The organism is Streptomyces endophytica, assembly GCF_026153355.1.
Lineage (GTDB): Bacteria > Actinomycetota > Actinomycetes > Streptomycetales > Streptomycetaceae > Streptomyces > Streptomyces endophytica.
This window is the reverse complement of sequence record NZ_CP110636.1, coordinates 1,554,460-1,610,789: the sequence shown is the minus strand read 5'-3', so window position 1 is coordinate 1,610,789 and position 56,330 is coordinate 1,554,460. Positions and strand designations below refer to the sequence as shown.

49 protein-coding genes and 14 pseudogenes (2 of these 63 only partly in view) are annotated in these 56,330 nt (G+C 70.4%); 38 read left to right on the top strand and 25 right to left on the bottom strand.

The window, feature by feature from the left end:
* On the top strand, positions 1-230 hold the final stretch of the coding sequence (locus OJ254_RS07330) for an arylamine N-acetyltransferase family protein (protein ID WP_423835855.1). Its footprint begins 451 nt before the window's first position; only the last 230 of its 681 coding nucleotides appear in the window; its start codon lies off the left edge, out of view; its stop codon occupies positions 228-230.
* The gene (locus OJ254_RS07320) at positions 194-382 is read left to right on the top strand and encodes a hypothetical protein (protein ID WP_423835854.1); all 189 of its coding nucleotides are present in this window, start codon (positions 194-196) and stop codon (positions 380-382) included. Before OJ254_RS07330 ends, OJ254_RS07320 begins: the two co-directional genes overlap by 37 nt.
* 103 nt (positions 383-485) lie before the next feature.
* On the opposite strand, the pseudogene OJ254_RS07315 reads toward OJ254_RS07320, so the two are convergent.
* Positions 486-895 (bottom strand): annotated as a pseudogene (locus OJ254_RS07315) (RidA family protein).
* Positions 896-2,159: 1,264 nt separating this feature from the next.
* Here OJ254_RS07315 and OJ254_RS07310 point away from each other — a divergent pair.
* The gene (locus tag OJ254_RS07310) at positions 2,160-2,774 is read left to right on the top strand and encodes a TetR/AcrR family transcriptional regulator (RefSeq protein WP_265361705.1); all 615 of its coding nucleotides are present in this window, start codon (positions 2,160-2,162) and stop codon (positions 2,772-2,774) included.
* Between the two features lie 53 nt (positions 2,775-2,827).
* Here the strand turns inward: OJ254_RS07310 and OJ254_RS07305 are convergent, their stop codons facing one another.
* The 6 genes and pseudogenes from OJ254_RS07305 to OJ254_RS07285 form a co-directional block, all read right to left on the bottom strand.
* Positions 2,828-3,055, bottom strand: a complete 228-nt coding sequence (locus tag OJ254_RS07305) for an alpha/beta hydrolase fold domain-containing protein (RefSeq protein WP_265361704.1) — start codon at positions 3,053-3,055, stop codon at positions 2,828-2,830.
* Positions 3,056-3,133: 78 nt separating this feature from the next.
* On the bottom strand, positions 3,134-3,283 hold the full coding sequence (locus OJ254_RS07300; RefSeq protein ID WP_265361703.1) for a hypothetical protein: 150 nt from the start codon (positions 3,281-3,283) through the stop codon (positions 3,134-3,136).
* Positions 3,284-3,371: 88 nt separating this feature from the next.
* A pseudogene (locus tag OJ254_RS31490) lies at positions 3,372-3,497 on the bottom strand (hypothetical protein); the annotation flags it as partial.
* 618 nt (positions 3,498-4,115) lie between these two features.
* A pseudogene (locus tag OJ254_RS07295) lies at positions 4,116-5,772 on the bottom strand (bifunctional 3'-5' exonuclease/DNA polymerase); the annotation flags it as partial.
* Positions 5,773-5,883: 111 nt separating this feature from the next.
* Positions 5,884-6,057 (bottom strand): hypothetical protein, encoded by a 174-nt coding sequence (locus OJ254_RS07290; RefSeq protein WP_265361702.1) that lies wholly within the window; start codon positions 6,055-6,057, stop codon positions 5,884-5,886.
* 54 nt (positions 6,058-6,111) lie between these two features.
* Positions 6,112-6,735 carry a DNA glycosylase AlkZ-like family protein gene (locus tag OJ254_RS07285; RefSeq protein WP_265361701.1) on the bottom strand — a complete coding sequence of 208 codons (624 nt, stop codon included), beginning with the start codon at positions 6,733-6,735 and terminating at the stop codon, positions 6,112-6,114.
* Positions 6,736-7,282: 547 nt separating this feature from the next.
* On the opposite strand from OJ254_RS07285, the pseudogene OJ254_RS07280 reads away from it, so the two are divergent.
* The 8 genes and pseudogenes from OJ254_RS07280 to OJ254_RS07240 all read left to right on the top strand — a co-directional run bounded on the left by OJ254_RS07280 (position 7,283) and on the right by OJ254_RS07240 (position 13,003).
* Positions 7,283-7,575 (top strand): annotated as a pseudogene (locus tag OJ254_RS07280) (chaplin).
* A 208-nt stretch (positions 7,576-7,783) separates the two neighbouring features.
* Positions 7,784-8,190, top strand: a pseudogene (locus OJ254_RS07275) (rodlin).
* A 360-nt stretch (positions 8,191-8,550) separates the two neighbouring features.
* On the top strand, positions 8,551-8,787 hold the full coding sequence (locus OJ254_RS07270; protein ID WP_279351991.1) for a chaplin: 237 nt from the start codon (positions 8,551-8,553) through the stop codon (positions 8,785-8,787).
* A 367-nt stretch (positions 8,788-9,154) separates the two neighbouring features.
* Positions 9,155-9,355, top strand: a complete 201-nt coding sequence (locus tag OJ254_RS07265) for a hypothetical protein (protein WP_265361700.1) — start codon at positions 9,155-9,157, stop codon at positions 9,353-9,355.
* A 313-nt stretch (positions 9,356-9,668) separates the two neighbouring features.
* Positions 9,669-10,072, top strand: a pseudogene (locus OJ254_RS07260) (rodlin).
* Between the two features lie 509 nt (positions 10,073-10,581).
* A pseudogene (locus OJ254_RS07255) lies at positions 10,582-10,983 on the top strand (rodlin).
* 136 nt (positions 10,984-11,119) lie between these two features.
* Positions 11,120-12,229, top strand: coding sequence for a chaplin (locus OJ254_RS31485; protein ID WP_423835853.1), 1,110 nt, complete (start codon positions 11,120-11,122; stop codon positions 12,227-12,229).
* Positions 12,159-13,003, top strand: a pseudogene (locus tag OJ254_RS07240) (nitrilase-related carbon-nitrogen hydrolase). The gene OJ254_RS31485 and the pseudogene OJ254_RS07240 overlap by 71 nt, the downstream one beginning before the upstream one ends.
* Before the next feature lie 24 nt (positions 13,004-13,027).
* Here OJ254_RS07240 and tatA read toward each other — a convergent pair.
* Positions 13,028-13,237, bottom strand: a complete 210-nt coding sequence (gene tatA, locus OJ254_RS07235) for a Sec-independent protein translocase subunit TatA (protein WP_265361698.1) — start codon at positions 13,235-13,237, stop codon at positions 13,028-13,030.
* 387 nt (positions 13,238-13,624) lie between these two features.
* Between tatA and rpmG the strand changes: the two genes are divergently transcribed.
* The 5 genes from rpmG to OJ254_RS07210 all read left to right on the top strand — a co-directional run bounded on the left by rpmG (position 13,625) and on the right by OJ254_RS07210 (position 15,946).
* Positions 13,625-13,789 (top strand): 50S ribosomal protein L33, encoded by a 165-nt coding sequence (gene rpmG, locus OJ254_RS07230; RefSeq protein ID WP_265361697.1) that lies wholly within the window; start codon positions 13,625-13,627, stop codon positions 13,787-13,789.
* Between the two features lie 5 nt (positions 13,790-13,794).
* A complete protein-coding gene (locus OJ254_RS07225; protein WP_265361696.1) occupies positions 13,795-14,046 on the top strand; it encodes a type B 50S ribosomal protein L31 in 252 nt (83 codons plus the stop codon).
* A complete protein-coding gene (locus OJ254_RS07220; protein WP_265361695.1) occupies positions 14,046-15,194 on the top strand; it encodes a CobW family GTP-binding protein in 1,149 nt (382 codons plus the stop codon). Before OJ254_RS07225 ends, OJ254_RS07220 begins: the two co-directional genes overlap by 1 nt.
* A gap of 112 nt (positions 15,195-15,306) precedes the next feature.
* Positions 15,307-15,681 (top strand): hypothetical protein, encoded by a 375-nt coding sequence (locus tag OJ254_RS07215; protein ID WP_265361694.1) that lies wholly within the window; start codon positions 15,307-15,309, stop codon positions 15,679-15,681.
* Positions 15,682-15,706: 25 nt separating this feature from the next.
* Positions 15,707-15,946 (top strand): DUF397 domain-containing protein, encoded by a 240-nt coding sequence (locus tag OJ254_RS07210; protein ID WP_265361693.1) that lies wholly within the window; start codon positions 15,707-15,709, stop codon positions 15,944-15,946.
* A 189-nt stretch (positions 15,947-16,135) separates the two neighbouring features.
* Here OJ254_RS07210 and OJ254_RS07205 read toward each other — a convergent pair.
* Positions 16,136-16,629 (bottom strand): annotated as a pseudogene (locus OJ254_RS07205) (ATP-binding protein).
* Between the two features lie 313 nt (positions 16,630-16,942).
* Between OJ254_RS07205 and OJ254_RS07200 the strand changes: the two are divergent.
* The 3 genes and pseudogenes from OJ254_RS07200 to OJ254_RS07190 all read left to right on the top strand — a co-directional run bounded on the left by OJ254_RS07200 (position 16,943) and on the right by OJ254_RS07190 (position 20,637).
* Positions 16,943-17,807, top strand: a pseudogene (locus tag OJ254_RS07200) (helix-turn-helix domain-containing protein).
* Positions 17,808-17,911: 104 nt separating this feature from the next.
* A pseudogene (locus tag OJ254_RS07195) lies at positions 17,912-19,368 on the top strand (aldehyde dehydrogenase family protein).
* Between the two features lie 627 nt (positions 19,369-19,995).
* A complete protein-coding gene (locus tag OJ254_RS07190) occupies positions 19,996-20,637 on the top strand; it encodes a PadR family transcriptional regulator (protein ID WP_265361692.1) in 642 nt (213 codons plus the stop codon).
* 219 nt (positions 20,638-20,856) lie between these two features.
* Here OJ254_RS07190 and gad read toward each other — a convergent pair whose 3' ends face one another.
* The 4 genes from gad to OJ254_RS07170 all read right to left on the bottom strand — a co-directional run bounded on the left by gad (position 20,857) and on the right by OJ254_RS07170 (position 24,120).
* Positions 20,857-22,272, bottom strand: coding sequence for a glutamate decarboxylase (gad, locus tag OJ254_RS07185; RefSeq protein ID WP_265361691.1), 1,416 nt, complete (start codon positions 22,270-22,272; stop codon positions 20,857-20,859).
* 16 nt (positions 22,273-22,288) lie between these two features.
* On the bottom strand, positions 22,289-22,918 hold the full coding sequence (wrbA, locus tag OJ254_RS07180) for an NAD(P)H:quinone oxidoreductase (protein ID WP_265361689.1): 630 nt from the start codon (positions 22,916-22,918) through the stop codon (positions 22,289-22,291).
* Positions 22,919-22,991: 73 nt separating this feature from the next.
* Positions 22,992-23,288 (bottom strand): DUF397 domain-containing protein, encoded by a 297-nt coding sequence (locus OJ254_RS07175; RefSeq protein WP_265361688.1) that lies wholly within the window; start codon positions 23,286-23,288, stop codon positions 22,992-22,994.
* Positions 23,266-24,120: a helix-turn-helix domain-containing protein gene (locus OJ254_RS07170; RefSeq protein ID WP_265361687.1), complete on the bottom strand. Its 855-nt coding sequence runs from the start codon at positions 24,118-24,120 to the stop codon at positions 23,266-23,268. The genes OJ254_RS07175 and OJ254_RS07170 overlap by 23 nt, the downstream gene beginning before the upstream one ends.
* 117 nt (positions 24,121-24,237) lie before the next feature.
* Between OJ254_RS07170 and OJ254_RS07165 the strand changes: the two genes are divergently transcribed.
* Positions 24,238-24,453 carry a hypothetical protein gene (locus OJ254_RS07165; protein WP_265361686.1) on the top strand — a complete coding sequence of 72 codons (216 nt, stop codon included), beginning with the start codon at positions 24,238-24,240 and terminating at the stop codon, positions 24,451-24,453.
* 18 nt (positions 24,454-24,471) lie between these two features.
* Here OJ254_RS07165 and leuE read toward each other — a convergent pair whose 3' ends face one another.
* Positions 24,472-25,182, bottom strand: coding sequence for a leucine efflux protein LeuE (gene leuE, locus OJ254_RS07160; protein WP_265361685.1), 711 nt, complete (start codon positions 25,180-25,182; stop codon positions 24,472-24,474).
* A 114-nt stretch (positions 25,183-25,296) separates the two neighbouring features.
* Here leuE and OJ254_RS07155 point away from each other — a divergent pair, with 114 nt between their 5' ends.
* Complete coding sequence (locus OJ254_RS07155; RefSeq protein WP_265361684.1) at positions 25,297-26,055, top strand: MerR family transcriptional regulator; 759 nt, start codon at positions 25,297-25,299, stop codon at positions 26,053-26,055.
* Positions 26,056-26,143: 88 nt separating this feature from the next.
* Here OJ254_RS07155 and OJ254_RS07150 read toward each other — a convergent pair whose 3' ends face one another.
* Positions 26,144-26,512: a YbjQ family protein gene (locus tag OJ254_RS07150; protein WP_261956408.1), complete on the bottom strand. Its 369-nt coding sequence runs from the start codon at positions 26,510-26,512 to the stop codon at positions 26,144-26,146.
* 237 nt (positions 26,513-26,749) lie between these two features.
* Between OJ254_RS07150 and OJ254_RS07145 the strand changes: the two genes are divergently transcribed.
* Together OJ254_RS07145 and OJ254_RS07140 are read left to right on the top strand one after the other, a co-directional pair.
* Positions 26,750-27,460 (top strand): DedA family protein, encoded by a 711-nt coding sequence (locus OJ254_RS07145; protein ID WP_265361683.1) that lies wholly within the window; start codon positions 26,750-26,752, stop codon positions 27,458-27,460.
* Positions 27,461-27,817: 357 nt separating this feature from the next.
* A complete protein-coding gene (locus OJ254_RS07140) occupies positions 27,818-29,596 on the top strand; it encodes a threonine/serine exporter family protein (protein WP_265361682.1) in 1,779 nt (592 codons plus the stop codon).
* Positions 29,597-29,660: 64 nt separating this feature from the next.
* Here the strand turns inward: OJ254_RS07140 and OJ254_RS07135 are convergent, their stop codons facing one another.
* The 9 genes from OJ254_RS07135 to OJ254_RS07095 form a co-directional block, all read right to left on the bottom strand.
* Positions 29,661-30,539 (bottom strand): hypothetical protein, encoded by an 879-nt coding sequence (locus tag OJ254_RS07135; protein WP_265361681.1) that lies wholly within the window; start codon positions 30,537-30,539, stop codon positions 29,661-29,663.
* A gap of 144 nt (positions 30,540-30,683) precedes the next feature.
* Positions 30,684-30,872, bottom strand: coding sequence for a linaridin family RiPP (locus tag OJ254_RS07130; RefSeq protein WP_265361680.1), 189 nt, complete (start codon positions 30,870-30,872; stop codon positions 30,684-30,686).
* 138 nt (positions 30,873-31,010) lie between these two features.
* Positions 31,011-31,613 carry a hypothetical protein gene (locus OJ254_RS07125; RefSeq protein ID WP_265361679.1) on the bottom strand — a complete coding sequence of 201 codons (603 nt, stop codon included), beginning with the start codon at positions 31,611-31,613 and terminating at the stop codon, positions 31,011-31,013.
* Entirely contained in the window at positions 31,610-32,626 is a 1,017-nt protein-coding gene (locus OJ254_RS07120) for an alpha/beta fold hydrolase (protein ID WP_265361678.1), read from the bottom strand. The genes OJ254_RS07125 and OJ254_RS07120 overlap by 4 nt, the downstream gene beginning before the upstream one ends.
* A 73-nt stretch (positions 32,627-32,699) precedes the next feature.
* Complete coding sequence (locus OJ254_RS07115) at positions 32,700-33,047, bottom strand: helix-turn-helix domain-containing protein (protein WP_261956401.1); 348 nt, start codon at positions 33,045-33,047, stop codon at positions 32,700-32,702.
* A 40-nt stretch (positions 33,048-33,087) separates the two neighbouring features.
* Positions 33,088-33,876 (bottom strand): class I SAM-dependent methyltransferase, encoded by a 789-nt coding sequence (locus OJ254_RS07110; protein WP_341483575.1) that lies wholly within the window; start codon positions 33,874-33,876, stop codon positions 33,088-33,090.
* Between the two features lie 282 nt (positions 33,877-34,158).
* Entirely contained in the window at positions 34,159-35,643 is a 1,485-nt protein-coding gene (locus OJ254_RS07105) for a phytoene desaturase family protein (RefSeq protein ID WP_265361677.1), read from the bottom strand.
* Positions 35,640-37,583, bottom strand: a complete 1,944-nt coding sequence (locus OJ254_RS07100; protein WP_265361676.1) for an ABC transporter ATP-binding protein — start codon at positions 37,581-37,583, stop codon at positions 35,640-35,642. The genes OJ254_RS07105 and OJ254_RS07100 overlap by 4 nt, the downstream gene beginning before the upstream one ends.
* Before the next feature lie 416 nt (positions 37,584-37,999).
* Positions 38,000-38,491, bottom strand: coding sequence for an inorganic diphosphatase (locus tag OJ254_RS07095; protein WP_030414975.1), 492 nt, complete (start codon positions 38,489-38,491; stop codon positions 38,000-38,002).
* 86 nt (positions 38,492-38,577) lie between these two features.
* On the opposite strand from OJ254_RS07095, the gene dacB reads away from it, so the two are divergent.
* From dacB to folE, 6 genes and pseudogenes are all read left to right on the top strand, one after another.
* Complete coding sequence (dacB, locus tag OJ254_RS07090; RefSeq protein WP_265361675.1) at positions 38,578-40,167, top strand: D-alanyl-D-alanine carboxypeptidase/D-alanyl-D-alanine endopeptidase; 1,590 nt, start codon at positions 38,578-38,580, stop codon at positions 40,165-40,167.
* A 593-nt stretch (positions 40,168-40,760) separates the two neighbouring features.
* Entirely contained in the window at positions 40,761-41,906 is a 1,146-nt protein-coding gene (locus OJ254_RS07085) for a zinc-dependent metalloprotease (protein WP_265361674.1), read from the top strand.
* A 192-nt stretch (positions 41,907-42,098) separates the two neighbouring features.
* Positions 42,099-43,104 (top strand): annotated as a pseudogene (gene tilS, locus OJ254_RS07080) (tRNA lysidine(34) synthetase TilS).
* 86 nt (positions 43,105-43,190) lie between these two features.
* A pseudogene (hpt, locus tag OJ254_RS07075) lies at positions 43,191-43,729 on the top strand (hypoxanthine phosphoribosyltransferase).
* Between the two features lie 281 nt (positions 43,730-44,010).
* Positions 44,011-46,023 (top strand): ATP-dependent zinc metalloprotease FtsH, encoded by a 2,013-nt coding sequence (gene ftsH / locus OJ254_RS07070; RefSeq protein WP_265361673.1) that lies wholly within the window; start codon positions 44,011-44,013, stop codon positions 46,021-46,023.
* Between the two features lie 117 nt (positions 46,024-46,140).
* Entirely contained in the window at positions 46,141-46,746 is a 606-nt protein-coding gene (folE, locus tag OJ254_RS07065) for a GTP cyclohydrolase I FolE (RefSeq protein WP_030414981.1), read from the top strand.
* A 79-nt stretch (positions 46,747-46,825) separates the two neighbouring features.
* On the opposite strand, the gene OJ254_RS07060 is transcribed toward folE, so the two are convergent.
* Positions 46,826-47,941, bottom strand: a complete 1,116-nt coding sequence (locus tag OJ254_RS07060; protein ID WP_265361672.1) for an alpha/beta hydrolase — start codon at positions 47,939-47,941, stop codon at positions 46,826-46,828.
* Between the two features lie 141 nt (positions 47,942-48,082).
* Between OJ254_RS07060 and OJ254_RS07055 the strand changes: the two genes are divergently transcribed.
* From OJ254_RS07055 to OJ254_RS07015, 9 genes and pseudogenes are all read left to right on the top strand, one after another.
* The gene (locus OJ254_RS07055) at positions 48,083-49,924 is read left to right on the top strand and encodes a phosphatidylglycerol lysyltransferase domain-containing protein (RefSeq protein ID WP_265361671.1); all 1,842 of its coding nucleotides are present in this window, start codon (positions 48,083-48,085) and stop codon (positions 49,922-49,924) included.
* Between the two features lie 123 nt (positions 49,925-50,047).
* Positions 50,048-50,994, top strand: a pseudogene (gene folP, locus OJ254_RS07050) (dihydropteroate synthase).
* Between the two features lie 5 nt (positions 50,995-50,999).
* Positions 51,000-51,470, top strand: a complete 471-nt coding sequence (locus OJ254_RS07045) for a nuclear transport factor 2 family protein (RefSeq protein ID WP_265365080.1) — start codon at positions 51,000-51,002, stop codon at positions 51,468-51,470.
* 412 nt (positions 51,471-51,882) lie between these two features.
* Positions 51,883-52,257 (top strand): dihydroneopterin aldolase, encoded by a 375-nt coding sequence (gene folB / locus OJ254_RS07040; protein WP_030414985.1) that lies wholly within the window; start codon positions 51,883-51,885, stop codon positions 52,255-52,257.
* Entirely contained in the window at positions 52,241-52,837 is a 597-nt protein-coding gene (folK, locus tag OJ254_RS07035; protein ID WP_261956391.1) for a 2-amino-4-hydroxy-6-hydroxymethyldihydropteridine diphosphokinase, read from the top strand. The genes folB and folK overlap by 17 nt, the downstream gene beginning before the upstream one ends.
* A 129-nt stretch (positions 52,838-52,966) precedes the next feature.
* Positions 52,967-53,452, top strand: coding sequence for a DUF3180 domain-containing protein (locus OJ254_RS07030; protein WP_261956390.1), 486 nt, complete (start codon positions 52,967-52,969; stop codon positions 53,450-53,452).
* A gap of 298 nt (positions 53,453-53,750) precedes the next feature.
* On the top strand, positions 53,751-54,503 hold the full coding sequence (locus OJ254_RS07025) for an ABC transporter permease (protein WP_265361670.1): 753 nt from the start codon (positions 53,751-53,753) through the stop codon (positions 54,501-54,503).
* Positions 54,461-55,222 carry an ABC transporter permease gene (locus tag OJ254_RS07020; protein WP_423835852.1) on the top strand — a complete coding sequence of 254 codons (762 nt, stop codon included), beginning with the start codon at positions 54,461-54,463 and terminating at the stop codon, positions 55,220-55,222. The genes OJ254_RS07025 and OJ254_RS07020 overlap by 43 nt, the downstream gene beginning before the upstream one ends.
* A gap of 241 nt (positions 55,223-55,463) precedes the next feature.
* On the top strand, positions 55,464-56,330 hold the 5' portion of the coding sequence (locus tag OJ254_RS07015; RefSeq protein ID WP_265365078.1) for an ABC transporter substrate-binding protein. It continues 69 nt past the right edge of the window; 867 of the gene's 936 nt are visible here — the first part of the coding sequence; it begins with the start codon at positions 55,464-55,466; the stop codon falls past the right edge of the window.

Genomic DNA, 56,330 nt, shown 5'->3' with positions numbered 1-56,330 from the left:
GCCTGGTCCACGAGAAGGAAACGAGAGAAAGAGGCCGACCTCGAGGCCGGGGCATGGGTGCTCCGAACCCGCCACGTGACGACTGGTTCGAGCTCTACGCCTTCGGGACCGAACGCCGCTTCCCCGTCGACTACGCGGTCTTCAACCACTACATCTCCACCCACCCCCGCTCGCCCTTCACCGCCAGATGGTGGTGCAGCGCCCGAGCCGCGAACTGCGCAGGACGCTGATCGGCCGGGAGTACGCCGTGACCCGCCCGGACGGCACCCGCGAAGCGCACGAGGTGAGCCCCCAGGAACTCCCGGACCTCCTGGCCACCGCATTCGGCATCACCTTGTCGGCAGCGGACGCGCGTGCCCTGGTGGCGTTCCACGAACGCTAAGCGAGACGCCAGATGCGAGGCGCCGGACTGGCAGCCCAGGCCGCCCGACCGTTCGTCTCCTCCCAGCTACCACTACCCAAACTACCGGCCATCGGTGGTCAGCTTACCGCACCACGGCGATCCCCTCGATCTCCACCAGGGCCGCCTCGTCCCAGAGCCGGGTCGCGCCGATCACGGCCATCGCCGGGTAGTCACTGCCGACCAGCCGCTTCCACACCCGGCCGATCTCGCGAGCGTGCCGGCGCGGTAGTCCTCGATATCGACGGCGAAGACGGTGAGTTTGGCGAGGTCCGACGGCGCCGCCCCGGAGGCTGCCGCGACGTCCAGGAGGTTCGTCAGGGCGCGCTCGAACTGCTCGACGATCCCGCTCCCCACGATCCGGCCCGAACCGTCCAGGGCGGTCTGACCGGCCAGGAAGACCAGCGTTCCCGGTGCGGCCCGGACGGCGTGACTGAACCCGGTGGGCGGCGCAAGGTGCGGCGGATTGATCCGCTCCAACTCCCCGTCGGACACGGCCTTCCGCTCACCACCCACCGAGTCCGCGCAACGGACGGGCCCACCGCGTCCCCGGCACCGCTCGCCGCCTGCTCTGACGCACCACTCATCTCAGCCTCCGCACTCATCCCCACGAACTCCCTTCCACCGCCAACTCGTATCGCACCCGAATCCGCACCCGCACCCGCACCGCACCTGTACCACACCCACACCCACACTCATCTCAACCCACGCTCATCCCCACGCTCACACCCGCTCTCCAGGGATGGAAGCCCGTCGGGTGGGTCACCAACACACCTTGCCCCGAGCCGCGGCCGTCAGCACGTGCTTGATCAGTGCGCTTCCCTGTGGCCGTGGCAGCAGCAGTGGCCGTTGCCGTTGTCGTACCAGCAGTCGCCAGCGGCCCCCTATGCCGTCCAAAGCGCCTCGGGCGGCATAGGGGAGGCAGCGTATGAATCCGGCCTCGTGGTGGAACGGGGCTCTCTGATGCGCCTGGATCGCTGCCTTGTGATCGGGCTGGGCGTTGCCGTACGCGTAGCGGCGCATCGCGTCCACGCTCTGCCACAGGGAGAACGTGCTGACGAAGCGCGGCGGTCTGGCCAGGGCGAGGGACGCGAGCAGCGCGGGATCGGCGGCCGCTCGCCCGGCGGCCCGGAGTTGGCGCGGAGGAACGGCAGGGCGCGACGAAGGCGGAGCTGCCCGAGGGTGAGGACGGCCACCGGGCCGTCGGCCGGGCCGGCCGACGCGCCGACTTCCTGCTCGCCGCCGTACCCCTGGTCGTCATCCGCCGCGGTGCCGGGTGCGACCTCCACCGGCATTGCGCTCCACGATCCGGACATCCGGATGGGCCGTAGTCGTACGTGCCAGCCGTCCGCCAGCCGTTCCGCCAGCGAGTGCTTTTCGAGGAAGCCGTCGAGTGCGGCGTCGCCTTCCCAGGAAGCGAGCAGTGCGACCCGGCCGGGGCGCAGCTTGGGTGGGCCGCCGCGATGACCCCGGTCAGTGTGGTCTCGGCGGAGCGCAGCCCGGGAACGGCGCCCGGATGCAGACGCGTGCGGAGGAGGGTGGGCACGGCGCGCGCTCCCACGTCGGCGACATGCAGGGAAATGATCACAGCGACCCCCGTATCCGGGCGCCTCACGGTGAGCCGACCCGTAAGTTACTCATGCGTATACCAAGTGGTACACGACCTAGTATCCTTCATCACAGCGATGATTGCGAGAGGAATCGAGCAGTCGGAATCGGCCAAACGTGAGGGACGGATATGAGGGGTGGCGAGGGGCGTATGAGGGAGATCGACCGGGGGCGTGCGGCGCGCGCCGAGGCCAGGACGCGTATCGAGGACACCGCCGCCCGGCTGTTCGCCGAGCGCGGCTACGCAGGCACGACCATCGGGGAGATCGCCACCGAGGCCGGCCTGAGCAAGCCCATGCTCTACCGCCACTTCGACTCCAAGCAGGAACTGCACCTGGCCCTGCTGGAGCGGCACCGCGATGAGCTGGCGGCCGCCCCGGTCCAGCAACTCCTGCACGGCGAGGGGGATCTGGACACGCGCATGAGGGCGATGTACGACGCCTGGTTCGGATATGTGCAGAGCCATCCGTACACCTGGCGGATGATGTTCCGCGACACCACCGGGGACGCGGAGGTGCAGGACTTCCACCGTGAACTGCAGCGCAGGCAGCGCGAGACGGACATGGCGCTGCTCCGCGAGTTCGCCCCCGGTCTGCCCGAGGGCGAACTCGAGCCGCTGGCCGAGGCGATCCGCAGTTCGCTCTACGGACTCGCCCTGTGGTGGCTGGACCGGCCCGACCAGCCACGGGAACTCCTGGTGTCGGCGATGACCCGGATCACCCGTGGCCTGATGTCAACCGCGTCAACAGTGTCAACCGTCGAGTAGCCGGGGGAGAGGCAGCTCACCGCGCCCGGATCGGCGCAGTGGCCGCAGCGCACTCAGGCTTCCGCCCCCGCCCCTTCCGCCGGCTCCGGATAGAGCGCCGACCGCACCTGATCCCTCCAGTGCCCCTTCGTCTCCCTCGCGAGGCGGGTGTCCGGAGCGTGCAGTTCGAAGCCGTGCCAGGCGCCGGGGACGTTGCGGACGGTCACCGGCACGCCCGCGTCCATCAGACGCCGGGCGTACGCCAGACCGGTGTCCCGCAGCGGATCGAGATCACAGACCATGACGTACGCGCCGGCCGCAGGCCGGAGAGGTCGGTGGCGCGAGCCGGCGAGGCGTAGGCGTCCGGCACCGTCGTCCCCTCAGAGAAGGTAGTGCTGCCAGGCCAGGCGCACCGTCCGCAGGCTGTTCAGCCAGGGTTCGGCGGGGCGTCGATCCCGGAAGCCGGCTTCCGCGTCCTCCCTGACGTCCGGGATCGGCTGCTCGGCGGCGCGGTCGTCCACGTCCGGCACGCAGAGCGACTGATGGACCAGCGCCGGGCCGCCGCGGGTCGCGCGCCATCAAGGCGACGGCCGCGCTCAGCCCGCCACCCGCCGAATTGCCGGTGACGGCGATCCGGTCCGCGTCGATCCCCAATTCGCCCGCCTGCTTGGCCGTCCACTCCAGGGCGAGATAGCTCCTCCACGCCGGCCGGGTAGCGGTGCTCCGGAGCGAGCGGTATTCCACGGTGACGACAATGGCGGCAGTTCACGGCAGAGCGCGATCGCCGAGCGGTCCTGACCGGGCAGCGAGCGGCCGGTGGCGTATCCGCCCCACCGTGGAAGTGCAACACAGCGGGCAACGGGTCTTCCCTCGCCGGTCCCGCCGGTCCGCCGGTTCCGCCGGACCCGCCGGTCCTGCTGGCCCCGCCGGTCCTGCTAGTCCCACTGGTCCCGCCGGACCCGCCGGACCTTCGCGCCCCCGGCGCTCCCCGCGCGCTCCGGCCGATAGACCTCGACCGTGAGGGCGCTCCCGTCCGGCCGCGCGATGTTCGTACCGCTTGCTTGCTCACCCCGGTCCGATCGGCCGGCGCAGCGCCAGCAGCCCGAGGAACCTCTCGCGGGTGCCTCGATGTCCTCGTACGGATCCGAGAACTGCCTCAACTGACCCAGACAGGGGACGAGTTCGGGATGCACGGCACGACGGGCGGGACGATCACAGGGAGTCTCTTCTCAGCCATATGCGTTGTCCTATCAGCGTTGAGGTGCGGAGGGGGCACCTGGCAAAACCCGGGCGCGCAACAGCGGAGACCGCGAGCAGGAGAGACCCCCACCGCACGAGGAGGAGCCCGCACCTCACTTCGCGTTCGGCGTAGCACTCCACCACCGCCGTCGGTGAAGGCGAAACGGACGGGCGTCTCGCCGAAGGCGGTCCGGCCCGCCGTCGCGGCCCATGCCGTGATGGCCTCGGACACCTCGCCGCCTCCTCCGCGGGCAGTGCACGATCATCTCGTCGTGCTGGAAGAACACCAGCTCGGCACGGAGACCACCCGCCCACAGCGTCCGGCGCAACGCGGCCAGCAGCAGCAACGCCCAGTCGGCGGCGCTGCCCGCACAACGAAGAAGTACGGGTGAACCGGCCCCGGGCACGGGCGGCCGCCGAGCTGGCGCCGACGCTGTGGACGGCTCCTCCTCCTGGGGCAGACCGCCTCGTCGGGCGGCGCCATGGAGGCGGGCGGGCAGGTGCGGCCCAGCCATGTGCGCACCAGGCGCCCCTCCTCGCCCGCGCGCGCCGCGTCGTCCACATACGCCACGGCCGCCGGATAGCGGCGGCGCAGATCGGCCATGTGCTTGAGGGCGTCGCCCGACGTCTGGCCGTAAATCGCCCCCAGCAGACCGAGCTTGGCCCGGTCCCGGTCGCCGCCCGAACGCGCGGGCGGCCAGGTCCGCGTAGAGATCCTCGCCGCTGCCGGCCACCTCCATCAGCCCCCGGTCGCGGGAACGGCGGCCAGCACCCGCGGCTCCATCTGGGCCGCGTCGGCGACCACCAGGCGCCACCCCGGATCGGCGCGCACCGCCCGGCGGATCACCTTCGGGATCTGCAGGGCGCCCCCGCCGTTGGTCGTCCAGCGGCCGGAAACCGTGCCTCCGGGCAGGTACTCGGGACGGAACCGGCCGTCGTGCACCCACTGCTGCAGCCATGCCCACCCATGGGCGTGTGCAGACGGTAGAGCTTCTTGTACTCCAGCAGCGGCGCCACCCGGGATGATCGACCTGCTGCAGCTCCCACTTACGGTGGAGGTCAGCGAAATCCCGGCCCGGCCGAACGCCTTGATGATGTCGTTCGGCAGGTCGGGACGCACCCGCGCCCCCGGCCGAACGCCCGGACACCTCGTCCGCCAGCTCCGCCATCCGCCGTGGCTCCAGCCCCCCGGAAAACGCTCGCCCAGCAGCTCGTCGAGCAGCGCACGATGCACGTCCGCGCGCCACGGCACCCCCGTACGCCCCATCTCCGCGGCCACCAGCATGCCCGCGGACTCGGCAGCGAGCAGCAGCCGCATCCGCTCCGGATGCTCGGCCCGTGCCGTACGCGCCACCTGCGCGGCATAGACCTCCGTCAGCGCCGACAACTCGTCCGTACCGGGCGCAACGGCACCGGACCCGGCTCGAAAGGGACGGCTGGGTCTCCGCCGTACGCGCGGCGCGTCCGGCGGTACCGGCAGGGAGCGCAGCCGCGCCCAGGCCGCGGCCAGCGACCGCGGCTGCCCCGACTGGCCCTCCTCATGACCGATCAGCAGCGCCTCCGCCGCCTCCACGTCATAGCACCGCTCGACGCGCACCCCGGCAGCCAGCAGCCGCCGGTAGATCTCCGCGGTGGACCGCCACACCCACCGCTCGACCTCCGGCCGCGACCGCACGGCCTCGGCGAGCGACGGCTCGCTCACCACCGGCCCCGCCGCCCGGCCGTCCGGAGTGAGCGGGCAGAGACGAGCACCCCGTCGCCCGTCTCCACCACCGCCCATCTCATGTCCTGAGTCTTGCACCAGGGTCTGACAATCGCCCTGACCTGCACGTTCGCCACACGGCAGCGGTGCAAACCGCCCCCGGCAGCCACGAGCACGGTCGCGGCGCGCCTACCCCACCCGCACCACCAGCCGCCGTTCGCGGCCCGTACAACGGGCCAGATGGGCGGCCTCCGCCTCCAGCCCCGCGGCCGGTACCGCACCGTGCTCCGCGAACAACGTCACGTCCACCGTCTCCTCGGTGAACTCCCATACGCCCGCCACGCGGCCCTCGTGCACCACCACGGGCGAGATCCAGCCCCCGCTGCGGCTGACCGCGGGTGCGCCGCGCGGCGGCGATCAGCCGCGTATCGCCCGTCCCGGGCCCGAGGACGTACTGATCGAAACCCGCCAGCAGCCGCACCTCCTGCGACGGCTTGATACGCGCCAGCTCCGCCACGTCCGCACTCCGCACATACGTCGTACCCCCACCCCCGCCCCCGTCCGCGCCGCCGCCCTCGGCTCGATCTCGACCGGTGTCAGCCGGTCACCGAGCGACGCGAACCACCCTCGGAGCACGGCCTTACGGGTCGCGCCGCGCAGCAGCCAGGCGTCGAACGTGGCCGGTGTGGCCGGACCGTGGGCCGCCAGGTACGCCGAGATCACCGCCGGCGCGGCCTCGTCCGGGTCCGGCACCCCTCCCCACCCGGGCACCCAGGAGCTCGGCGCGGTGAACGTGACGTTCTGTCCCTGTGGTGGGCCCTGGATCAACCGGCCCGTCCAGGCAAGCGGTTTGAGGACGGTGCCCCAGCCGGACGCCAGCTGCTCGCCCAGTCCTCCGAGGCCCGGCCGGGCCAGCACCGCGTCGATCAACTCCTGCCGGGTCAGCACCTGCCCGTCGAGGATCTCGTCGACGGCCTCGCCCAGGGCCGCCATCTGCCGCGGATCCACCCCGAACGCCCGCTGCCAGGAAGGCTTTCCCACGTACGCGCCGCCCCCAGCAGCGCCAGATACGCCGCCGCCCCGTCGGCCGGCAGCAGATGCAGCGTGCCCCGCATCGCCCACGTCCTGACCAGGAAACGGGCCGCGAGCGCCTCCTGGACGACGCCACGGCGGGCTCTTTCTGCCGTATCGCCAGGGCGAGTTCGGCCGCGGAGGCGACCTGCGCCTGCACACCGGCCAGTTGCCCGACGAGCTGCTCCACCGGGGCGTCCGTCCGCGCGTCAGACTCTGCTGCCGCAGCCGCCACGCCAGCACCTGCGCATGTGTCACCTTCATCACGCCATTGGACCCGACGCCACTGACAATCGGCTTTGAGCAGGAGGGGGTTGGCGGTTGGCGATAGTTTCGCAGCCGCGATACGCGCTCGACGATGACGAGGAGATACCGGGCAGGGCGAGTTGCCCAACGCAGCGGTCGCCAGTTGCGCGAGACATCCCTTTCACCCGTTTGAGCCGCTACTTTTGCCCCAGTTGGTGAGTTGAACTGCTTGTCGCTCTAAGGGGCGCCGCAGGTAATTGAATGCAGCTCAATGAAGAGGTTCACCGTGAAGTTTGTCCCGAAGGCCGTCGTCCTGTCCGCAGCCGCGGGTATCGCTGTGGTGGGGGCGGCCGGTATGGCCAGTGCCACCGGCGGTGCCTCCGCCGCGGGTGCGCCGTGAACTCCCCCGGTGTCATCTCCGGTAATGCCATCCAGATTCCGATCGATATCCCGATCAACGTATGCGGTAACACTGTCAACATCATCGGACTGCTCAACCCGGCATTCGGCAAAACTGCCTCAACCGCTGAGCGCTGTACAGAGGTTGAGAACCAGGGCCGCTGACGCGGGTGGCCCGCCACGAGGCCGGTACGCATTCCCGTACCGGCCTTCGTGCCACCCATCCCGCATCCGCGGCTGAAAGGCCGCCCGGATGCAGTGATATGTGTCTATCGTTCCGCGGCATTCGGGTGAATCGGCGAAACCGCACCCACAGAAGCGAGTTGACCAGGACGCTCCGGATACGGGCACTCCGCTTCGAGAAGGGTAAATCGTGATCAAGAAGGTCCTGGCCACGACGGCTGTAGCCGCGTCCGTCGTCGGCATCTCGGCGACGGTCGCACCCCAGGCGATGGCGATCGGCAACCACCACGGCACGTCGACGGTGAATGGCAACGGAGCCAAGACCGCGTTCGGCAACTCCACGACCCACGGCAGCATGAGCCCGCAGCTGGAGCTCGTGCAGGGCTCGCTGAACGAGATCTGCCTCGGTCTGGGCAAGGTGGACGCACAGATCCTCGGGGTGTGGCGCCGATCGCGCTGCAGGACATCAACGTGCTGTCCAACCCGCAGAACCAGCAGTGCACCCAGAACTCGACGCAGGCCAAGGGCGACGAGCCGTTGTCGCACATCCTCAGCGACATCCCGATCCTGTCCGGGAACGGCGTCGGCAACCACTGAGCAGGTCATCGGCTGCAGGCCTCGGGCCGCCGGCTCTCATTTCAGAGCGGTCCGGGCCTGTGGCACTCGGTACGGGCCGCAGGGACGGAATTTCTCGATCCCCTTCGGTAGGAATTCGTATCCGGCGGGTGCCTCCTCCGTTCGAACTCCGGTGTTTTTTCCGCGTCGTATGCGTGGCGGCAATCTCCCGAAACGGTCTTGCACCCTTCGGGCGATTCCTCCGAAAACCTCCGGGCAAGAGTTTCGTCCACGAGGAGAAATCGTTACCAATATCGGCGGCGGCGTTACGGGCGAGCAGATCAGCGCCCGTGCGACACGAGGGTCGTGTTCGCTACGGACCCGCTGCAGGAAGGGCTGAAAGTGAAGTACGCAAAGGTCGCAGCAGTCACTGCCGGCACGCTCATGGCAGTGGGCACGGCTGCGCCGGCGTTCGCCGACGCGGCGTTGCCGCGGGCGGCACCAAGGAACTCCCCCGGTGTCATCTCGGGCAACGCCATCCAGGTTCCGATCCACATTCCGATCAACCTGTGCGGCAACACCATCAATATCGTCGCACTGCTGAACCCGGCGTTCGGCAACACCTGCCTGAACCACTGACTCGAAGGTTTTCGAGCGATGTTCATGTGAACCGACCCCGGTGCGCGGCCCTGCGCATCGGGGTCGGTCGGCATTCTCTCGGCCCTGCCGGACGGATGCCCGCGCCACGCCTTTCGGGTGGCGTTACCGGGAAGCCGGAACTTCAGAGTTTCTCCGGGCGGCAGCACTCGTTAGTGAAGTGGAAAGCGGTGAACGGAGCAGCGAAGTGAATGCTCACGCGGCGTCGGCGCCGCGGGCCCGTCAAACACCGCCGGAGAAGGGACAGTTGAAAGTGAAGTACGCAAAGTCTGCGGCGGTTGTGGCCGGTTCCGTCATGGCGCTCGGTGTTGTCGCGCCCGCTTTCGCCGCTCAGCCCGGAGCCCCGCGGATGAGCCTCAACGGCGGGCTGACGGACGCGGTGAACTCACTGCACAGCAAGTTGGACGGACACCAGCTCGCGCCGGTGGCGAAGAAGGTCAAGAGCGCGGGGGAAAAGGTCAAGTCCGCCAATGCGAACCAGCTGATCCGTGGGGTCACCGGGGCGGCCAAGAGCATTCCGATGCTCGGCGGTCTGCCGCTGAAGTCGTAACCGGGGCGCACGGCGTCAGCCCCCGACTGCTGATCGCCGAACCCCGCGGACCCGCGACGGGGAATCGGCGCGGGTCCCCGTAATCGAGGGGGATATTGGCGAGTCGGAGAACTTTGCTGTCCGGCTCTGTGCGCCGCGTACGAGAACGCGCGAAAAGCCGTCGCCATCGCCCGGGCTATTTTCCGCCGTGAATCCGATCGGCGAGTCGGATCAGGGTGCCAGCTCATTTGAGTGAATGAGCACAACCAACCTCGCCCTTGTGAGTTGGTCAGACTGCCCGGCCCAAGGGCATCCCGAAACACGAAGGATCAAGATGATCAAGAAGGCTCTGGCGACCGCAGCCGCAGCCGCGTCGATTGTCGGCGTTGCCACCGCTGTCGCACCCGCCGCAATGGCGATCGGTAACCAGCACGGAACGTCCACCGTCAACGTAACGCGCCCAGCAGTACTACGAAATTCGACCACGTACGGCTACATGAGTCCGCAGATCGGTTTGATCCAGGGCTCGCTGAACAAGCCCTGCATCGCTGTCGGTAAGGTGCCTGCCCAGCTCCTGGCCGGGCGGCTCCGATCGCTGTTACAGGACATCAATGTCCTGTCGTCGCCGCAAACCAGCAGTGCACCGAAAACTCCACCCAGGCCAAGGGTGACGAGGCGCTGTCGCACATTCTGGACAACATCCCGATCCTGTCGGGCAACGGCGCCGGCAACCACTGACCGGTTGAGTAATGCCCGGGCCGCCCGGCTCTCCTTCTTTCGGCGGCCCGGTTTTTGCTGACCGCCCCAGGGCCGGGGAATTGTTATTCGCTCGTGACTGAAAATCGGCGCAACCCGGTTCGTTAGGAAGGGTTGTGGAGGGAAGCATGCCAATGCCCTTGCGAAAATTGATGGGGTTGCCAGGGCATTGGCATGCCGGCCGGAATCAAGAACAGGGCCCGGGCAGCCGTTCGGCGCGGCGAGGGCCCTGTGTCGTGAAATCTCCCTGACGCTGGCGAAGCGGCCGGTGCAGAGGCCGGTGAGGTCGTCGCTGAAGGCCTGGTAAGAGCAGGCCGGCGAAATTCTGGGCGGATTTATCGCATTGTCTTTGCGGGAAGTGTGTGAGTGGCCTCTTTTTCGGAGGTCCGCGCCAGCTATTCGGGTGACGCTGCGCAACTCGCGGCTGCGTGGCGGGTTGTTCAAATAGGGCTCCCGTGCCGGGAGTTCTGTCTCCTGAAGGGTTTGCGTGAATGAAGAAGATCATTGCCGGTGCGGCCGTAGCGGCGTCGCTGGTCGGTATCTCCGCTGCGGCCGCTCCGCAGGCCATGGCGATCGGTGACCAAAAGGGCACCAGGACGGTCAACGGAACGGAGCCAAGACCGCGTTCGGCAACGCCGCCACGCACGGGAAGCTGAGCACCCAGCTCGGGCTGGTCCAGGGCTCGCTGAAACAAGCCGTGCCTGGCTCTGGCAAGCTGGACGTCCAGGCTTCCTCGGTGCGTTGCCGATCGCGGCGCAGGACATCAACGTGCTGTCCAACCCGCAGAACCAGCAGTGCACCGACAACTCGGCGCAGGTCAAGGCGACGAGACGCTGTCGCACATCATCGACGACATCCCGATCCTCTCGGGCAACGGTGTCGCCAACCACTGAGTCGGCCGACGGCTTCGGCCGTTGCACCGCTTGTGTCTCCGGGCGGCCGGCGCCGCGTACGCGCTGCCGGCCGCCCGGCCGTATTCGCACCACGGGGGAGCGGCCGCGGGCCCGTCCGCAACGACTGCAGACGAGGATGAGAGATGCGACAGAGCCTGAGGACCTGCGTGCTCATGGCCCGCGGCGTCGCGTGCTCGGCGCGGCGGCGCGGGACGGCGTGCGCGGACGCCGGCGCCGGGGGAGGCGCCTCGGACTCTCCGGGGTGCTGTCCGGTAACAGCGTCCAGGTGAGCGTGGACGCCCCGGTCAACGCGTGCGGCAACTCGGTCGACGGGCGGCGCGCTCAACCCCGCCCTGGGCAATTCCTGCGGGCGGTGTGGCTCCCGCGCGGCCGTACCGCCGCCTCCGGTGGCGCAGCGGCCGCCCATGTCTCCGGGGAAGGCGGCGGAGCCGGTGCGGCGCCCGGAGAAGGCACCGCGCGCGGCATGCGCCCCCGCGCCGGAGAAGCTGGTGCCGAGCAGGCGCGCCCGGCCGGCCACCAGCCGGCGCACGCGCCCGCGCACGAGGCCGTGCACCGGCCCGCACCGAGGCCCGTACCGGATCAGCGGATGGGTGCGGTGGCCCGGGCCGGGCGTCCGCGGGCTCGGCGCTGCTGGCGTCCACGGGGACCGGCGAGCTCGGGGCGCGCCGGTGCGGCGGGGGGCTGCTGCTGGGCGGGTGCTGCTGCTGCGCAGGGCCCGTACGCGACGCCGGTGAGCGGCGCGGACGACGCCGATCACCGGGTGGGGAGGAAGCGCGCGGTGGCGCGGGGTGATTCCGGGGCGCCGGGGCGTAGCGGCCGGCCGAGCGGGTCCGGCGGGCCGCTCGGCCTGGGCCGCCCGGTCGAGCCGGCCGTCGGCATCACCGGACGGTCGACCGCGGGCCGTCGCATCGCTTCCGGCGGCGGGGCTGCGGCTGGAAGCCGGCCTTCCGGTGGTACGACGGATCGTGCGGATCAACGCGTGAGCGCACGCTCCGGTACGGGAAGGATCGTTCTTTCGCTCATTGGTGGGACCTGCCTCGCAGGGCGTTTGAAGTGCGTGGAAGTGGGAGTTCCGCGGGGTGGGTGCCGGGCGGTTCGGCCTCTGGCAAAATGGCGAAAAAGCCGCAAATGTGATGAGTCGGTGAGGTGGGGACATGCTCATTGCGCTGGCGCAGACCGACTGCGTGCTGGGCGAGGTGGCGGACAATCTCAAGACCGCTCATGAGCAGATCGAGCAGGCCGCGACCCAGGCGCCGATCTCGTCGTCTTCCCCGAACTGAGCCTGCACGGCTACCACTTGGGCGCGCTCAAGCGCGACGAGTCCCTCCAGGCCAGCGATCCGCGACTGCTGGAGCTGAGCACCCTGGGCCCCGACGTCCTCGTCGGCTTCCACGAGCAGACCAGCCTGCGCGCGTACAACACCGCCGCCCACTACGCGTCCGGCGCGCTGCTGCACGCCCACCGCAAGCTCTATCTGCCCAATTACCTCGCCTGGGAGGAGCGCAAGCACGTCAGCCCCGGGCAGTCGCTGCGCGCCTACGAGCTGAAGCGGTCCCGGAGCGGCGGCCGGGGCGCGACGCTGGTGTGCAACGACGCGTGGCAGCCGGTGCTGCCGTGGCTGGCGGTGCAGGACGGGGCGGAGGTGTTGTTCGTGCCGACCAACAGCGCGGCGAGCCTGGACCCGGAGGCGATGGACACCGGCCTGTACTGGGACACCCTGGTGTCCTATACGGCGAAGATGCTGCAGTGCTGGGTGGTCTTCGTCAACCGGGTCGGCAATGAGCACGGTGCGACGTTCTGGGGCGGTTCGCGGGTGGTGGACCCGCGTGGTGCGGTGGTGGCGCAGGCTCCGAAGTGGGAGCCGGCGCTGGTCACCGTCGAGATCGACCTCGCCGAGGCGCGCCGCCAGCGCCGGGCGGTGCCGCTGGTCGCCGAGGCCCGGCTGGGTCTGATCGACCGCGAGGTGCGGCGGCTGATCGACGAGGGCGGCGACCACTGACCGGGGCCGGGCGGCCGGCCGGGGTCAGTGGCTGGCGGCGGACTCCGTACGGGGTTCCGTGCGGGGCGCCTCGGCGGCCCGGTCGTCCTTGAGGGCCTTGGCCTCGGACTTCAGGATCCGCATCGAGCGGCCCAGGCCGCGTGCCATGTCGGGCAGCTTCTTCGAGCCGAAGAGCAGCACCAGGACCGCGATGATCAGGAACAGGTGCCAGGGCTCGAAGGCGTTGCGGAGCATGGGCGCACTCGCTTCCGTCGGGGGCCGCCGGGGGTGGCGGGCGTTCTGTCCAGTATTACCCGGCCGCGCCGGGCGGTGCGGTCCGGGGGGCGCGGCCGGCGTCGGACGGCTGAGCGGGCACCGGCCGGCGGACCGGGAGCGGGGGGCGGCGCGCTCCTCCGCCGGTGTGCGGCAACTGCGGATGACGGCCTGGAGGACGGCCCGGCGGGCCGCGTAACAGGCGACGGCCGCCCGGCGCCGCGCCTTCCCCGTGATCCTGCCCTGCTGGGGCGTCGAAGGCGTTGAACGCGTTGAACGTGTCGTAGGGGGCATCGAAACCACTCCTTCCGGTAGAGGCCCAGGTCAGAGCCTATTGAAAATGGAAACCATTTCCGTATACTAGCCGGCATGGCCCGCAACGAACTACGCCCGGTCGTCAAGCTCCGGTCCACCGCAAGCACCGGATACACCTACGTCACCCGCAAGAACCGCCGTAACGACCCCGACCGCCTGGAACTGCGCAAGTACGACCCGGTGGCCGGCCGGCACGTCACCTTCCGAGAGGAGCGCTGAGCCCCATGCAGCACGGAATCCACCCCGCCTACGGGCCGGTCGTCTTCCGCGACCGGGCCGCAGGCCACGCCTTCCTCACCCGGTCCACCGCCACCAGCGACAAGACCGTCGAGTGGGAGGACGGCCGCACCTACCCCGTCATCGACGTCGAGATCTCCTCGGTGAGCCACCCCTTCTACACGGGCACCGCCCGGGTGCTGGACACCGCCGGCCGCGTCGAGCGGTTCGAGCGGCGTTACGGCAAGCGGGCCCGCTGATGGACCGGCTGAAGGTCGTGCTGGTGGGCGGACTGCACGCGGACGCCCGGCGGGCCACCGTCGAGCGGCTGCTGCACTCCGTCCCCGGCAGCGTCGCCCTCCACCACGACCTCGCCCCGGCCGCCGACGGCACCGTCCGCCGCACGGTCCGCGACGCCGGCGGCACCCTCACCGCCGGCGAGGCACCGCTCGTCAACGACTGCGCCTGCTGCGCCCTGCGCGAGGACCTGGTGCCCGAACTGGAACGACTGGCCGCCGGCCGCACCTGCCGGCTGGCGGTCGTCGAACTGTGGGACTCCGTCGAACCCAAGGCGATGGCCGAGGTCATCACCACCTGCGGCAGCGAGAACCTCGCCCTGACGCAGGTGATCACGGCCGTCGACCCCGCACTGCTGCTGCCCTACCTCGGCTGCGGCGACGACCTCGCCGAGGCCGGCCTGGCCGCCGCGGCCTCCGACCGGCGCACGGTCGCCGACACCTGGGCCCGGCAGCTGGAATACGCACCCGTACTGGCGCTCGCCACGGGCGACGAACCGGCCGACGCCGCCGACCTGGCGCTGCTCGCCCAGCTGCACCCCACCGCGCACCAGGTGCCCGTGGAATCCGCGCAGTTGGCGGCCGCCGCCACCGCCGGATTCGATGTCGAGGCGGCCGCCGCCCGCCAGCATCCGGCCTGCGCGCTGCTGCCCCAGGAGGCCGACGCGGACGGCGTCAGCACCCTCGTATGGCGACACACCCGGCCCTTCCACCCCGAGCGGCTCTACACCGCGCTGGAGGGCCTGACCTGTGCGGCCGCGCGCAGCCGGGGCCGCTTCTGGCTGGCCGACCGGCCCGACACCCTGCTCTCCTGGGACGCCGCCGGCGGAGCGCTCTGCGTCGAGAACGCCGGGCCCTGGCTGGCCGCGCTGCCGGACGCCGCCTGGGAGATGGTGCCGCCGATGCGCCGCGCGGCCGCCGCACTGGACTGGCACCCCGAGCACGGGGACCGCGCCCAGCACCTGGTCTTCACCTCGCCGGGACTCGACCGCGAGGGGCTCACCTCCCTCCTGGACTCCTGCCTGCTCACCGACGCCGAGTACGCCGGCGGCCCGCCGGCCTGGAAGAGCCTGCCGGCCGCGTTCGACGAGCTTCTCGATCCGGTTTCGTAGCGTTTCTGGCTCTTTCGGCAGGTCGCCGCACTTCGCCCTCCCGGCCCTCCTTTATGCGTCGGCGGAGGTCTGGCGGACGCTGACCGGGTCCGGGTTGATCTCCCAGTGGCTGATGACCGGCGATTTTCGGCTGGCCGTAGGGCACCGCTACGAGACGCGCGGACTGCCGCGGCCGACCGCCCACTTCTCCGGCACGGTCGTCGCCGAGGTGGTCGCCCAGCTGGTCGCCGAGCTGGTCGCCTTCGAGCCGTGGGCCCTGGAACCCGAGGGGCGTGGCACACGTCTCTTCCTCGTCCATGAGGGCTTCGGCCGGACGGCCCGTACCAGGTACCGGTGCACCGCATCATGGGCGGCGGCCGGAGAGCGATCGTGGGGGAGGGCTTGGGCAGGTGCTCGACGAGCTGTGACGGGAGCGGCACCGGCTGTCGTGCACGTGCATCTGCGCATGCATCCGCATGTGAACGCAGCTATGATCCCGGGCAGTTGACACCATTTCTCACCGGGAGAGCCCTGTGCCCCACGCATACAACGGCATGGCCGCAACGGATCTCCATGACGTGACCTGGCAGAAGAGCCGGCACAGCAACTCCCAGGGCTCCTGTGTGGAGTTCGCCAAACTGCCCGGCGGTGAGATCGCGGTCCGCAACTCCCGCTTCCCGGACGGTCCGGCGCTCGTCTACACCCCGGCCGAGGTGCGGGCCATGCTGCTCGGTGTCAAGGACGGGGAGTTCGACCACCTCGTACCGGACTGAGCGGCCGCGCGACCGAGCGGCTACGGGGCGGGGCGGCGCCACGCTTCGTCGCCACGTGCGGACGCCTCGTCGGCACGTGCGGACACCTCGTCGCCTCGTGCGGACGCGCCGTCGGCACATGCATATGCAAGGAGCGCCTGCCGGCATGGCGGGCGCTCCTCTTGTGCGACGGGTGGCGGGCACGGCCGGCTACGGCAGCCGGAACTGCGCCCACACGATCTTGCCGTGGGTGACGCCGGAGAGCGGGTGCCAGCCCCAGCTGTCGCTGAACGAGTCGACCAGATAGAGCCCCCGCCCCGATTCCGACGCCGAGTCCGCCGCGGAATCCGCCTCACCGGCCACCGGGGAGTCGTCACTGGGGTCCCGCACCGCACAGATCAGCCGCTGCGACCAGCGCATCAGATGCAGCCGCGCGGGCGGCGGGGCGTCGGCGTGCTCGGGGCGGCGAGGACCGCATGTCTCAGGGCGTTGGTGACGAGTTCGGACACCACCAGCGCGACCGAGTCGAAGAGCTCGTCCAGTTCCCAGCCCTGGAGCGTGTCACGGGTGAAATTCCGTGCGGAGCGCACCGATTCGTACCGCGGGGGGAGCGTGCACGACGCGGATCCGGAGACGGCCAGCGGGTCGACGGGAGGAAAGCCCTGCCATAACGGCTCGAGCATGGTCAAAACCTTGGTCCCCATGCGAGGCACTCCTGGCGTTCGCGGACGTCATGATCCTGGCCGGTTCAGCCGGATCTGGCGGATCTTTCACGAGCGTGCATGCGTGCGCCGCCTATGGTTCCCAATGTGCGAGACAGATGCAAGGGCAGATGCACGTGCACGCGCCTCGATTGCGGCAAACCAGCCCGGTTTGACGGCAATTATCGCCACCGGTTCTTGTGGAGGGCTTGCGAGAGCGGCTCATATCAGTAACCGGATGAGCACTCAACGAAGCCTGAACGTGGCAGACTGCGGCCCACCATTGGACGGGGTGGGTCACAGGAGGGTCAGAGAGGTGTCCGCAAGTGAGTCGAGCGGGTCGGTGGTGCGGCGGATCCTGCTCGGGTCGCAGCTTCGCCGACTGCGTGAATCCCGTGGGATAACCCGTGAGGCGGCCGGCTACTCGATCCGTGCATCCGAATCCAAGATCAGCCGAATGGAGTTGGGCCGGGTCAGCTTCAAGGCACGCGACGTCGAGGACCTGCTCGTGCTGTACGGAGTCAGCGATCCGCAGGAGCGCGAGGCGCTGCTCTCCCTCGCACGCGAGGCCAACGTCGCGGGCTGGTGGCACAGTTACACCGATGTGCTACCCAGCTGGTTCCAGACGTATGTCGGTCTGGAAGGAGCCACGTCGCTCATCCGGGTCTACGAAGTCCAGTTCGTGCACGGGCTGTTGCAGACCGAGAGCTACGCGCAGGCCGTCATCCGACGCGGCATGCCGGACGCCGCGCCCGCCGACATAGAGCGCCGGGTCGCGCTGCGCATGGAACGCCAGAAGCTGCTCGTCGCCGAGCGGCCCGCGCAATTCCACTGCGTGCTCGACGAGGCCGCGCTGCGCCGCCCGTACGGCGAACGCGAGGTGATGCGCGAGCAGTTGCGGCATCTGATCGACGTATCCGAGCGTCCCAATGTGCGCCTCCAGGTCATGCCATTCAGCCTGGGCGGGCACGCGGGGGAATTCGGCGCCTTCACCATGCTCGGATTCCAGGAATCGGGACTCCCGGACGTCGTCTTCCTGGAACAGCTCACCAGTGCACTGTATGTGGACAAGCCCGAAGAAGTGGCCCAATATGCACGGGTGATGGACCGCCTCCAGGAAGAGGGGGCCCAGTCCGGCGGAGACCAGAGACCTTTTGCGTGGTCTACTCCAACTTATGTGACGTCTATCCCAAGTCATGTGACGCGTCGGTAGGATGCGCCCCATCAGGAGTCAGCACCCCCCAACTAGGCGCCCCGCGTGCCCTGTTCTCCAGATCGGGATGGCATGTCCTACTTCGACGAGTTGGCCTATCAGTTCATCGACGGTGAGTGGCGCTCCGGAAGCGGCTCGTGGGACATCGTCGATTTCAATCCCTACAACGGCGACAAGCTGGCCTCCATACCCTGCGCCACGGTCGAGGAAATCGACCAGGCCTACCGCGCCGCCGAGCGTGCGCAACGGGAGTGGGGCGCGGTCAATCCGTACACCCGGCGGCTGGTCTTCGAACGGGCCCTGCGGATCATCGACGACCGCGAGGCGGAACTGTCCGAGGCGATCGCCGCCGAGGTCGGCGGCACGCTCACCAAGGTGGGCTTCGAGCTGCACCTGGCCCGGGAATTCCTGCGCGAGGCGATCCAACTGGCGCTGCGCGCCGAGGGCCGCATCCTGCCGTCGCCCATCGACGGCAAGGAGAACCGCCTCTACCGGCTGCCGGTCGGCGTCGTCGGCGTGATCAGCCCCTTCAACTTCCCCTTCCTGCTGTCGATCAAGTCCGTCGCGCCGGCCATCGCGCTGGGCAACGCGGTGGTCCTCAAGCCGCACCAGAACACCCCGATCTGCGGCGGCGGGCTGGTCGCCAGGCTCCTCGAGGAGGCCGGGCTGCCGGCCGGCGTGCTCAACGTCGTCGTCACCGACATCGCCGAGATCGGTGACGCGCTCATCGACCACCCCGTGCCCAAGACGATTTCCTTCACCGGCTCGGAGAAGGTCGGCCGCCACGTCGCCACGGTCGCCGCCGCCCACTTCAAGCACTCGGTGCTGGAACTCGGCGGCAACAGCGCGCTGGTCGTCCTCGACGACGCCGACGTCGACTACGCCGTGGACGCCGCTGTCTTCAGCCGCTTCGTGCACCAGGGCCAGGTCTGTATGGCCGCCAACCGGATCCTGGTCGACCGCGCCGTCGAGCGCGAGTTCACCGAGAAGTTCGTCGCCAAGGTGGCGTCCCTCAAGGTCGGCGACCCCACCGACCCGTCGACCCACATCGGCCCGCTGATCAACGAGGGTCAGGCCGAGGCGGTGTCCTCCCTCGTGGACCGCGCGGTCGCCGAGGGCGCGTCGGCGCTGTTGCACGGCGAGGCCCACGGCACGCTCGTCGCCCCGAGCGTCCTGAGCGGACTCCCCGACGACTCCCCGCTCCTCACCCAGGAGATCTTCGGGCCGGTCGCGCTCCTCGTCCCGTTCGACGGCGACGAGGAAGCCGTACGGATGACCAACGCCACGCCCTTCGGGCTCAGCGGCGCGGTGCACACCGGCGACATCGAGCGCGGGGTGCGGTTCGCCAAGCGCATCGACACCGGGATGTTCCACGTCAACGACGCCACGGTCCACGACGAGCCGATCGTCCCCTTCGGCGGGGAGAAGAGCTCGGGGGTCGGCCGGCTGAACGGGACGCGATGGTGGAGGCGTTCACCACCACCAAGTGGATCTCCATCCAGCATGGGCGGTCGGCGTTTCCGTTCTGAGGCTCCTCTGGGGCTCCTCCGAGGCTCCTCTGAGGCTCCTCTGGTCTGACTCGACGAGGCCCTCTGACGCCATGGGGCCCTCTGACGCCATGGGGCCCTCTGACCTCATGAGGTCCGCTGACGCCTTGAGGTCCCTCGGTTTGGCCCGTCTGGTCGATCTGAGTGGCCCCACCCCCTGGGTGATCTGGACCCCCTGGTGACCTGGGTGCTCTGACCGATCTCGTCTCGCGGGGCCTCGCGGGGTACTGGCCTCATCCTCGCGGGGTGCTGACCTCGCCTGGGCGGGTGCGGTGCTTTCGGGCCGCGCTGCCTCCTTTCTTTTCCGGCAACGATTACGGAGGGTAGTTTTGTTCCCCTGAGGGTAGCAGAGAGTGATGGGTTGGGGGAGAGGGGGACGGCAGGGTGGGAGCCGGTGGCGTGGGGTGTGGGTTCTAGGCTGGGGGTGAGGGTCGGGGCTTCGTCCGTTGGCGGGCTCGGCCAGGCGTGATGCCGAGACGGCGCGGTGTCGCGGCGATGTCGTGACGGTGTCGAGATGACGCGGTGCCGAGGCGATGTCGAGATGACGGGATGCCGAGGTGGCGTGTTGTCGGGCGGCGGGCGCAGAGGTGACGGGACGCGAGGGGTGCGATGTCGGCGATCCGGCTGCTGGTACTGGGCGCCGTGCGGCAGCACGGGCGGGCGCACGGCTATCAGGTGCGCAACGACCTGGAGTACTGGGGCGCCCACGAGTGGTCGAACGCCAAGCCCGGCTCGATTTACCACGCGCTCAAGCAGATGGCCAAGCAAGGGCTGCTGCACGCGCACGACATCGCGCCCAGCACGGTCGGCGGTCCGCCGCGTACCGAGTACGAGGTGACGCCGGCCGGTGAGGCGGAGTATTTCTCGCTGTTGCGGGAGGCGCTCTCCCGGGCGGACCAGAAGTTCGACGTGCTGAGCGCGGGCATCGGCTTCGTGGTGGACCTGCCGCGGGACGAGGCGGTGGCGCTGCTCAAGCAGCGGGTGCGGGCGCTGGAGGAGTGGCGGTCCACGGTCACCGATTACTACACGCCGGAGGAGGGCCCGGGGCAGCTCGGCCACATCGGCGAGATCATGAACCTGTGGGTGCACTCGGCGGACAGCGGTGCGGAGTGGACCCGCGGGCTGATCGAGCGGATCGAGGGCGGGGCGTACGTCTTCGCGGGCGAGGGGGAGCCGTTCGTCGGGGTGCTCGCCGAGGGGGAGGGGAACCCGTACGCGACGGGGGAGCCTCATCCCGGCGATGTGCGCTGAGGGGGATGTGTGCCGGGGGATGTGCACTGAGGCCTTCGAGGACCTGCGGGGGCCTGCGGGGGCCTGTGAGGACCTGCGGGGGCCTTCGGGCGGCAGCCTCTGCGGACCCGTGCCCCCGGGTGCCTCTGCGGACCCTGCGCCCCCCGGGTGCCTCTGCGGAATCTGCGCGCCCCCGGGGTGCCTCCGCGGACCTGCGCAGAAGCACCCGGGTGGCGTCCCCTAGTGGTGGAAGGCTGTGGCCAGGCGTTCCGGGCGGTCCAGGGGGGCGGTCTGCTGGCGGAGTTCCGGGAGGAGTTGCGTCAGGTCGGCGAGGAAGAGGTCGGCCAGGTCGCGGGAGAAGCCGTTGCGGCAGACGATCCGTAGGACGGAGAGGTCCTCGCGGTTCGGCGGGAAGGTGTAGGCGGGGAGCAGCCAGCCGCGTTCCTTCATGCGGCGGGAGACGTCGAATACGTCGTACGAGGTGACGTGGTCGGCGGTGGTGAAGGCGAAGACGGGCAGTTGGTCGCCGTGGGTGAGGAGCCTGAAGTCGCCGAGGGCCTCGATGCGTTCGGCCGTGGAGCGGGCCACGTCGCGGGTGGCCTGCTGGACGGCGCGGAAGCCGGCCCGGCCGAGGCGGAGGAAGGTGTAGTACTGGGCGGCGACCTGGGCGCCGGGCCGGGAGAAGTTGAGCGCGAAGGTCGGCATGTCGCCGCCCAGGTAGTTCACCCGGAAGACCAGCTCCTCCGGCAGCGCGTCCATGTCCCGCCACAGCGCCCAGCCGACGCCCGGGTAGACCAGGCCGTATTTGTGGCCGGAGGTGTTGATGGAGGCGACCCGGGGCAGGCGGAAGTCCCAGACCAGGTCCGGGTCGAGGAACGGGGCGATCATCGCGCCGGACGCGCCGTCCACGTGGACGGGGATGTCGAGGCCGCTCCGTTCCTGCACCTCGTCGAGCGCGGCGCAGATCTCGGCGACCGGCTCGTACGACCCGTCGAAGGTGGAGCCGAGGACGGCGACGACGCCGATGGTGTTCTCGTCGCAGAGGCCGACCGCGGAGGCGGCGTCCAGGTGGAAGCGGTCGCCCTCCATGGGCACCAGGCGGGGCTCGACCTCCCAGAAGTTGCAGAACTTGTCCCAGCAGACCTGCACGTTGGCGCCCATGACGAGGTTGGGGCGGGCGCTGCCCGGGTAGCGGTCGGCGTTCCGCCGCATCCAGCGCCGCTTGAGGGCCATGCCGGCGAGCATCCCGGCCTCGCTCGACCCGGTGGTGGAGCAGCCGACGGCGGCCGACGGGTCGGGCGCGTGCCACAGGTCGGCGAGCATCGCCACGCAGCGCCGTTCCAGTTCGGCGGTGCGCGGGTACTCGTCCTTGTCGATCATGTTCTTGTCGCGGCACTCCGCCATCAGGACCCCGGCCTGCGGTTCCATCCAGGTCGTGACGAAGGTGGCGAGGTTGAGCCGGGCGTTGCCGTCCAGCATCAGCTCGTCGTGGACGAACTGGTAGGCGGTGTGCGGGGAGACCGGCCCGTCGGGGAGGGTGGTGTGGGGTGGTGACTCCTCCATGCCGGAGACCGGGTCGGCCTCGCCGTAGAAGGGGTTGACCGGACGTGCGGTGCGCTTCCGGTCGGACTCCGATGCGCCTTTGTGCAGAGTCAACTGTCGCCCCTTCGCGTCACGTTGCCGGCGCCAGGCCGTGCTTGATGGCTTTGGTGAACTTCACGACGCGCTGCGCCTGGATACGGGCGGCGGTGCGCGCGTCCTCGTCGAGCGGGGTGTCCGGTCCGCCGACGTGGGAGGTGCCGTACGGGTTGCCGTCCCGGTATTTCGCCGGGTCGGTGTAGCCGGGAGTGACGAGGATGCCGCCGAAGTGGTGGACGGTCTGGTAGAGCGCCAGCAGGGTGGATTCCTGGCCCCCGTGCCGGGTGGCGCTCGCGGTGAACCCGCTGTAGACCTTGTCGGCCAGCCTGCCCTGGTGCCAGAGGCCGCCGAGGGTGTCGAGGTACTCCTTGAGCTGGGCGCTGACGTTCCCGAAGCGGGTCGGCGTCCCGAAGATCACCGCGTCGGCCCAGAGCATGTCCTCGTGGGTGGCTTCCAGGATGTCCGCGGTGGCCTCGGCGTTGGCCGCCCACGCCGGGTTGGCGTCGACGGCGGTCTGCGGCGCGAGTTCGGCGGTCCGCCGCAGCCGTACGTCCGCGCCCGCGTGCTCGGCGGCGTCCGCGATCCACTGGGCGAGCGTGGCGATGGTGCCCGTCGACGAGTAGTAGATGACGGCGACGTGCACGTCGTGCGGGGGCAGGTGCATGCGGCATACCTCCTCATGCCCGACAATACGGGCATGAGGAGGGTGGGGCCATCACCGTGGGCCCGACGGCGACTCAGGCGCCGAGCGTGCCGTTCTTGACGGCGTCGACGAAGGCGGACCAGTGGGGGGCCGCGAAGACGAGCGCCGGTCCGTGCGGGTCCTTGCTGTCCCGGACGGGGACGAGGCCGGGGAGGTCGTCCCGCACTTCGAGGCAGTTGGCGCCGTCGGGGTTGCTGTGGGTGGACTTCCGCCAGGTGGCGGCGCCAATGAAGTCCTCTGCTACTTCGATGCAGTCGGCGCCGTCGGGGTTGCTGTGGCTGCTCTTGCGCCAGGTGGCAGAGCTCAGGTCAAGCTTGTTGCTGGGCTTCATCTCTGTATCCCCTCGCCGCTTCCTCGATCAGGGCCAGGGACGCCTCGGGCGGCAGCGCGGCGGCCCTGAGCAGATCGTATGACCTCCGATACACCGTCACGTGAGGTGGATAGTCGATGATTTGGCCGCTGTGCTCGCCTTCGGTCCAGATGAGGGGCGGGGCATCCGGGAAGGTCATGACTTTGGCCAGCCCCATGGGCAATGGGTGACCGACGGTCGTTTCCGGGAGGACCTGCAGAACGCTCTGGGTGTTCCGGATCAGCTCGTGGATGTGCGTCAGCTGCTCAGCCATCTCCTCGGGAGGGAGCAACGGCTTGCGGATCAGTTCCTCGCGGAGGATTGCCCAGTACTCGGGGCGGGCGTCGCTCTTCCAGACCTCCGCGCGGTTGATCCGTGCGCGGACCTTTTCTTCGACGACGTCGGGTGCTTCCCACGGCCTTGCAGTCTGTACGAGTTTCCGGACGTACGCGCCGGTCTGCAGCAGACCGGGGATCACCAAAGGCGCCCAGTCCTCGATTGTCGTGGCCTGCTTCTCCAGGTCCGGAATATCGGCGAAGTAAGGCGGATGGCCGCTCTGTCGCGCCTTCTGCGCATCCTTGCAGCGGCGCTCGAAGAAGCCGTCCGTGCCCAGCTTCTGGTCCACGTGACGGGCCAGGTCCATCGGCATGCCCCGTTCGCCCCGCTCGATCTGGCTGAGGAACGAGAGGCCGCGGAAGCTGCCGTCCACTAACTGTTCGAGGGTGAGGCCCGCCTTCTCCCTCAGGTAGCGCAACTCGGCGCCGTAGAAGCAGGGGACGCTGGCGGACGGATCGGGGTCCTTGCGAGGAGGCATGGTTCACCACCTGTTTCGTCGGGTTGCCTGGCGCAACCCAATTGCCTTCCACGCTACGTGCGTTGACGTCACGCTGTGAGGGATTCGTCACACAGTGCACAGAAGGGTGCCCAGCTCATGCTCAGCCATTTCCCTCACGACCAGGACGTCCACGACTGCACCGAGGCGCTGCGGACCGCCCTGCGGGCCCACGACATCACGTTGCCGTCGCTCGGCGTCGATCTGCCGGGGCTCGCGGGGAGTTACGCGCTGCCGCTCGTCGCGCTCGGGAGCTGCAACACCGAGACGGCCCGCAGGCTCACGGACGTGCTGCACAAGGCGGCCGCGCGGTAGCCGCGGAACGCCAGGGCTTCAGCTCGCGCTGGCCAGGGAGAGCTTCGCGGCGAAGCCGAGGAAGGCCGCGCCGGCGCCCGCGGACAGGCCCGCGGTCAGGCGCCGGCGGCGGCGGAAGGTGGCCGCCAGGTACGTACCGCTGAAGATCAGGATCGACAGGTACGTGAAGCTGAACAGCTGGGCCCAGGCGCCCAGGGTCAGGAACGACAGCACCGGGTGGGCGTAGGACGGGTCCACGAACTGCACGAAGAAGGAGATGAAGAAGAGGATCGCCTTGGGGTTCAGGAGGCTGACGATCAGGGCGCGGCGGTAGGGGCGTTCGGCGGCCTCCTTGCGGGACGCCGCGGATGACGCAGATGCCGAGGGGGCCGCGCCGCCGGCCGCCTCCGGGGTCTCCGCGTCGCGGGTCGCCTTCCGTGCCTCGCGGCCGCGCCACAGTGCCCAGGCGCCGCGCAGCATGCCGACCGCGAGCCAGGTCAGATAGCCCGCGCCGGCGAACTTGACGATGCCGAAGAGGACCGGGCTGGCCTGCAGCAGGGAGGCCACGCCGCCCGCGGACAGCGTCATCAGCACCGTGTCGCCGCACAGCACGCCGGCCGCCGCCCGGTACGCCACCCGGGGGCCGCGGCGGGCCGCCACCGAGACGACGTACAGCGAATTGGGCCCCGGCAGCAGAATGATCAGCGCGAGCCCGACCAGATATGTCGACAGATCCGTTATCCCCAGCATGGGCGGAAGGATCTCACCCCCGATTCCACCGCCCCACCGCTTTTCAGAATCCGGACTTGCACCTCACGCGGCGTGAGGACACATCGTGGAGTGCGTACCGAGAAGGGAGCGGAAGTGAGCTATTCGGTAGGGCAGGTCGCGGCCTTCGCCGGGGTGACGGTGCGCACCTTGCACCACTACGACGAGATCGGGCTGCTGCACCCCGGTGAACGCAACCACGCAGGTCACCGCCGCTACGGCGACGACGACCTGGACCGGCTGCAGCAGATCCTGTTCTACCGCGAGCTCGGTTTCCCGCTCGACGAGGTCGCGGCCCTCCTGGACGATCCGGGCGCCGATCCGCAGGAACACCTGCGGCGCCAGCACGATCTGCTGACCGCGCGGATCGGCAAGCTCCAGGAAATGGCCGAGGCCGTCGAACACGCCATGGAGGCACGCAGGATGAACGTACGGCTCACACCGGAGGAGAAATTCGAGGTCTTCGGGGATTTCGACCCCGACGCGTATGCCGCGGAGGCCGAGGAGCGCTGGGGCGGCACCGACGGCTACCAGGAGTTGCAGCGCCGGGCGGCGGCGTACACGAAGGAGGACTGGAAGCGGCTGACGGCGGAATTCGACGCCATCCACCGCCGGATGGCCGATCTGCTCGCCGAGGGCGTGCCGGCGGACTCCGAGGCGGCGATGGACGTCGCGGAGGAGCACCGGCAGTTCATCGGCCGCAGCTACTACGCGTGCTCCTACGAGACGCACACCGGGCTCGGCGAGATGTACGTCGCCGATGAGCGGTTCACCGCCACCTACGAGGCGATCCGGCCCGGGCTCGCCGTGTACATGCGGGACGCGATGCTGGCCAACGCGGTCCGCCACCTGTGATCCGTACGGGCCGGGGCGGCGCGGCTTTCCGCCGGCCGCCCCGGCCCGTACGGCGCGCGTCCGGGCACCGGCCGGCCGGGGTGCCGGATCAGGCCATGGGGGCGATCACCACGGCGGTCCCGTAGGCGCACACCTCGGTGCCCACGTCGGCCGCCTCCGTGACGTCGAAGCGGAACATCAGCACCGCGTTCGCGCCGCGCGAGCGGGCCTGCTCGATCAGCCGCTCCATCGCCTGGTTGCGGGTCTCCACGAGGGTCTTGGTCAGGCCCCGCAGTTCGCCGCCGACCAGCGACTTCAGGCCGGCGCCGATCTGGCTGCCGAGGTGCCGGGAGCGCACGGTGAGGCCGAAGACCTCGCCGATGACCCGTTCCACGTGAAACCCGGGGACGTCGTTCGTCGTCACCACCAGGACGTCGGCCTGTGCGTGCTGTCCGCCGCCGTAATCCTCGATGCCCATGGGTGTGCACCTCCTCAGGGGCCAGGATCACCCGGGTCCGGGGGCACGGCCAGCGGTGGGGGAGCGGTCGGGTGGGACCCGTGGCGGGGGCCGGGGCGGGCGCCTGGAACCGAGGGGGGCCGCGGGGCGTTGATAGCTTTGGGCCGACACCCGGCGCCCGCGCCCGTTCCGCACGCTCGTATCCCAGCTCGTCGCACCCGCACGATCCGGCGCCCTCGACCCAGGAGCCTTCACCCCGTGAATACTCTCGCGCTCGGCCCCCAGTGGCTGGACCCGGACTATCTGATCGCGACGTTCGGCCTGATCGGCGTCCTGGTCATCGTCTTCGCGGAGTCCGGCCTGCTGATCGGCTTCTTCCTGCCGGGCGACGCGCTGCTGTTCACCACCGGCCTGCTGGTCACGACGAACAAGATCACCCAGCCGCTGTGGGCGGTGTGCGTGCTGATCGTGCTCGCGGCGGTCCTCGGCGACCAGGCCGGCTACCTCTTCGGCCGCAAGGTGGGGCCGTCGCTCTTCAAGCGGCCCGATTCCAAGCTGTTCAAGCAGGAGAACGTGGTGAAGGGCCATGAATTCTTCGAGAAGTACGGCCCGAAGTCGCTGATCCTGGCGCGCTTCGTGCCGATCGTCCGGACGTTCACGCCGATCATCGCGGGCGTGAGCCGGATGAACTACCGCCCCTTCATCACCTTCAACCTCATCGGCGGCGCGCTGTGGGGTGCGGGGGTGACGCTGATGGGCTCGCTGCTGGGCAACATCGCGTTCGTCCACAAGAACATCGAGATGATCCTGATCGCGATCGTGCTGATCTCGGTCGTGCCGATCGTGATCGAATTCCTGCGCGCCCGCGGCAAGGCGAAGAAGGAAACCCCGGCGGCCGCGGCCGGCCCCGGCCCGCACGGCGCGTCCCCTGCCGAACCGGCCCGCCGTGGCCGCCACGCCAAGCGCTGACCAGACAGCCCGGCACCGCACCACCGACGCGAGCCCCCTCCGGCCTTCCTCCACCCCCCAACGGGAGGGGACGGGCCGGAGGGGGCTGGTGTGTGGACGTAGGGCGAAGCAGTCCACACACCAGCCCCCGGAGGGCCGTCACCGCACCCAAAAACACCCCGCCCGCCGCGTGGGGGCACCTCCCACGCCCTTCAGGCAGTGGGGGAGCCACGGCGAGAAACCCCCACGGCGGGGAAGCCGACGACGTACGCGGACCCGCCCGCCACACGCACGGCGGGCATGCAAGCATCGTGGGTAGGCGGCACAGTGCAGCGATACCGCACAGCGCAGCGACATGGCACAGGAGGAGCGAACACCGTGGCGTCGGACCCACAACGCGGCCAGCGCAACAGCAACGGAAAGAGCGGCGACAGCGACGCGGGCCCCCGCGGCGGCAGGGGCGGCGCCGGCCACGAGCCGGCGGGCGAGGACCGCAAGCCCGCCTCCGACGAGGCGCACAGCGCCTTCACGCCGCCGCTCGGCGTGCCGTACCCGCCGCTGCCCGAGGACGAGCACCCCACCTCCGAGTTCGCCCTGCCGGCGGGTCTGCGTCCGGAGCCGCCCCCCGAGCAGGAGGGCTCCGCGTTCACGCCGCCGGCCGGCACCACCACGGGACAGACCCCGCTGCCCACGCCCGCGGGCGCCACCGCCATGGGCCTGGCCTTCACCCCGCCGCACGGCATCCCCACGGTCCGCCTCACCAAGGAGGCGCCGTGGCAGGACCGGATGCGCACGATGCTGCGGATGCCGGTCGGGGAGCGGCCGGTCCCGGAGCGCCGGGAGCGCGGCGACGAGGAGACCGGCCCGGCCGTCCCCCGCGTCCTCGACCTGACCCTGCGCATCGGCGAGATCCTGCTCGCCGGCGGTGAGGGCGCCGAGGACGTCGAGGCGGCGATGTTCGGCGTGGCGCACGCCTACGGGCTGGAGCGGGTCGAGCCGACCGTCACCTTCACCCTGCTGTCGATCTCGTACCAGCCGTCGCTGGTCGACGACCCGGTGACGGCCAGCCGGACGGTGCGGCGGCGCGGGGTGGACTACAACCGGTTGTCCGCGGTGTTCCGGCTGGTCGACGAGATCGCCTCCGAGGGGATCACCCTGGAGGAGGCGTACCGCGGGCTGGCCGAGATCCGCCGTAACCGGCACCCGTACCCGAGCTGGGCGCTCACGGTGGCCTCCGGGCTGCTGTCCGGTGCGGCGTCGATGCTGGTCGGCGGCGGGTCGCTGGTGTTCCTCGCGGCGGCGGTGGGCTCGATGCTCGGTGACCGGCTGGCGTGGCTGGCGTCCGGGCGCGGGCTGCCGGAGTTCTACCAGTTCGTGGTGGCCGCGATGCCGCCGGCGGCGGTGGGTCTGGCCTTCGGGCTGGCGCACTCCAGCGTGCAGGCGTCCGCGGTGATCACCGGTGGGCTGTTCGCGCTGATCCCGGGGCGGGCGCTGGTCGCCGGGGTGCACGACGGGCTGACCGGCTACTACATCACCGCCGCGGCCCGGCTGCTGGAGGTCGGCTATCTGATCGTCGGCATCGTCGTCGGCGTGCTGAGCGTGCTGTACATCGGGTTGCAGGTGAACCCGGGGCTGAAGGGGCTCAATCCGGAGCAGGCGCTGGGGGCGTACAACGAGCCGCTGGTGCAGACGCTGGCGTCGATGCTGCTGGCGCTGGCGTTCTGCGTGCTGCTCCAGCAGGAACGTCACACCGTGGCGTTCGCGACGCTGAACGGCGGGGTGGCGTGGGTGGTCTACGGCGCGCTCGCCAACGTCGCGGGGATCAACCCGGTGCCGGCCACCGCGATCGCGGCCGGTCTGGTGGGCCTGTTCGGGCAGTTGCTGTCGCGGTACCGGTACGCGTCCGCGCTGCCGTACGTGACCGCCGCGATCGGCCCGCTGCTGCCCGGTAGTGCCACGTACTTCGGGCTGCTCAACTTCGCCCAGGGGCATCTGCCGCAGGGGCTGACGTCGCTGGTGCAGGCGGCCTCGCTGGCGCTGGCCATCGCGGTGGGGGTCAACCTCGGTTCCGAGGTCGCCCGGCTGTTCCTGCGGGCGCCCGGGTTGCTGGAGGCGGGCGCCGGCCGCCGCGCGGCCAAGCGGACCCGCGGGTTCTAGCGGGCGGGCCCGCCGAGGGAGGAGACCCCTCGGGGGGAGACACCCCCTGGGGGTGTCTCCCCGGTCAGGCCGCGCTCGCGGCCGGCAGTGCGCGCTTCGCGCCGCAGGCCGGTGCGCGCTTCGCGCCGTCGGCCAGCGCGGGCTTGTCGTTCTGCGCGAGGACGTAGAGGAGCGCCGGGTGCGTGGCGCCGAAGGCCAGCACGAAGCGGTTGAGTCCCATGAACTGTCCGATGCCCAGGTGGAAGAGGGTCATCGAGCCGAGCCAGGCCTTGGCCGCGGGCTTCGGCAGGACGAAGACCAGCGGGAAGCCGACCTCCGCGGCGACCGTTCCCCAGGTGATGAGCTTGCCCAGCATCGGGTACTTGTGCACGAGCTGGAAGATGCGCGGGTCGCCGTAGTTGTGCGTACGGATGACTCCGCTGAACGCCTCGCCGCTGAGCCACACCGGGGACACGAGCTTGACCACGCCGGACGCGACGTAGGAAATGGTCGTCTCCAGCGCCATGGCGCGCATGGCCACGTCGCGGGCCTTCTCACCGTCCTTGAAGGTGCCGGTAGAGGCGAGGACGACGTTGATCACCTGCTGGAGCTGGTCGGCACCGTCGCCACCGAAGGGGGTGTGCAGCCGTCCGGCGGCGCCCGTCACGGCGAGGACGGCGCTGCCCGCCGTGCGCACCCCGCGCTTGTGGCCCCAGATCAGCGTGGCGGCAGAAGCACCCGCCTGCACTCCGTAGAGGGCGACCGCCGCCTTCTTGGAGCTGAGGGCGCGGGTCAGCCGGGGAAATCGCTTGGCGAACTTGGGGCGCATGTTCGCCAGTTGGCCGCTCAGCAATTCACCGTCTTCGAACTTACGCGTCTGGCTCAGCATTTCCAGTGCGGAGACCAGCGTACCCAGCGAAGCCACTCGGCGTGCCGTGACCTCGGGCGGAGCGTCGAGGAACATGGATGGGTGCTCCTGATGATGTGATGCGAGTACGGTGGAATGGGAAGCGGCGGCACGGTATGCGTATCGGGCGTACCGTGCCGCCGCGTCTTGGATCAACCGGGGCTAACGGTGCCGGTCAGGCGGCACCATCTGCCGGTCGGCTCAGCCGTGCTGGACGTTGTGCGTGACCTGGTTGAGCGCGATGGCGGTGGCGCAGGTGACCGCGATGCCGGCGGAGACGGCCTCGGGGGTCGCGACGGTGGCCAGCGGGGTCATCATGGTCGGCGCGGCGTCGGAGCCGATACGGCCCGGCTGCACGTCCATCAGGTTGGTGTTGGCGAATTCAGCCACAACAGACATTACTGTCCTCTTTCTCTCAGAAATCTCAGAGCGAGTTCTCCAGCCGTTCGGCGGGAGGACGCGAACTCACGCGGTGCAGGGCTTTCCGAGTGAGCTCGCAGCTTCCGGCCGAGGGGGTTGATCGGCTCGCTAGGCCGCTACGGGAAACGCGGCCGCTTCAGGGGTGGCGTCGCCGGGGGCGGCGTGGTCGTTCAGCGGGAATTGCAGGGAGACGAAGACCGGCTCGATCTCCCGGTCCCCGGGGGCCTTGAGGAACGACTGCATCAGCATGAACTGGCTGTGCGAGGCGCCCTCGGCATGGGGCAGATGGCGCTGGATGTAGCGGGAGAGCAGGCGGTAGCCGGACCCCAGCGTGACGAGGTGCAGTTCCGGTCCGAAGGCCACCGAGCGGCCGATGGTGTCCTGGCTCGCGTCGAACAGGGCCTTCGGGGAGCGGTTCCGGGCGTTCCAGGCCAGGGCGTACCACGGGCGGTCGCGGGTGATGGGCACTTCCTGCCATTCACCGGGCTCGCCGTCGACGATGTCCCGGTAGAGCAGGTGGTTGTCCTTGACTCCGGGATTCGGTCCGAAGAAGCGCCAGTTCGGGACCGGAATCTGCCACCTCCCGCGCCGCAGGAGGTTGTCGAAGCGGTTCTCGGGCAGCTGTCCCGCGGCCGTCGCCACCAGCCAGGCGGCGAGCGACGCGGTGACGGCGACCGTCTTCACGCGCTCGGTGTTCACCTTCACGATCACGCCAGCTCCTCTTCCCGTTCGGCGGCACGCTTGCCGGCCGGGCGGTCCTTGACGGGCTTCTCCCGCTCCGGGCCGGTCCCGGAGGGCGGTTCGCCGGCGATCACCTCCGCCACCTGTTCGGCGTGGGCCGGCACCGCGAGCACGGACTCGTGGTCCGAGCCGTCGATGAAGTGGTGCCGGGACCGCTTCGAGATGGCGGCGAGCCTGGCCTGGACCGCGTGATGGGTGGCGTTGTCCCCGACGTTGTTCTCCGCCGTGACGACGGTCAACGGGCAGTCCAGATCGGTCAGTTCGGGGAACGTCATGGCGTCCAGGTACTCCTGGCGGGCGGTGGCCCAGGCACGCGGGTGCGTCATGAACGCCGTGTAGCTCCGGTTGATCTGCGGGCGGTACTGCTTGTTCACGTTCTTCGCCGGGCGGAAGGCCGAGAGGCCGGCCCAGGCGTAGACCTGCTCCATCACCAGGGACTGGCGGGCCCACCGGTCGACGTTGGTACGGCGGGAGTGGCGCAGGCTGATCACTTCGGTGGCGTCGATCATGACCACCGCGGTCACGCCCTTCAGCGCGCCCGGATGCCGCGACGCGTAGGCCGCGACGAAGTACCCGCCCAGGGAGTGGCCCGCCAGGACGACCGGGAGGTCGGCGATGTAGGTGTCGCGCAATTCCTGCAGCAGCTCGAAGTGCCGGTGCAGACCGTATTGCGTGACCGGCGTGCTGAGCCCGTAGCCGGGACGGTTGAACCGCAGGTATCCCATGTCGTCGGGAAGTGCGCCGCACACCCAGTCCCAGTATTCGTGGGGTGCGCCCAGGCCGTTGTCGAGCAGAACGACGCGCCGCGCCTGCGGAGGAATATGGACGGCGACCTCGACGAGGCTGCCGTCCGGCCTCTCGTGCAGCAGGTAGCGGCGCGCACGTTCGCGCCCACCGGTGAATCGCGTTACTGCGCCGGTCAGCAGGCTCGCGCCGGCCAAACCGGCCAGGCCGACGGCGAATTGGCGCTCAAGAGACGCCACATTCCCCTCCCCCGTGATTCGAAGTGGCTGTTGCCGAAAAACCTAACACGCGATTCCCGGATAAAATAACGAGTTAATTGACTCTTTGTGCCGGGTGGGTCCTGCCGCGGGGCAGCGGAACGCGGATGCCCGCGCCGCGGCTGTGCTTGCGGAGTTCCATGTACAACTCGCCTATCGTGGCCTTCAGGTTGGCGATCTCCTGGGTGAGTTCGGCTATCCGGGAGGCATTCTCGGAGGTCTTGCCACTCTCGCCGGCGAGGCCATTGCGGCCTCCCTCAATAAACTGCCGGCGCCAGTTCGAGACGGACTGCTCGGAGACTCCGGCCTCGCGAGCTGCTTCTGCTGCGGTCAGTTCACCGGTCACCACTCTCAGTACGAGAGCGAATTTCTTGTCGGCCGGCAATATCGGAGGACGTCCCACGTGCGACCCTCTTTCGTCATCCGTTTTCTGGGTGCTGCCCTCAGGGCTTGACGTAACAGCAGATGAACATCGGGGCGCTTTCGCTGTACGGGCTGCCGTCCCAGTGCGCCAGATGGGATTCGGGCGTGAGGCCGGCCGCGCGGGCGTAGCCGTCGATGTCCTCCGGCGTGGTCAGCCGGGTGAGTTCGGAACCGACCCGGGTGGTGCCGTCGGCCTGGTAGAGGATGTGGGAGCAGTGCCACAGACCGCCGTCGAGCAGGGTGGAGTGGGTCTGCACGCCACTGCCGGGCTCCGGGTGGGGCATGAAGTAGGTGGTGCGGCTGAGGCCTTCGTGCATGGCCACGACCGGCGGCTTGTTGTGCGTCTCGATGACGAGCCGGCCGCCGGGGGCGAGGAGATCGGCCGCGCGTCGGACGGCCTGCCGCTGGTCCTCGGGAGTGGTGAGCACCGAAAGCGTCGCGCAGACGCAATACACCAGGGAGTAACGGGATTCCGAGGTGTAGGTGCGGATGTCGCCGTGTACCGGGGTGACGTCGCCGGCGCCGTCCGTCAGCTTGACGCGGAGCGCGTCCAGCATCTCCGGCGAGGAGTCCACGCCCGTTACGTGGCCGATCTTTTCGGAGAGCGGGAGGGCAATCCGTCCCGTTCCGACGCCGAACTCGAGGGTTCCCCCTCGGGATCGGGATGGAGGGCCGCCAGCCCCTCGACGGCGGCGGCGGTAATCGCGTCGTCCGGAAGTAGTCGGTCGTACCAGCCGGCGAACTGGCGCCCGTAGCCTATGTCCTGGACTCCATTTTCCACCCGTGTTTCCCCTCTCTTCTGCCCCCACTGTCGATGCCCGGGGAACGTCAAGAAGACGAAGAGCGAGGCAAGGCGCGATACGTCACCAACGGGTGGCCGTACGGGAGAACCGCGGCCGGCTGCGTGGTTGGTCAGACCAGCAGCTGTGGTCGATCCCGTGATGACGTCTCAACGAAGTGTGGGGGGAGTAACTTTACGACGAACGTTATCAGCCACGTCTGCGGGCTCGCAATCGATTATCTGGCTCAATCCCCATGCCTCCAGGGCCGGTTGGGATTGGTTGACGCCGAAACAGATGAGTGTTCCTGCATTAGTTGGCAGGGCTGAATTGGCGCGGTGTCGGCGAGAGTGACACGTCGGCTGCGGTGCGTATACCGAAACAATGCCGGAGCGCCGAGAGCGCCGCGAAATAGCCGGACATGCCGTGCACGCCGGGCCCCGGCGGGGTGGCCGAGGAACACAGGAAGACGCCGGGCAGCGGTGTGCGGTAGGGATCGAGGCGCGGCACGGGCCGGGCGATGCTCTGGTACAGCGTCATCGCGCCGGTGCCGATGTCCCCGCCCACGTAATTGGGGTTGTAGGTCTCGTACGACGCGGCGGCGACGGAGCGGTGCGCGAGGACGGTGTCCCCGAAACCCGGGGCGTAGCGCTCGATGCGGGCCCGCACCAGCGCGAACGGGTCGGTGGGATCGCCGTTGGGCACGTGCGCGTACGCCCACACCGGGCGCTTCCCGGGCAGCGCGCGGCCCGGGTCGGTCGCCGCCGGGTCCACGACGAGGACGAAGGGCTCCCGGGTCCGGATCCGGCGGGCGGTCGCCGTCTCCTGCCGGACGATCTCGGCGCGGGTGCCGCCCAGGTGCACCGACCCGGCCCGGCCGACCGCGGGATCGGCCCACGGGATCGGTTCGGAGACCAGGAAGTCGACCTTGGCGGCGCCCGGGCCGTAACGGAACCGTGCCAGGCCGCGCGCGTACGGGCGGGGCAGCCGGTCGCCGGCCAGGGCCAGGAAGTTCTTGGGACTGGTGTCGAGCAACACCGCCCGGGCGCCGCCGAGTTGCTCCAGGTCCGTCACCTCGTGCCCGGTGTGGAAGACGCCGCCGTGCGCGGTGATGTCCGCGGCCAGCACCTCGGCGATCCGGGCGCTGCCGCCGCGGGGCAGCGGCCAGCCCGTGCCGTGCGCGAGGTGGCCGAGCAGCATGGCCACCGCGCCGCCGGCGAGGCTCGGCAGCCTGCCGACCGCATGGGCGGCGACACCGGTGAGCAGGGCGGCCGCCTCCTCGCCGGCGAAGTGCGCCGCGCCGAGCCCGGTGCCGTGCACCGCCACCCGGCTCGCCAGCAGCAGGGCTGCCGCCGGGTCCCGCGGCAGCCGGCGCTGCCCGTTCATGATCAGGTCGACGATGCCGTCGCTGTGCTCCAGCAGGGGCTCCATCAGCCGCCGCCAGCGCGGGCCGTCGGCGCCCAGGTGCGCGCAGGTCTCGGCCAGCGACCGGTACGCCAGGGCCGCACGGCCGCCGTCGAGCGGATGGGCGTAGGCGATCTCGGGCTGCAGCAGCTCGACGCCGCGCTCCGCCAGGCCGAACGCCCGGAAGAACGGGGAGGCGGCGGCCATGGGATGGACGGCGGAGCACAGGTCGTGCCGCACGCCGCTGTCGAAGAGGGGCGCGGTGCGCAGCCCGCCGCCGATGGTCTCGGCCCGTTCGTACAGCGCCACCCGCAGGCCGGCGCGGGCCAGGACCACGCCGGCCGCGAGCCCGTTGGGGCCGGTGCCCACGACGGCCACGTCGGTGCCGTTCACCACTGCTCCTCGCTCCTGATGGGCCGGAGCCGGATGGTCTGTTCGTTGAGGGTGGCCGGCGGGAGCCCGCCGAAGGCCAGGGAGAGGGAGAGCGTCGTCTCCGTGTCGCGGGGGTGGCCGCGGTCCGGGACCCGGGCGGGGACGCGGCCGCCGGAGTCGGCGTGCAGCTGGGAGCCGGCCAGCCGCCGGTAGAGCGCGTCGCGGGTCATCAGGTCCTGGTGCCGGCCGGTGGCCCGGACCCGGCCGTCCTCCAGCACCACGATCTGCTCGGCGTCGATCACCGTGGAGATCCGGTGGGCGATGGCGATGACCGCGCAGTGCCGGGAGACCCGCTGGAGGACGTCGCGGAAGTCCCGCTCGGAGTCGGAGTCGAGGTGGGAGGTGGCCTCGTCCAGCAGCATGACCGCCGGCTTCTGCAGCAACGTGCGGGCGATGCACAGGCGTTGGCGCTGTCCGCCGGACAATCCGCTGCCCTGGTCGCCGAGTTCGGTGTCGAGGCCCTGCGGGAGATCGGCCACCACCTTGGCGAGCCCGGCCATCTCCACCGCCTGCCGGATGTCGGCCTCGCCGGCGTCGGGGCTGGCGTAGGTGAGGTTCTCCCGGACGGTGCCGCGCAGCGCCGCGCTGTCCTGCTGGACGTAACCGACCAGCCCGCGCAGGGCGTCGAGGGGCAGCGCCTCGATGTTCCGGCCGCCGACCAGGATGCTGCCGCCGCTGGCCGGATAGAAGCGTTCGATCAGCTGGAACAAGGTGGTCTTGCCCGCGCCGGACGGCCCGACGACGGCGGTGAGCCCGCGCGCCGGGACCTGGAACGAGACGCCGTGCAGGACGGGGGACCGCTCGCCCCGGTCCCCCCGCTCGTAGCCGAAGCGGACGTCGCGGAACTCGACCGCGGCCCGGCCGTGGGCCGCCAGCACCATCGGCGCGGTGTGCCCGGCGTCCGCCGTCCCGCCGCCCTCCTGGGGCATGTCGGCCAGCTCGTCGACCTTCTGGATGGCGGCCCGGCCCTGGACGAACTGGCCGACCGCCATGAAGAACATCACCAGCGGCGACACCAGCTGGAACAGGTACATGATGAACGTGGTCAGGGCGGCCATGGTCATCTCGCCGCGGGCCACCCAGGCCATGCCGACGCCGACGACGACGGCCAGCGCGCCCTGCGTGCCGACGTTCATGGACGGCGTCAGCAGGGCGCCGTAGGCGGTGCCCCGGATGCCGGACCGCCGGGCGTTCCCGGCCAGCGCGCCGATGCGGTCGGCCTCACGGGACTCGGCGCGGGACGCCTTGACCGTGGGCAGGGCGGAGAGCACGCGCTGCACGGCGGTGCCGAACGCGCCGATGTCGTCGCGGTTCTCCAGCGCCACCTTGCGCAGCTTCCGGGCCAGCAGCAGGGAGACCACGCTGGCGGCGCCGAGACAGCCCAGGGTGATGACCATCAGCCCCGCGTCGATGCAGAACATCAGCACCACGCCGCCCAGCACCGTGACACCACTGGTGATCAGCTGGGTCAGGCTCTGCGAAAGGGCGATCTTCACCAGTGAGGTATCGGTGACCGTGCGGGTGAAGATATCGCCCTGCGGCCGTTTCCCGAATGCGGTGAGATCGGCGCGCAGCAGACGTTCGGTCAGGAGCCGGCGGACGTCGAAGACGATGTTCTCCCCGGCCCGGCCGATGACGTAGGCCTGGAGAGAGGTGAGAACCGCGCCGGCGCAGAAAAGCGAGACGAGCCAGGTGATGGGGGCGCCCAGCGATTCGCCGCGGCCCGCCGCCTCGATCAGCCGGCCGATGGCCACCGGCTGCGTGAGCGAGGCGGCCACCCCCGCCAGGCCCAGTGCCACGCCCGCGACCAGCAGCGCGGTGTGTTGTCGGAAAACCGTGGCGACCAGTCCCGCGCGTTTCGTCCCGCCCCTCTGGCTTGCGCGGCCCACGCGATGTGCCATGAGTGCTCCCCCCGCTTTGACGACGGTCACGCCGTGCGTGACCCGGAGAACCGCCTTGCCTATTGGGGTGCTCTCGTCAAGGTGGCGAAGCTAGCATCGGCGCGCGCTGTCAACTTATGGGTTAATTGGCCGCCGGGAGCGCGGTGCGCGGAATAGGCGGGGCCTATGCGCGGCCGCCGTAAGTTAATTTATCTGCCGCTTATTTGGCGATGATCACGGAGCAGCCGGGCGTCGCACGCAAACTTTACTCATTGCTTCCCGCTTTTTACCGGAGAACGGGAATTTCTCCGCGCGCCGCCACGCACACCGGCCGGCACAAACCCCCGGCACAAACGGACGAAGGGCGGCACCCGGTTGGATGCCGCCCGTTCGCGTACGAAATTCACCGGGCGCAGACCTGCGCCCGGGCGCTTCGATCAGTGCCCGCCGTGCGCCTCGGCGCGCTTGTACGAGGCCTCGATCTCGGCCTCGGCGTCCGCGCGGCCGACCCAGTTGGCGCCCTCGACGGACTTGCCCGGCTCCAGGTCCTTGTAGACCTCGAAGAAGTGCTGGATCTCCAGGCGGTCGAACTCCGACACGTGGTGGATGTCACGCAGGTGCTCCACGCGCGGGTCGGACGCCGGGACACACAGCAGCTTGTCGTCGCCGCCGGCCTCGTCCGTCATCCGGAACATGCCGATGGCGCGGCACTTGATGAGGCAGCCGGGGAAGGTCGGCTCATCCAGGATGACCAGGGCGTCCAGCGGGTCGCCGTCCTCGCCCAGGGTGTTCTCGACAAAGCCGTAGTCCGCCGGGTAGCTGGTCGAGGTGAAGAGTCGACGGTCCAGGCGGATCCGACCGGTCTCGTGGTCCACCTCGTACTTGTTCCGCGAACCCTTCGGGATCTCGATGGTGACGTCGAACTCCACGGGTGGCTCCTCCATGATCAACACATACGTCTGGTGATTAAGTGTCCCCCACGCAGGTGTGTGGTGGCGAAAGGGGCTGGTCCGAGGTGCCGGAGACCAGGAAATGGCAGGTCAGATGGCAGTCGGCGCAGCGTTCGGCGCAGCGCACCGCACGGGAGGCGGCCGACGCGGCCGGGCGCTCGGCCCGGGCGGCGGCCGGCACCGTACGGCAGGCCTGGCAGGACACCCCGCGGCACACCCAGCAGACCTGGCGGCTGACGGCGGTCTCCGCAGCCACCGGCCTGACGGTCGCGCTCGTCGCGGTGGCGGCGGCCGGCCCGTGGGACTCCGGTCAGCGTACGGCCGAGCGGGCCGAGGCGGCGGTCGTCGACGGATCCAGTGGTGAGCATCACGCCGCCGAGCCCGACCGCCCGGCGCCCAGCGCCGCTCCCGTCCTGCCCGCGCTCGGCGTCCGCGCCGCCGCGGGCGCCGGCCGGGGCGCGGCACCGGTACCGACCGGCGCCGGGCTCGCCGACGCCCTCGCGCCGCTGCTCAAGGACCCGGCGCTGGGTCCGCTGCGCACCGCCTCCGTGGTGGACGTCGCGGCCGGCCGCGAGGTCTTCGGCTCCGACCAGGGCAAGGCCGCCACCCCGGCCTCCACGGTCAAGCTCGCGACCGCCGTCGCCGCGCTGTCCGCCCGCGGCCCGGAGCACCGCATCGACACCTCCGTGGTCACCGCCGGCAAGGACCGCATCGTCCTCGTCGGCGGCGGCGACCCCACGCTCACCGCCCGCGCCCCGCAGCAGACCACCGCCGAGCAGCCCGCGAACCTCCGCACGCTGGCCGACGCCACCGCCCGCGCGCTCAAGCGGCGCCACCTGACCACGGTGGGCCTCGGGTACGACGCCTCCGCCTACTCGGGGCCGGTCGACCACCCGTTCGGGCCCGACGAGAACCTCGCCCCCGTCACGGCGCTGATGACCGACGAGGCCCGCCTCGACGACAGCGACCACGGTCCGGCGCCCCGCGACGCCGACCCCGCCGGGACCACCGCCCGCACCTTCGCCGACCTCCTCCACGAGCGCGGCATCACGATCGACGGCACCCCGAAGGGCACCAAGGCGCCCGCGCACGCCGAGCGGCTGGCCGCCGTCCACTCCCTCCCGCTCTCCTCCCTCGTGGAGCGGATGCTCACCTACAGCGACAACGACATCGCCGAGGCGCTGGCCCGGCAGGCCGCGCTCGGCTCCGGCCGGCCGGCCAGCTTCGACGGCGCCGCCAAGGCCGTCCACGACGCCCTCGCCCGCCAGCACCTGCCGCTGGCCGGCGCGGTCTTCAAGGACGGCAGCGGCCTGGACCGCGGCGACAAGGTGTCCGCCGCACTGCTCTCCCGCCTCCTGCTGCAGGCCGCCGCGCCCGACCACCCGGCCCTGCGGTCCGTGGTCACCGGCCTCCCGGTGGCGGCCTTCACCGGCACCCTCAGCAGCCGCTACACGGGCCAGAGCGCGGGCGCCGGCGCGGTCCGCGCCAAGACGGGCACGCTCACCGGCGTCAACACCCTCGCCGGCACGGTCGTCGACGCCGACGGCCGCCTCCTGGTCTTCTCCTTCATGACCACCGGCACCACGGATGCGCCGGGCGCGCAGCGGGCACTGGACAACTTGGCTTCTGCGGTGGCGAATTGCGGGTGCCGGTGACTTCCCACGTACCTGTCTGTCCCGCCGCGGGGCGTCTCGCCGTTGCGCTTTGCGGCGCCCCGTACGTACCTGTCTGTCCCGCCGCGGTTGTTGTTCGCCGTTGCGCCTGCGGCGGGCTGGGTTGTGGTGGGTGCGGTGACGGGCCTCCGGGGCCGGTTGTGTGGACTGCTGACGCTTTACGCTCCGCTGCGCTCCGCCTTCGCTCTTTATTGAGCCCTTGGAAGCGAAGCCCACACAACCGGCCCCTCCGGCCCGTCCCCTCCCGTGAGGGGGAAAGTGAAGGACGGTGGGGGCGCACGTAATGCCCACGCACGCGCAGCCAACAGAGCAGGCCCGCCCCCAACCAGCTGAGAAACTCCCCACCACGGGAGGGGCTGGACCGGAGGACGAAGTCTGGAGGGCCGGCACCGCACCCGACAACACCACGCCCGCCGCCAGGCGCAACGGCGAGACGACCCGCGGCGGGACGGCCAACTACGTACGGGGCGCCGCAAAGCGCAGCGCCCCGCGGCGGGAAAGCCAGGTACGTGGGAGGCGCCGCAAAGCTCAGCGGACGGCTACCAGGCGCCGTCGCGCCCACGTACCGTGAAGTCATGACGAGCATCGGTGGAACCGAGATGGTCGACTGGAACCTCGCGGTCGCGACCGCGACCCGGTTCGTGCGGCCGGGCCCAGAGGTGAGCCGGGACGAGGCGCGGGCGATCGTCGCCGAGCTGCGCAAGCACGCCAAGGCGTCCGAGGCGCACGTGCGGGCGTTCACGCGGCTGGCGCAGCCGGACGCGCAGGGCGAGGTGCCGCACGACACGCCCGTCCTGGTCGTGGACCGGCCCGGCTGGGTCAGGGCGAACGTCGCCGGCTTCCGGGCGGTGCTCAAACCGCTGCTCGCCAAGATGGAGGACCGCCGCTCGACGGTCCCCGGTGGCGCGGTGCTGGGCGCGGTCGGCGGCAAGGTGACCGGCGTGGAGCTGGGGATGCTGCTGTCGTTCCTGGCGTCGCGGGTGCTCGGCCAGTACGAGACGTTCGCGCCGCCCAGCCGGGACCTGCCGGCCGGCGAGCAGGGCGGCCGGCTGCTGCTGGTCGCGCCGAACATCGTCCACGTCGAGCGCGAGCTCGAAGTGGAACCGCACGACTTCCGGCTGTGGGTGTGCCTGCACGAGGAGACGCACCGCACCCAGTTCACGGCCGTGCCGTGGCTGCGCGACCACATCGAGGGCGAGATCCAGTCGTTCCTCGGGGAGACCGACATCGATCCGGGCACCCTCCTGGAGCGGCTGCGGGAGGCCGCCCAGTCGCTGGCCGGTGCCCGGCCCGAGGGCGAGGAGGAAGAGGACGGCGGCCGTTCGCTCGTCGATCTCGTCCAGACGCCGGCCCAGCGCGAGATCCTGGCGCGGCTGACCGCCGTGATGTCCCTGCTGGAGGGGCACGCGGATTACGTGATGGACGGGGTGGGGCCGGACGTCGTGCCGTCGGTCGCCGAGATCCGGGAGAAGTTCCAGAAGCGGCGGGCCAGCGGTGCCGGACGGCTCGACCAGGCGCTGCGTAAACTGCTCGGCCTGGACGCCAAGCTGCGGCAGTACCGCGACGGTGAGCGGTTCGTCCGCGCGGTCGTCGAAGAGGTCGGGATGGACGGCTTCAACCGGATCTGGACGTCGCCGAACACCCTCCCCACCAAACAGGAGATCGCCAAACCGGCGGACTGGGTCGCGCGGGTGCACCGGAAGGCGGACGGGGCACCGTAGGCGAACGTTGTGAGCTGGGCACACCGCGTGGCAGTAGAGCGCCCCTTCAATCACCCGTCTGAGGGACCGTTACGGATGGATAGGCGTGCAATGCTCGGGGAACCGCTCGCCTCTGTCACCATCTAGGCACTCTGTGTGACGAAAAGCCCTCACCGGCCCGAGGCACCCCCAGCTGAACGATTGGAAACGGACATGGGTCCCCATCCAGCGGTCGCCGCGATACGCCTGGCGGTCCGCCGCGTACTCCACGACGTGCTCACCCACCACAGCGCACAGGACCGGCACGAGCCCCGCTCGTGCTCGTCGCATGCTCCGGCGGCGCCGACTCGATGGCGCTCGCCTCCGCCCTCGCCTTCGAGGCGCCCAAGCTGGGCGTCCGGGCCGGGGGCGTGACCATCGACCACGGCCTCCAGGAGGGCTCCGATCTGCGCGCCGCCGAGGTCGCGCTGCGGCTGCGGGCCCTGCGCCTCGACCCGGTCGAGGTCGTCGCCGTCACCGTCGGCCGCGAGGGCGGTCCGGAAGCCGCCGCCCGTGACGCCCGGTACGCCGCCCTGGACGCTCTCGCCGAGCGCCACGGCGCCGCCGCGGTCCTGCTCGGGCACACCCGCGACGACCAGGCCGAGACCGTGCTGCTCGGCCTCGCCCGTGGCTCCGGGACCCGTTCGCTCTCCGGTATGGCCGCCACCAGCGGCGCCGGCGGCCGCTACCGCCGCCCCTTCCTGGACGTCGACCGCCAGACCGCCCGCAAGGCCTGCCTGATCCAGGCGCTGCCCGTCTGGGACGACCCGCACAACTCCGACCCCGCGTACACCCGCTCCCGGCTGCGCCACGAGGGCCTGCCCGCCCTGGAGAAGGCGCTGGGCAAGGGCGTCGTCGAGGCGCTGGCCCGGACCGCCCAGCTCTCCCGCGACGACGCCGACGCCCTGGACGCCTGGGCGGCGGACGCCGAGGGCGCGGTCCTCGACGACACCGGCGGCCTCGACGTCGCGGCCCTGTACGCGCTGCCCCCGCGGTCCGCCGCCGGGTGCTGCGCCGGGCCGTGATCGGCGCCGGTTCCCCCGCCGGTTCGCTCTTCGCCCGCCACATCGAGGAAGTGGACCGGCTGATCACCGCCTGGCGGGGCCAGGGCGCCATCAACCTCCCCGGGCGGGTCGGTGTCCGGCGGCAGGGTGGCAGACTTGTCATCCGGCAGGGCTGAGCCGCAGACGCTGCCTTGCATCTGAAGTCTCACGGCTGACGTGAACACCGAACCGAGCGAGAGTGGCACGGGTGGACGACAAGGACATGGGCTCCGACCTTCAGTCGGTACTCATCAGCAAGGAAGAGATCGACGCGAAGCTGGCCGAGCTGGCCGCCAAGATCGACGCGGAGTACGCGGGCAAGGACCTGCTCATCGTCGGTGTCCTCAAGGGCGCCGTGATGGTGATGGCGGATCTGGCGCGCGCGCTGTCCACCCCGTCACGATGGACTGGATGGCCGTGTCGTCGTACGGCGCGGGCACCCAGTCCTCCGGTGTGGTCCGCATCCTCAAGGACCTCGACACCGACATCAAGGGCAAGCACGTCCTGATCGTCGAGGACATCATCGACTCCGGCCTCACGCTGTCGTGGCTGCTGTCGAACCTCGGCTCGCGCGAGCCGGCCTCGCTGGAGGTCGTCACGCTGTTGCGCAAGCCGGAGGCGGCCAAGGTCGCCATCGACGTGAAGTGGATCGGCTTCGACATCCCCAACGAATTCGTCGTGGGATACGGCCTGGACTACGCGGAGAAGTACCGGAACCTGCCGTTCGTCGGTACCCTCGCGCCCCAGGTCTACGGCGGCTGACGGTGCCCGCGCGCCCGTCCGGCCGGTGGGGCCGGACGGGTCCGGCGCAAACTGCCGCGGCCCGGCGGGAACCCTTCGCGGCCGCCCGCCGTTGGAGCAGGGAGAGCTAAATCCCCGGCCGCATGTTCTCTGTCGGCGCAGGCGCCGGGTGACAATGCTGGGGTACCGTCCGAAGGCAGTTCTTTTTTCGGGCCAGTAATACACCGTACGCACGACCAGCCCTCAGCGGGCGTTGTGCCTCACTGTGGCAGGAGGGACGGGCCGCCAACGGCTCCGTATGGATGGACGTGAAGCGATACTTCCGTGGGCCGGTCATGTGGATCGTGCTGGCCGTCCTCGCCGTGGTCGTGTTGATGCAGGTCGTCGGCTCGTCCGGCGGCTACAAAACGGTGGACACCGGTCAGGTCGTCAAGGCGATCGCTGACAACAAGGTGAAGTCCGCCGAGCTGACCACCGGCGATGAGAACAAGATCAAGGTCGAGCTGTCGGGCTCCAACAAGGTCGACGGCTCCAACAAGATCCAGGCGAGCTACATCGGCGACCAGGGCGTCGATCTGGCGAAGAACCTGCAGGCCAAGTACCAGACCGGCGAGATCAAGGACGGGTACACCGTCTCCCCGTCGAAGCAGAACCCGTTCGTCAGCCTGCTGGTGACGCTGCTTCCCTTCATTCTGATTCCGATCGCCTTCCTGTTCCTGATGAACCAGATGCAGGGCGGCGGCTCCCGGGTGATGAACTTCGGGAAGTCGAAGGCGAAGCTGCTCACCAAGGACACCCCCAAGACGACCTTCGCGGACGTCGCGGGGTCGGACGAGGCCGTCGAGGAACTCCAGGAGATCAAGGAGTTCCTCCAGGAGCCGGCCAAGTTCCAGGCGGTCGGCGCCAAGATCCCCAAGGGCGTACTGCTGTACGGCCCGCCCGGAACGGGCAAGACGCTGCTCGCACGCGCCGTCGCCGGCGAGGCGGGCGTCCCGTTCTACTCGATCTCCGGCTCCGACTTCGTCGAGATGTTCGTCGGTGTCGGTGCCTCCCGGGTCCGTGACCTCTTCGAGCAGGCCAAGGCGAACGCCCCGGCGATCGTCTTCGTCGACGAGATCGACGCCGTCGGCCGGCACCGCGGTGCGGGCCTCGGCGGTGGCCACGACGAGCGCGAGCAGACCCTGAACCAGCTCCTCGTCGAGATGGACGGCTTCGACGTCAAGGGCGGCGTGATCCTGATCGCCGCGACGAACCGGCCGGACATCCTCGACCCGGCGCTGCTGCGCCCCGGCCGTTTCGACCGGCAGATCGCCGTCGACCGTCCGGACCTGCAGGGCCGTCTGGAGATCCTCAAGGTCCACCAGAAGGGCAAGCCGGTCGCCCAGGACGTCGACCTCTCGGCCGTCGCCAAGCGCACCCCCGGCTTCACCGGTGCCGATCTGTCGAACGTCCTGAACGAGGCCGCGCTGCTGACGGCCCGGAGCGACGAGAAGCTGATCAACAACCACTTCCTGGACGAGGCGATCGACCGCGTCGTGGCGGGCCCGCAGAAGCGGACCCGGATCATGTCCGAGAAGGAGAAGAAGATCACCGCGTACCACGAGGGCGGACACGCCCTGGTCGCGGCGGCCTCCCCGAACTCCGACCCGGTCCACAAGATCACGATCCTGTCCCGCGGCCGGGCCCTGGGCTACACCATGGTCCTGCCCGACGAGGACAAGTACTCCACCACCCGCAACGAGATGCTCGACCAGCTGGCGTACATGCTGGGCGGCCGCGCGGCGGAGGAGCTGGTCTTCCACGACCCGACCACCGGTGCCGCCAACGACATCGAGAAGGCCACCGCCACGGCCCGCGCGATGGTCACGCAGTACGGCATGACCGAGCGGCTCGGCGCGATCAAGTTCGGCACCGACAACTCCGAGCCCTTCCTGGGCCGTGAGATGGGTCACCAGCGCGACTACTCCGAAGAGGTCGCCGCGCTGGTCGACGAAGAGGTCAAGAAGCTGATCGAGACCGCGCACAACGAGGCGTGGGAGATCCTGGTCGAGAACCGCGACATCCTCGACAACCTCGTGCTGACCCTCCTGGAGAAGGAGACCCTCGGCAAGGAGGAGATCGCGGAGCTGTTCAAGCACGTGGTCAAGCGCCCGGCCCGCCCGGCGTGGACCGGTTCCTCGCGGCGTACGCCGTCCACCCGCCCGCCGGTGCTCTCGCCCAAGGAGCTGGCCCCGGCCAACGGCGCCGTGACGGCGGCCACCGTCTCCACGGAGAAGAAGGTGGAGACCTCGGAGGAGCAGCGCCCGGAGAGCTGATCACCAGGCCCCACGGGCCCTGGAATACATACCGCGCCCCCCAGGTTTAGCCTGGGGGGCGCGGTATTTCCGCAATGGACACCGCGTTCGAGCGGGCGCAGAAGGAACGAGGCACATATGACGGACCCTGTGACGCTGGACGTCGACGGCACGATCGGTACGTTCGACGAGAAGCGGGCCGAGAACGCCGTCCGCGAGCTGCTGATCGCGGTGGGCGAGGATCCGGACCGCGAGGGTCTGCTGGAGACGCCGGCGCGGGTGGCCCGTGCGTACAAGGAGATCTTCGCCGGGCTCTGGCAGAAGCCGGAGGACGTGCTGACGACCACGTTCGACCTGGGCCACGACGAGATGGTGCTGGTCAAGGACATCGAGCTGGTGTCGAGCTGTGAGCACCACCTCGTCCCGTTCGTCGGTGTGGCGCACGTCGGCTACATCCCGTCCGCCGACGGCAAGATCACCGGGCTGTCGAAGCTGGCCCGCCTGGTGGACGTGTTCGCCCGGCGCCCGCAGGTGCAGGAGCGGCTGACCACGCAGATCGCGGACTCGCTGATGGAGATCCTGGAGCCGCGCGGCGTGATCGTCGTCATCGAGTGCGAGCACATGTGCATGACCATGCGCGGGGTGCGGAAGCCGGGCGCGAAGACCACGACCTCGGCCGTCCGCGGTCAGCTGCGCGACGCGGCGACCCGGGCCGAGGCGATGAGCCTGATACTCGCGCGCTGACGCCCCCGGAACGGCGACGGGGCGGCACATCGGCCGCCCCGCCACACACGAAGCCCTCCGTCGGGCCAGGCGCAGGGGATCACGCCTTGAGGTGGTTCCCCAGCCATTCGAGGGCCGCGGGGATCTCGCGGCGCCAGGTGTTGAAGTTGTGGCCGCCGCTGTCGAGGATGATCGACGAGACGCGGGTGGGCGACTTCGTCTGCTCGATGAAGCGGAGCGTCTGCTTGTAGTTGCCCTCGCCCTGCTTGCTGCTCGTGACCAGGAGGTTCACCGGCGGCGCGGGCAGGTGCCGCTGACGCCACAGCAGGTTGTTCTCGCGCTCCAGCCGCAGGTCGCCGCCGAAGAGGTCACCGGTGGTGGCGTCCAGCGGGGCCTTGTAGGCACCGGAGAGGGCCACCGCGGTGGAGTACGCCTCGGGGTGGCGCATGGTCATCTTCAGCGCGCAGTAGCCGCCGGTGGAGTCGCCGATGACGCCCCAGCTCTTCGCCTCGCGCCCTATTCGGTAGTGCTCGGTGATGTCCGCGCGCAGGTCCTTGGTGAAGAAGCTCTCGGTCTGCGGGCCGTTCGGTATGTCCACGCACTCGGTGTCCCGCGGCGGCGCGACGGTCGGCCGCATCATCACCAGGACGGTGGGCCGCATCCGGTGCTCCTTGAGCAGGCCGTGCTGGGTCTGCGGGAAATGCAGCTTTTTGTAGAGGGCCTCGGCGGTGCCCGGGTAGCCGGTGAGCACCAGCGCCGCCGGGAATTTCTTCTTCGTGTATTTCTTCTGGAAGTACTGCGGCGGCAGATAGACGAACGCCGGGCTGGCGATCTTGGAATGCTCGCCGCGGACGAGCACCTTGTCGATACGGCCGGCCTCGGAGGGCCGGGAGCCGTTCTGGACGCTGATGCGTTCGGTACCCAGCATCTGCAGCTTGGTGCCGTTCGGGCCGGTCTGGTAATTCGTCACCACACCCGGTTCCTGCTCCTGGCCGAAGAGGTCGGCCCAGGAGGCGTAGAAGCCGAAGGAGTTGTTGGCGAACAGGCCGACCGCGGCGAACAGGGAGAGCTGGGTCGCCAGCAAAAGCCCGACCCGGCCGAGGACGGCGCGCCAGTTGCCCTTGGACAGGCGCGGCCAGAGCCAAACGGTGAGGATGAACAGTGCCACCGCGACGAGGACGGCAAGAAGCAGCACTTTCTTGCTGGTGAGACCCATGTGGTGCTTTCTTCCGGGCGGCCGGGTCATCCGTACCGCTGGTGGAACCCCGAGCCCTGAAACGCCGTCATACAGGGCGCAAAAAGTCCAGATGCTGCGACTAGGCTCGCACGTCTTCTCGACCGGGGCGACGGGAAAGTGATGTCTGACAGGCTAGATGGCGAAAAGTCGGAGAAGGTTGCGTGGCGAACGCCACGCTGGCTCCGCGGCCCGCGGCCGGAAGCGGTGCCCGGGCTCATCGGCACCGCCGGCGCGGCCGTCGGCCTGTTGAACCTGGTCGCCGGTGTGTTCCCGCGCTTCCGGCACAGCCGGGTGCACGCCCTGGCCGAAGTGCTGCCGGGCGCGGTGAGTCCGCTGGCCGCCGCCGCCTCCATCGTCGTCGGCATCCTGCTGCTCCTCCTGGCCCACGGCCTCAAACGGCGTAAGCGGCGGGCCTGGGGAGCGGCGGTGGCGCTGCTTCCGGTGGGTATCGCCGCTCAGTTGGTGTACCGCCACTCCGTTTTCGGCGCGGTGCTCTCCACTGCACTGCTGGGATACCTGGTGTGGCACCGGAAGGAATTCGCGGCCCTGCCCGACCCGCGCAGCCGCTGGAAGGCGCTGGCCAACTTCGTGGTCCTGGGCGGCGCGAGCTTCGCCATCGGCATGGTGATCGTCAGCTCCCACCCGGGCAAGATCGTCGGGTCGCCGTCCTTCCTGCAGCGCGCCGAGCACGTGCTGTTCGGCCTCTTCGGCTTCGAGGGCCCGATCGGCTACACGAACCAGGTCGACTACACCGTCGGCTACTCCCTCGGCGCGCTGGGCCTGCTGACCGTCGCCACCACCGCCTATCTCGCCCTGCGCCCCGAGCACCCGGCGGCCCGGCTGACCGAGGACGACGAGCGGCAGCTGCGCGAGCTGCTGGCCCGGCACGGCGGCCGGGACTCGCTCGGCTACTTCGCGCTGCGCCGCGACAAGGGCGCGGTCTTCTCCCCGACCGGCAAGGCCGCGGTCTGCTATCGGGTGATCTCCGGCGTGATGCTCGCCAGCGGCGACCCGATAGGCGACGTGGAGGCCTGGCCGGGCGCCATCGAGCGCTTCATGGAGGAGGCGCGGGCGCACTCCTGGACCCCGGCGGTGCACGGTTGCAGCGAGACCGGCGGCCAGGTCTGGACCCGTGAGACCGGTATGGACGCGCTGGAGCTGGGCGACGAGGCGATCGTCGACGTCGCCGACTTCACGCTGTCCGGCCGGGCGATGCGCAACGTGCGCCAGATGGTCAAGCGCATCGAGCGCAACGGCTACACCACGCAGGTGCGCCGGGTGCGCGACCTGGAACCGGAGGAGCTGGAGCGGGTACAGAAGGCCGCCGACGCGTGGCGTGACACCGACGAGGAGCGGGGCTTCTCCATGGCGCTGGGCCGCATCGACGCGGTCAAGGACAGCGACGCGGTGATCGCGACCGCGCATCTGGCCCCGGCGGAGGGCGAGGAGCCCGGCCCGTTCGGTGACCTGAAGGCGCTGCAGTACTTCGTGCCCTGGGGCACGGACGGCATCTCGCTGGAGCGGATGCGGCGCGACCGCAGCGCCGACCCCGGCATGAACGAGCTGCTGATCGTCGCCGCCCTGCAGGCCGCGCCGGACCTGAAGATCAAGCAGCTCTCGCTGAACTTCGCGGTCTTCCGCTCCTACCTGGAGCGCGGCGAGAAGCTCGGCGCGGGGCCGGTGATGCGCATCACCCGCGGGACGCTGCTGTTCCTGTCGCGCTGGTACCAGATCGAGTCGCTCTACAAGTTCAACGACAAGTTCGGCCCGCGCTGGGAGCCGCGCTTCGTGGTCTTCCGCACCACCCGGGACATCCCGCGCATCGGCCTGGCCACCATGCAGGCCGAGGGCTATCTGGAGCTGCCGCGCGTACTGCGCCGCAGGAAGGCCGTGGAGCCGCTGCCGTGCGCGCACACGGTGGAGCCGGTCCGGGCCGCGGAGGCGGTCGAGCGGGTGGCCTGACGGACGCCCGGACGGCCGTCCGGGCGGGAGCGGCGCGGGGTGCCCCGGTGGTACGGCCCGCGGCCGTTCCCGGCAGGCGGCGGTCGCAATCCGGCCGGTCGGCACACGGCCTACGCTGGTCCCATGAGTACCTTGCGTGGCCGGGTGGCCGGACTGCCGGACTGGGACCGCTGCGCGGTGATGGGCGTCGTGAACGTGACGCCCGATTCGTTCTCCGACGGCGGCGAGTGGTTCGACACCGAACTCGCCGTCAAACACGGCCTGGACCTGGTGGCCCAGGGCGCCGACCTGGTGGACGTGGGCGGCGAGTCGACCCGCCCGGGCGCGGCGCGGGTGGACGAGGCCGAGGAGCTGCGGCGGGTCGTCCCGGTCGTACGGGAACTGGCCGCGGCCGGCGTCGTGGTGTCCGTCGACACCATGCGCGCCTCGGTCGCCGAGCAGGCGGTGCGGGCGGGCGCGCGGCTGGTCAACGACGTCAGCGGCGGGGCCGCCGACCCGGCGATGGTGCCGGCGGTGGCCGCGCACCACGTCCCGTTCGTCGTGATGCACTGGCGCGGCCAGTCCATCGACATGAACAACCGCGCCCGCTACGGCGACGTGGTCACCGAGGTCGTCGACGAGCTCGGGCGGGCCATGGAGCGCGCGGTGGCCGGCGGTATCGACCCGGACCGGATCGTCATCGACCCCGGCCTGGGCTTCGCCAAGCAGGCCGAGCACGACCTGGCCCTGATCGCCCGTCTGGAGCGGCTGCGGGCGCTGGGCCGGCCGCTGCTGGTGGCCGCATCGAGGAAACGGTTCCTGGGCAGGGTGCTGGCGGGGGACGAGGGAGCGGCCCGCCGCCGGCCCGGGAGCGGGACGCGGCGACGGCGGCGGTATCGGCGATGGTGGCGCGAGAGGGGGCCTGGGCGGTGCGGGTGCACGAGGTCAGGGCGAGCGCGGACGCGGTGCGGGTGGCCCGTGCCGTGGAGGGCGCGACGGCAGCGGCCGCCGCGGGAGACCCGGACGCGGCCCCCGGGGCCGGCGGCGGGGAAGCGGGCGGGACGACGGCGACCACGACGGGAGCGGTGTGAGCGGCTTGGGCCCACGGACCGACATCGAGCTGGTCGAGCAGGCGAACACGACCCTGTACGAGACCATCGAGCGCGGCGATCACGAGGCGCTGTCCGAGCTGTGGCTGGACGGTCAGGTGAGCGTGGTGCACCCCGGGTGGCCGGTGCTCCGCGGCCGCGGCGAGGTGCTCCGCTCGTACGCCCTGATCATGGCGAACACCGAGTACATCCAGTTCTTCCTGACCGACGTCGAGATCGACGTCATGGGCGACACCGCGCTGGTGACCTGCACCGAGAACATCCTCAGTGGCGGGCCGGCCGAGGACGACGGGTCGGTGGGGCCGCTGATCGGCCAGCTGGTCGTGGCGACGAACGTCTTCCGGCGCACGGACGACGGCTGGCGGGTGTGGTCGCACCACGGTTCGCCGGTGCTGGCGGACCGCGAGGACGGCGAGGACGAGGAGGACGAGGGGGAGCCGGACGCGGGCGGGGTGTGAACGGGAGGCGCCGGGGGCGTGGCCGGTGCGTGCCGGTGCTGTGCCCGGCGGGGAGCCGGTGTGTGAGCCTCGCCATGGCCGTCCGGACTTGCGCCGATCGGCCGGTTCTGTGCCGTCGTCAGCGGTGGACGTCAGCCATATGGACGGGGCGCACCCGTTCGAGCCAAGTGCGGGACGGGTAGGGGTGGGGCGCGGACCAGGGGGTAAGAGGCGCGCGGACGATCTCCCGGCCCGCTCGATGCGGCACGCCTAGCAGCAGGACGGGGTCTTGTCCATAGCCCCCGTGGGCGAGGACTGTCGGTGCTCGAAGGTAGATTCGATGGCGGGCAGTGTTGCCGGATCGCTCCGGCGCCTGCCCGGAACCGACGAACAGTGGCGCCAGAGGTGCCGTGGACCAGTGGGAGTGATTCGCGTGGATCGTGTCGCGCTGCGTGGGCTGAAGGCCCGAGGCCACCACGGGGTTTTCCCGCGGGAGCGCGAGGAAGGCCAGACCTTCATCGTCGACCTGGTACTCGGACTGGACACCCGCCAGGCGGCCGCCTCCGACGATCTCGCGAAGACCGTGCACTACGGCGTCGTGGCCGAGGAGGTGGTGGCCGTCGTGGAGGGCGAGCCCGTGGACCTCATCGAGACCCTGGCGGAGCGCATCGCCGACCAGTGCCTCAAGCACGAGGGCGTGCAGGAAGTGGAGGTGGTGGTGCACAAGCCGGACGCGCCGATCACCGTCCCCTTCGACGACGTGACCATCACCATCACTCGGAGTCGAGTACATGAACACCAGCAGTGACCCGACCGTACAGCCGGTGCCCGCCTCCGTCGTGGAGCAGGTGGACGCCGCCGATGTGACGCTCTCCAACCCCAAGCGCGCCGTGATCTCCCTCGGCAGCAACCTCGGCAACCGCCTGGAGACCCTGCAGGGCGCCGTCGACGCGCTGGAGGACACCCCCGGTCTGCGGGTCAAAGCGGTCTCCCCGGTGTACGAGACCGAACCGTGGGGCGTCGAGCCGGGCAGCCAGCCGTCGTACTTCAACGCCGTGGTGCTGATCAAGACGACGCTGCCGCCGGACTCCCTCCTGGAGCGCGGGCACGCCATCGAGGAGGCCTTCCTGCGGGTCCGCGACGAACGCTGGGGGCCGCGCACCATCGACGTCGACATCGTGGCCTATCAGGGCATCGTCTCCGACGACCCGCGACTGACGCTGCCGCACCCGCGCGCCCATGAGCGTGCCTTCGTCCTCGCGCCGTGGTACGACATCGAACCGGAGGCGGAGGTCCCCGGGCGCGGTGCGGTGGCCGAGCTCCTCTCGGCGGTCGGCCGCACGGGCGTGCTGCCGCGTGCGGACCTGGAACTCCGGCTGCCGGAGTAGGCGTTGGACCCAAGGAGCCGTGGCGCCGGTGCGGTCGTCGGACTCACCTGACGGCGACGGCGGCGGTACGGCGACGAGGACGGCCGTGGTGGCGGTGAAGGGCAGGACGGTGCGAGGGGCGATCGCTCGGTGAAACAGCTACACATCAAGGTGCTCGTCGGACTGTTCCTGGCAGCCGGGGTGCTGGCCTGGGGCGGCGCCCGGCTGTGGGACTCCTTCGGCACGCTCCCCAGCGTGCCGGTGGCCGCGCCCATCGTGCTGGCGTTCCTCGCCGCCGTGCTCGCCGGCACCGCCTTCGAGTTCCGCGGACGGCTGCGCGCCCAGCGGGAGCGGCGGCCCGGCGCCAAGGGCGTCGATCCGCTGCTGGCCGCCCGTGCGGTGGTCTTCGGCCAGGCGAGCGCCCTGGTGGCGTCGCTGGTGGCCGGGCTCTACGGCGGAGTCGGCGTCTTCCTGCTGACCGCCGGCCTCGATGTGGAACCCCGCCGGGACCAGGCGATCTACGCCGGTCTGTCGGTGGTCGCCGGCGCGGCCGTGGTGGTCGCCGCGATCTTCCTGGAGCGGGTCTGCAAGCTTCCGGACGACGAGGGCGACGGCGGGGCGGACGCGCGGGTCTGACCGCGGACTGACACCGGGCGGGGCCCGGTCTGCGACAGCGAGAGCTGCGCGGGCCGGGCCCCGCGGCGTTCGTGCCCGTACTTCCGGTCGTGAACGGGGCGTTGCGGCTGGATGGCGATACGGACCGGCGGTGGCGGAACCGGTGCGGTTGTCAGTGGTCGGGTCTAGGGTCGGTCGCGACGATATCGAAAGGATGAGCGAACGAGTTGCGCCACGGCGGGGTGCCACACCGGGTGACCGACGTGGCGTGATCGACGGGGCGTGACCGGGGCGAGGACCGGCGGGGGAGGTGACGGAGATGAGCGGCCGGGCGGGCGGGGCGAATTGCCTGGAGGCGAACGACTGGGTGTGCGGTGAGTATCTGCGCACCCGCAGCCAGGAGTTGACGGACGCCACGGTCCAGCACATCGGCATCACCGCCGTGTCCGTCGCGCTCGGCCTGCTGCTGGCCTTCCCGCTGGCGCTGGTGGCGCGCCGCTGGCGGGGCGCGGCCGGACCGGTCCTGGGGCTGACGACGGTGCTGTACACGATCCCGTCGCTGGCGATGTTCGCGCTGCTCACACCGGTCTTCGGGGTCTCGGCGGCGGTGGTCGTGACGGGCCTGGTGCTGTATTCGCTGACGATCCTGGTGCGCAACCTCCTCGCCGGTCTGCAGGCGGTGCCCGCCGGGGTGCGGGAGGCCGCCCGCGGGATGGGGTACGGCCCGGTGCGGCTGCTGTTCGGCGTCGAACTCCCGCTGGCGATACCGGCGTTGGTGGCCGGGCTGCGGATCGCCACGGTCTCGACGGTGGCGATGACGACCGTCGGATCCGTCGTCGGCTACGGCGGTCTGGGCAATCTCATCGCCAGCGGAATGGCCGGATTCTTCAAGGCCGAGGTGCTGACGGCCTCGGTGCTGTGCGTGCTGCTGGCACTGGTCGCCGACGTCCTGCTGATGGCCCTCCAGTGGCTGCTGACGCCCTGGACGCGGGCCGGTGGCCGGGCCGGGGTGCGGAGCAGGGCGGTGGCGTGGGCGCGCGGCCGGACCCGTGCGGTGAAGGCGGTGGGCTGAGCGATGGGAGTGATCGCGGGGCCTGGCAGTGGCTGACGACGGCCGCCAACTGGGCGGGCGAGAAGGGCGTGACGCACCGCCTCGCCGAGCACGTCCGGCTCAGCGCGGTGTGCCTGGCCCTGGCCTGCCTGATCGCGCTGCCGCTGGCGCTCTGGCTGGGCCACCTCGGCAAGGGCGGTGCGCTGGCGGTCAATCTCGCCAACATCGGGCGGGCGGTGCCGACGTACGCGGTCCTGGTGCTGCTGACGCTCAGCCCGCTGGGCCGGCACGGCGACTGGCCGACGGTCCTCGCGCTGGTGCTGTTCGCGGTGCCGCCGCTGCTGACCAACGCCTATCTCGGGATGCGGGAGGCGGACCGCGATGTGGTCGAGGCCGCGCGCGGTATGGGCATGTCCGGGCCGCAGGTGCTGTTCCGGGTCGAGATACCGCTCGCCTACCCGCTGATCATGACGGGTCTGCGGTCGGCCACGGTCCAGGTGGTGGCGACCGCGACGCTGGCGGCGCTCGCCGGCGGCGGGGGCCTGGGCCGGATCATCACCGCCGGCTTCGGCAACTACGACACCGCACAGGTCGTCGCGGGCGCGCTGCTGGTGGCCGTCCTCGCGCTGGCCGTGGAGGGCGCCCTCGTCCTCGCCGAGCGGCTCCTCGACCCGATGCGGGGCGGGCGGCGGGCCACGCGGTCCGCCTCGGCCCGAGCAGAGCTGATACCGGCGGACTGACGGCCGGCGGACTCACGGACCGACTGACGGACTACCGGAGAGGCTGACGGACTCACGGACCGACTCACGGACAGGCGGACGGGCCGGCTGACGGGCCGGCGGACTGACTGACGGACTGACTGAACTGACGGACGGGCTGAAGGGCTGAAGGGGCATCCAAGTGGCATCGACGAGAAGCAACACGGCACGCACGGCACGCACGGCACGCGAGACCCGCACGGCACGCACGGCGCGCACCGCGGTGGTCGCGGGCACGGTGGTGGCGGTGGCGGCCGGGCTGGCCGCGTGCGGCGGCCCGACGCTGGAGGAGAAGGGCGGCGGCGACGGCAAGGGCGGAGAGCGCGGCGAGATCGTCATCGGCTCGGCGGGCTTCACCGAGTCCAAGGTGCTCGCCGAGATCTATTCCCGGCTCCTGCAGGACGCCGGTTACCGCACCCGGGTTCAGACCCTCGCCAATCGTGAGCTGTATGAACCGGCCCTGGAGAAGGGCCAGATCGACGTCGTTCCCGAATATGCCTCCACGCTCGCCGAATTCCTCAACGCGAAGAAGAACGGCAGCAAGGCGAAGCCGGTCGCGTCCGGCGACATCGGCACGACGGTCGCGGCACTGAAGAAGCTCGCCGGGCCGCGCGGACTGAAGGTGCTGCCGGCCGGCCGTGCGACGGACCAGAACGCCTTCGCGGTGAGCAAGGAATTCGCCGCCCGGCACAAGCTCTCCACCCTCTCCGACCTCGGAGAATCGAAGCAGAAGATCAAACTCGCCTCGGGTGAGGAGTGCGAGACCCGGGTGTTCTGCAAGCCGGGCCTGGAGAAGACGTACGGCATCGACATCACGGGCCTGGACCCCAAGGGAGTCGGGACGCCGCAGGCCAAGCAGGCCGTCAAGGACGGCACCGATCAGCTGGTGCTCACCACGACCACGGACGCCACGCTCGACAGCTTCCAACTGGTGCTCCTCAAGGACGACAAGCGGCTGCAGAACGCCGACAATGTGCTGCCGGTGGTGAATGCCGAGAGCGCCGGGGACAAGCGGATCGAGAGCGCCCTCGGGAAGCTCACGCGCATCCTGACGACCGAAGACTTGATCAACTTGAACCGCAAGGTGGAT

What these genes read in the sequence shown, in the direction of transcription:
- OJ254_RS07310 (WP_265361705.1), top strand. Translation starts at nt 2,160, where the DNA reads ATGAGGGAGATCGACCGGGGGCGTGCGGCGCGCGCCGAGGCCAGGACG.
- OJ254_RS07305 (WP_265361704.1), bottom strand. Translation starts at nt 3,055, where the DNA reads ATGGTCTGTGATCTCGATCCGCTGCGGGACACCGGTCTGGCGTACGCC.
- OJ254_RS07265 (WP_265361700.1), top strand. Translation starts at nt 9,155, where the DNA reads ATGAGCCTCAACGGCGGGCTGACGGACGCGGTGAACTCACTGCACAGC.
- OJ254_RS31485 (WP_423835853.1), top strand. Translation starts at nt 11,120, where the DNA reads ATGAGAGATGCGACAGAGCCTGAGGACCTGCGTGCTCATGGCCCGCGG.
- tatA (WP_265361698.1), bottom strand. Translation starts at nt 13,237, where the DNA reads ATGCTCCGCAACGCCTTCGAGCCCTGGCACCTGTTCCTGATCATCGCG.
- rpmG (WP_265361697.1), top strand. Translation starts at nt 13,625, where the DNA reads ATGGCCCGCAACGAACTACGCCCGGTCGTCAAGCTCCGGTCCACCGCA.
- OJ254_RS07225 (WP_265361696.1), top strand. Translation starts at nt 13,795, where the DNA reads ATGCAGCACGGAATCCACCCCGCCTACGGGCCGGTCGTCTTCCGCGAC.
- OJ254_RS07220 (WP_265361695.1), top strand. Translation starts at nt 14,046, where the DNA reads ATGGACCGGCTGAAGGTCGTGCTGGTGGGCGGACTGCACGCGGACGCC.
- OJ254_RS07215 (WP_265361694.1), top strand. Translation starts at nt 15,307, where the DNA reads ATGACCGGCGATTTTCGGCTGGCCGTAGGGCACCGCTACGAGACGCGC.
- OJ254_RS07190 (WP_265361692.1), top strand. Translation starts at nt 19,996, where the DNA reads ATGTCGGCGATCCGGCTGCTGGTACTGGGCGCCGTGCGGCAGCACGGG.
- wrbA (WP_265361689.1), bottom strand. Translation starts at nt 22,918, where the DNA reads ATGCACCTGCCCCCGCACGACGTGCACGTCGCCGTCATCTACTACTCG.
- OJ254_RS07175 (WP_265361688.1), bottom strand. Translation starts at nt 23,288, where the DNA reads ATGAAGCCCAGCAACAAGCTTGACCTGAGCTCTGCCACCTGGCGCAAG.
- OJ254_RS07170 (WP_265361687.1), bottom strand. Translation starts at nt 24,120, where the DNA reads ATGCCTCCTCGCAAGGACCCCGATCCGTCCGCCAGCGTCCCCTGCTTC.
- OJ254_RS07165 (WP_265361686.1), top strand. Translation starts at nt 24,238, where the DNA reads ATGCTCAGCCATTTCCCTCACGACCAGGACGTCCACGACTGCACCGAG.
- leuE (WP_265361685.1), bottom strand. Translation starts at nt 25,182, where the DNA reads ATGCTGGGGATAACGGATCTGTCGACATATCTGGTCGGGCTCGCGCTG.
- OJ254_RS07150 (WP_261956408.1), bottom strand. Translation starts at nt 26,512, where the DNA reads ATGGGCATCGAGGATTACGGCGGCGGACAGCACGCACAGGCCGACGTC.
- OJ254_RS07135 (WP_265361681.1), bottom strand. Translation starts at nt 30,539, where the DNA reads ATGTTCCTCGACGCTCCGCCCGAGGTCACGGCACGCCGAGTGGCTTCG.
- OJ254_RS07100 (WP_265361676.1), bottom strand. Translation starts at nt 37,583, where the DNA reads ATGGCACATCGCGTGGGCCGCGCAAGCCAGAGGGGCGGGACGAAACGC.
- OJ254_RS07085 (WP_265361674.1), top strand. Translation starts at nt 40,761, where the DNA reads ATGACGAGCATCGGTGGAACCGAGATGGTCGACTGGAACCTCGCGGTC.
- ftsH (WP_265361673.1), top strand. Translation starts at nt 44,011, where the DNA reads ATGGACGTGAAGCGATACTTCCGTGGGCCGGTCATGTGGATCGTGCTG.
- folE (WP_030414981.1), top strand. Translation starts at nt 46,141, where the DNA reads ATGACGGACCCTGTGACGCTGGACGTCGACGGCACGATCGGTACGTTC.
- OJ254_RS07060 (WP_265361672.1), bottom strand. Translation starts at nt 47,941, where the DNA reads ATGGGTCTCACCAGCAAGAAAGTGCTGCTTCTTGCCGTCCTCGTCGCG.
- OJ254_RS07055 (WP_265361671.1), top strand. Translation starts at nt 48,083, where the DNA reads ATGTCTGACAGGCTAGATGGCGAAAAGTCGGAGAAGGTTGCGTGGCGA.
- folK (WP_261956391.1), top strand. Translation starts at nt 52,241, where the DNA reads ATGAACACCAGCAGTGACCCGACCGTACAGCCGGTGCCCGCCTCCGTC.
- OJ254_RS07025 (WP_265361670.1), top strand. Translation starts at nt 53,751, where the DNA reads ATGAGCGGCCGGGCGGGCGGGGCGAATTGCCTGGAGGCGAACGACTGG.